We start from the raw sequence: 48,355 nt of genomic DNA, 5'->3' as shown, positions 1-48,355 counted from the left end.
CCCCACTCATCAATCGGATACCTAACCCCCTCTGAATTTGCAGTACTAACACGTTCAGGGCTAAACAACAGCAATGTAACTGACATTACTAAAGAGGTGCTGGATTAGTTATTGGGGGCAGGTCAGGATTAATAGTGCTCCTATTGGCAGCTCGCCACTTTTAAATTCAATTACGGTTTAGATAAAGTATTGTTAGATAGAGGGGGAGGGGTTCTAGTTTTGTCCGCCCCCTTGGTGCTTACCATTTTTTTAGCAAGCAAGGAGATGCAAGTGATTGAAGTGATTGAGGTTATTTTTAAAGGGGTAGCAGTTTTATGTTGTTTGTGTGTTATGGTGGCTCTACTTGAAATATCAAGGTTTAAGTGGGTTGGTTTTAAACGAAGGCAGGCAGTATCCCGCCGTAAACAAGAAGTAGCCGAATGGGACAATATTAATGTTCGCAGAACCCCAATTTTGCCAAAAGAACGTTTGAGCCTTACTACAGATAAAACTGTGGGTGTTAAGCTGGAATCCATAGATGAGGTGATTCAGGCTGATAATGAAGAGTACGAGTATCAGCTTATGGTTTGCTCAATAGCTGCACAGGCGGCTATGAGTAGAGAGAGACAGGCCGCAAAAAACAAGCGGCCCAAACTAACGATAGTGAAGTAGGAAATTAGCCGTAACTAAACTCCCCCCATAATCATCAGCTTTTTAGCTCGCTGAACTGTTGACGGATTGCAACCGATCTCCAAAGCCACTTTTCTTATACTCATGCCACTATCTAACAGTTCGATGATTTTAGTTGTCCTTTCTTGATCACGTTTTCGGCCCTGTGACCTGTATGATTGACCTTTTGAGTGACTGCTTGATTGACCTCATGACAGGTGTTTTCCAGCATATTTCGAGCAGTGGGCTTTGAATGAGGGCTAGGTTGTCGCATGGTCCGAATCTCTCAGATTACAGCGAGATACCTTGATAACAGCAACTTAGTGGTAATTCCTCTTACTTCACACTTTGGCTAACCCGCCGCTAAATGCTATCCTTCGTGCCAGTTATAGCGTGATATCCGGAAGTAAGATGAATTTTAACCGTATTGTTTGTTTTGACCTCGAAATGTGCTGTTGGAATGATGGCCGCGAGTCAAGAACAGGTGAGATCATTGAAATTGGCGTTGCAGAGCTCGATCTAACCAGCGGTGAGGTTGTACGCAGAGCCCAGCACTTTGTCAAACCGGATCATGATGAAGTGTCGCCGTTTTGCACAGAGCTTACGGGGATAAAACCTGAAGTGGTGGCCAAGAACGGTAAGCCGCTTGGGCATATTTTGAAATCCATTGAACAGAAGTTCGGTGGTCGGCATAAAATCTATGCGGCCTGGGGACGTGATGACATTATCCTTCGTAAGGAGTGCGAAGAAAAGGGCCTGAAGGTTCCATTTGATGAGTATCTCAACCTAGCAACCTTGTTCCGGTTGCAGCGCCATGTGACCAAGAAGCGATGTGGCCAGCGAGCTGCGATGGAAATGGCTGGTATCGAATGGGAAGGGCGGCAGCACTCTGGCTACGATGATGCCTACAATTTAGCGCGGTTAGCCAAAACACTTTTCATTAATGATTAAAGAAAAAGTGGTAGGGGTCGCTTGTGTGAGCAAGAAACGAAGAAATGTTCCTAAATCGGGTTTTTTGGATAAATACTCAGTCATTTCTTCGATAAGGTTATAATTTTTCTATGGTTTACGCATCATTTTAATTGACAAATAAATCATGATAGTTAACATTATGCAAAAAATAAAATATGCAAATTGTTGGCTATGGATTTTACAACTTGTCAAATTCCGGTAAGGAATCGACTCAATATGGACGAGTTTCCTTGTTCAGATAAACTCAATGAACAGCGTCCGTACGAGGAAATTATTCGATGGTGGAATGTCCCTTATGTGGACGAACTAACCTATGAAGAATCTGGGGAAATTGGGGTGTGCGTGCTTGATGGCGCCACCTGGGACGGACCTAGATTGATCTCTGAGCATGCTACCTTTGAGGAAGCGGTAGCGGCTGCTAATTTTTATGTCAACCATTCAGATATTTGGCGCCGCTTTAAAGAGCCCTATCAGCCGCTGGCAAAGGTTGATCACCTGATTGATATGAGTTCGTTCATCCATGGCAAATTAGCCAAGATGGATGAGGAGCAGCTGTTTGAGTATATGTTCCATTGGTTGCCAAAGGTCAATAAAACGGCAACACCCGTATTGGAAGCATCGTAAGCTGGGTAGTATTCACATATAAATGGCACAGTGACCACACTGTGCCATTTTTTCTGTAGATTGTATTGTTAATGCTGTTAAGTAATTCTCACATTCATCGTGATTTCAGCTTTAAAGACGACATTCCCCTCAGTATCTTTTACCTCAACCGGCAAAAGTTTGTCACCTTCAGTATTCCAGTCAATATTTTCACCTTGGGCTCGGGCAGTTAGATCTATTTTCGCTTTTTTTAAATATTCCACCGTCATTCCAACCGGGATCCAGTGACTGTTAACAGGGATAGATACATCCGCCATCATCCCTCCTGCGAGCTCTGCCATATTACACATCGCGATAGCATGCACCGTATATAAGTGGTTAGAGTGATGGAAAAGTGTCATGCATTCCTGCGGGATAGATCACTCTTTCTTGATGGGAATGAATTTGGTTAAGTACGATGGGGTGGGTTTTTATATTTTAAATATCAATAGCATATGAGGTTTTTAAAACGTTTGGATATGTCCTCAATACCATGAAGCGGCTGCTGAAAAAACCAAATGTCTGACAATAGAACCACGATGTCTTTTTAGAGATATTTATTTGTAACCTGACGTGACACAATTCCCAGGTAATCAAATTAAAAGGCAAACCATGTTCTATTTATTTCCTCTATTGACTGTAATCATTTGGGCAGGGAATGCCATCGTAAACAAAATGTCGTACAGCGTGATCGACCCTGGAGCGATCTCTTTTTATCGCTGGTTTTTTGCCATGATGGTATTGACTCCTTTTGTTCTACCATCGGTATGGCGCAAACGTCATGAAATCAAACCTTATTTGTCCAAGCTGGCATTCTTAGCCTTGCTTGGTATGGTACTCAACCAGTCTCTGGGGTACTTTGCTGCCGCAACAACGACAGCAACCAATATGGCCCTCATTGTTTCACTTGTCCCGTTGCTGAGTATGTTTCTGAGTGTTCCGTTGCTGGGGCAGCGCCTGTTACCGCTAGCCATGGTTGGGGCGGTGTTATCATTGGCAGGCTTGGTATTTATGTTAGGCCATGGTGACATCAGTACCCTGACTTCCCAGGGGATCAAGCAGGGCGATGCACTGTTGCTGATTGCTGCCTTTGTCTATGCGTTATATTGCGTACTACTAAAGCGTTGGAAAATGCCATTAAGTAACTGGCAATCTGTATATATGCAGGGGCTTTTTGCCGTCACTATGCTAACCCCGTTGCTGCTTGGCAGTGAACGTACGGCAATCACTGGGGAATCACTTCCTTTGATTATGTATGCTGCACTGCCAGCTTCGGTATTGGCACCTTGGTGCTGGCTCAAAGGCATCGAAATTCTCGGCGCTGATCGTACCGCGATGTTCATGAACCTGATGCCAGTGCTGACGGCTCTGATCGCCAGTATCACATTGGGTGAGCAGTTAGCGGTATACCATTATATCGGTGGAGGTATGGTCCTCTCCGGTGTGATTCTGGCACAGCGCAAACCAAAACCTATCCAAACCGACAATATGGCCACGGCGTAAATACCAAGTCCATTTGTCTGAAAGGGTTGCTTGCTGCAACCCTTTTTTTATCTTCGCCAATCGCCAATCGCCAATCGCCAATCGCCAATCGCCAATCGCCAATCGCCAATCGCCAATCGCCAATCGCCAGGATTGTCGACAATCTATACTAAGGTCTAATACATTTTGTTAACAATTAACTTGTAAAAGCGGTTTTGTAGCGCTAAATTTGTTCGCAGGTTAACAAGTTGTTGACAATTGGTGCGGGTGAATAAGGTTGAAATTGAAAAGTGTCGACAGGCCAAGTGAAAAGGAAGGTACCAAGTCTGACAATCTGACTGAACAGCTCATAGATCAGATTGTGAATGGTACCTATCCCGCGGGCAGCAAGATATCAGAGCCAGAGTTAGCCAAATATTATGGCGTGAGCCGCGGACCATTGCGCGAGGCCATCATGCGCTTGGAATCGATGGGGCTGGTTGAGCGTATTCCTCACGTCGGAGCCCGGGTGGTCGCTCTGAGTCAGGAAAAGCTGATTGAGATCTACGCGGTACGTGAAGCGCTCGAAGGTATGGCGGCAAGGCTGGCCTGCGAGCACATTTCCGACGAAGAGCTGGACGGGCTGGAAGCGTTACTTGATGCCCATCACCAGCATATCGAGCAGGTTGAAGGGGCATCTTACTTTCACCAGCAAGGAGATTTTGATTTCCACTACCGGGTCATCAAAGCCAGCCGGAATACCAAGTTGATCAGCCTGCTTTGCGATGAGCTTTATCATTTACTGCGAATGTACCGTTACCAGTCTCAGCGTTCGCATTCTCGTCCTGAGCAGGCTCTAAAGGAACACTTTCATCTTCTCAGCGCCCTGAAAGAGCGTGATGGGGAGTTGGCAGAGATGTTGATGCGGCGTCATATCATGAGAAGCCGCCAGTTGATTGAACAGCAGTTGAAGCAGGATAAGGAGAAAGCCTCATGAGTCCAGGGAAACGCTTCCGCCAAGCGGTAGCCAATAACAACCCGTTACAGATTGTCGGCACCGTCAACCCGTATTGCGCCATGATGGCAGAGCAAGTGGGTCATCAGGCGGTATATTTATCGGGGGGAGGAATTGCCAACGCTTCATATGGTTTGCCGGACTTGGGTATTACGACCTTGAACGATGTGTTGGAAGACGTTCGCCGGATTACCGCTGCCACGACACTTCCGCTGATGGTCGACATTGATACGGGATTTGGCGGTGCATTCAATATTACTCGTACCATCAAGGAAATGGAGCGCAGTGGGGCTGCTGCTGTTCATATGGAAGACCAGGTGGCACAGAAGCGCTGCGGCCACCGACCGAATAAAGCCATTGTGAGCCAGCAAGAAATGGTTGACAGGATCAAAGCGGCGGTTGATGCCAGAGTGGATCCTGACTTCGTGATCATGGCCAGAACCGATGCATTAGCGGTCGAGGGAATAGAGTCGGCTATCGAAAGGGCTCAAGCCTGCGTGGAAGCCGGAGCAGATATGATTTTCCCTGAAGCAATAAATACGCTTGAGCAGTATCAGCAATTCTCAGATGCCGTCAAGGTGCCGATTTTGGCCAATATCACCGAATTCGGTCAAACGCCTCTGTTCAGTACCGATGAGCTTGCTGAATGTGGTGTCGATATGGTGCTTTACCCGCTTTCTGCATTCAGGGCGATGAACCAAGCGGCACTGAATGTCTACCAGCACTTATTGCAAGACGGACATCAGCGTAATGTGGTCGATCAAATGCAAACTCGTGAAGAGCTATACCGTTACCTGGGCTACCACGACTATGAGCAAACATTAGATAAGCTATTCAAGCAGCCTTGATAATCGGCTAAAGAAATAATTCCAAGAATAAAAATAGACAGGGTAGAAATAAGCTCTGGGGATCAGTGTACCTGCTTATTCCGCTAAAGAAGCGGGAAGGTTCATTCAATATCGTGAATACAACTAAAGAAGGAGTCTGCTATGACTGCTATAGCCGTAGCTGATGTTAAGAAGGACGGAAATGAAAAGAAACCTGCTGCGATTGGTGGCGCGGGCCTTAGGGGGCAAAGCGCGGGGGTGACAGCGCTGTGTACTGTGGGTAAATCTGGTACAGGGTTAACGTATCGGGGCTACGATATCACGGATTTGGCCAATAATGCTGAGTTTGAAGAAGTGGCCTATTTATTATTAAAAGGCAAACTTCCTAATAAACAAGAATTACAAAGTTATAAACAAGCATTAATGAATTTCCGAGGGTTGCCGGAATCACTGAAATTAGTATTAGAAACGATTCCTGCCGATGCCCATCCGATGGATGTGATGAGAACTGGTTGCTCAATGCTCGGTAACTTGGATCAGGAGCTGGATTTCTCCCAGCAGGATGATAAAACTGACCAGTTGCTTGCCATGCTACCGGCCATTATCTGCTATTGGTATCGCTATAGTCATGACGGGGTTCGTATTGATACGGCCAGCAGCAGTGAGGATAGCATTGGCGGTTATTTCCTCGAAATGCTCACCGGTCAGTCGCCGTCGGAACTTCATAAGCAGGTCATGCACTGTTCGCTGGTACTTTACGCCGAGCATGAGTTCAACGCTTCAACATTTACTGCCCGTGTCTGTGCCTCCACCTTGTCTGATCTCCATTCTTGCATCACAGCGGCAATCGGCAGTTTGCGAGGTCCGCTGCATGGCGGTGCCAACGAGGCCGCGATGGCCATGATAGAGAATTGGCAGACTCCCGACGAGGCTGAAGCAGGGATCATGCAGATGCTGGCGAACAAAGACAAGATTATGGGCTTTGGCCATGCAATATACCGTGAATCCGACCCCCGGAATGCTTTAATTAAAGCATGGTCGGAAAAACTGTCTGTCGATGTTGGCGATACGCATTTGTATGCGGTGTCTGAACGGGTCGAGCAGGTGATGAAGCGGGAAAAAGGACTGTTCTGCAATGCTGACTTTTTCCATGCCTCAGCCTATCACTTTATGGGGATCCCAACCAAGCTGTTTACCCCCATCTTCGTGATGAGCCGAGTCACCGGCTGGGCAGCCCATGTCTACGAGCAGCGGGCCAATAACCGGATTATACGTCCCAGTGCTGATTATGAAGGACCAGAGCACCAGGATTGGTTGCCGATTGAAGAGCGCCGTTAACGCCTCATTTCACGGATGTAACTTATGAAGATGAATACTAGATACCGTAAGCCTCTTGCTGATACCGGACTTGATTTCTTCGATACGAGAGAAGCCGTCAATGAGATATCGCCAGACGCATACGAAACCCTGCCGTACACGTCTCGGGTATTGGCCGAGCAACTGATCAGGCGCTGTGATCCGGAGTCACTGGCTGCCAGCCTAAAGCAAATTATTGACCGAAAACGCGACCTTGATTTCCCTTGGTATCCGGCGCGGGTGGTTTGTCACGATATATTGGGACAAACCGCCTTGGTCGACCTTGCGGGGTTGCGCGACGCCATTGCCGAACAAGGCGGTGATCCGTCTAAAGTCAATCCGGTGGTGGAGACCCAGCTGATTGTTGACCATTCTCTTGCTGTTGAGTATGCCGGATTTGACCCTGATGCGTTCGACAAAAACCGAGCGATTGAAGAGCGCCGCAACGAAGACCGCTTCCATTTTATCGAGTGGTGCAAAACCGCCTTCGAAAATGTCAGCGTGATCCCAGCGGGCAACGGCATCATGCACCAGATCAATCTGGAGAAAATGTCGCCGGTGGTTCAGACCAAGAATGGCGTGGCCTATCCTGATACCTGTGTCGGTACCGACAGCCATACTCCGCATGTCGATGCGTTGGGCGTCATCGCCATTGGGGTTGGCGGGCTTGAGGCGGAGACCGTCATGCTGGGCCGTCCTTCTATGATGCGCTTGCCGGATATTGTTGGTGTCAACCTGACCGGCAAGCGTCAGCCGGGGATCACCGCGACGGATATCGTATTGGCAATTACCGAGTTTCTGCGTAATGAACGTGTCGTTTCGTCCTATCTGGAATTCTTTGGTGAGGGCGCGCGCGATCTGACTATTGGGGATCGGGCGACTATCTCCAATATGACACCGGAGTACGGCGCAACGGCAGGGATGTTCTATATCGATGAGCAGACGATTAACTACCTCAAGCTAACAGGCCGTGACGAGCAACAGGTTGAGCTGGTGGAAAAATACGCCAAGCAAGCCGGGTTATGGGCAGATGATCTGAAGCATGCCGAATACGAGCGCGTGCTGGAATTTGACTTATCAACGGTTTCACGCAACATGGCTGGGCCTTCGAATCCCCACCGCCGTTTGCCAACGTCGGAGTTAGCGGCACGCGGAATTTCCGGTGACTGGAACGAAACAGAGGGTGAGCTGCCGGATGGCGCGGTGATTATCGCCGCCATTACCTCGTGTACTAATACCAGCAACCCGCGTAACGTCGTTGCCGCTGGGCTCTTGGCCAAGAAAGCCAATGAGCTGGGCTTGGTGCGTAAACCCTGGGTGAAGTCTTCTTTTGCTCCGGGCTCGAAAGTCGCCAAATTGTACTTGCAAGATGCGGGATTATTGCCGGAGCTGGAAAAACTCGGCTTCGGTATTGTGGCTTATGCTTGTACCACCTGTAACGGTATGAGTGGTGCGCTGGATCCGAAAATCCAGCAGGAGATCATCGACCGTGACCTCTATACAACCGCTGTTTTGTCCGGCAACCGAAACTTCGATGGCCGGATCCATCCTTATGCCAAGCAGGCGTTTTTGGCCTCTCCCCCTTTGGTGGTTGCCTACGCGCTGGCAGGCACGATCCGGTTCGATATCGAGCGTGATTCGCTGGGTACGGATAGTCAGGGTAAGCCGGTTTACCTCAATGATCTGTGGCCTAGTGACGAGGAGATTGATGCGGTCGTTGGCCAGTATGTCAAGCCTGAACAGTTCAATCAGGTTTACATTCAAATGTTTAAACTGGATGACGAACAGCGTAACAGCAACCCACTGTATGACTGGCGGCCAATGAGTACCTATATTCGCAGGCCGCCTTATTGGGAAGGTGCGTTGGCCGGAGAGAGAACATTGTCCGGCATGCGGCCATTGGCGCTGTTGGGCGACAATATCACCACCGACCACCTCTCTCCCTCCAATGCCATTCTCGCGTCCAGCGCCGCAGGGGAGTATTTGGCGAAAATGGGGTTACCGGAAGAGGACTTCAATTCTTATGCCACCCACCGCGGTGATCACCTGACGGCGCAGCGGGCGACGTTCGCCAACCCGAAGCTGTTCAATGAAATGGTCAAGCAGGATGGCGAGGTTGTACAGGGATCATTGGCGCGTATCGAGCCGGAAGGCAAGGTAGTGCGTATGTGGGAAGCCATTGAGACCTACATGAACCGGAAACAGCCTTTGATTGTGGTCGCGGGTGCCGATTACGGTCAGGGATCTTCCCGGGACTGGGCGGCAAAAGGGGTGCGTTTGGCGGGTGTGGAAGCCATCGTGGCCGAAGGGTTCGAGCGTATCCACCGCACTAACTTGGTGGGAATGGGGGTCTTGCCGCTGCAATTTAAAGAAGGGATCAACCGAAACACCTTAGCACTTGATGGGACTGAGTTGTATGACGTCGTTGGTGAGATCCAGCCAGGGGCAGATTTGGCCTTGGTCGTCACACGGACCAACGGTGAAAAGGTCGATGTACCGGTAACCTGCCGCCTTGATACGGCCGATGAGGTGGCCGTATACGCAGCCGGCGGTGTGCTGCAGCGTTTTGCCAAAGATTTCTTGGCGCAATAGGGGGAGAGGACAATGACATATTCAACTTCCCAGTCGCAAATGAAAATCCCAGCCACCTTCATGCGGGGAGGCACCAGCAAAGGGGTGTTTTTCAACCTGGCCGATCTGCCGCCGCAGGCACAGGTAGCCGGTAAAGCCCGCGACCAACTGTTGCTACGGGTTATCGGCAGTCCCGACCCTTACGCCAAGCAAATCGATGGCATGGGCGGGGCAACCTCGAGTACCAGCAAAACGGTTATAGTATCGAAAAGTAACAAGGCCGGACACGATGTCGATTACCTGTTTGGTCAGGTATCCATCGATAAGCCCTTTGTCGACTGGAGCGGTAATTGTGGCAACCTGTCTGCGGCCGTCGGTCCCTTTGCTATCCATGCTGGTTTGATTGCCAAAGAGCGTATTCCTGAAAATGGCGTGATTGCGGTACGGGTTTGGCAGCTCAATATCGAGAAAACAATTGTTATCCAGGTGCCGGTAGTCAATGGCTGCGTACAGGAAACCGGGGCGTTCGAGCTTGACGGCGTGACTTTCCCGGCTGCCGAAATTCAGGTGGATTTCATGGATCCGGCTGAAGGCGATGGCTCGATGTTTCCTACTGGCAATTTGGTGGATGAACTTGATGTGCCGGGTATCGGTATGTTTAACGCCACGCTGATCAACGCAGGGATCCCGACGATTTTTATTGATGCCGAAGCTCTGGGTTATAGCGGTACAGAATTGCAAGGTGATATCAACAATGACGATAAGGCGCTGGCGATGTTCGAACGCATTCGTGCTTATGGGGCGTTGAAAATTGGGTTGATTTCTCATTTGGACGAAGCCGAGACACGCCAGCATACCCCCAAAGTCGCTTTTGTTTCCAAACCCAAGAGTTATCTCTCATCAAGCGGTAAAACGGTAGCTGACGGCGACGTCGATCTGTTGGTTCGGGCCCTGTCGATGGGCAAATTGCACCACGCCATGATGGGGACCGCAGCCGTTGCGATTGCTGCAGCGGCTAGTGTGCCGGGGACTTTGGTGAATTTGGCGGCTGGAGGCGGAGAAAAAGAGTCGGTGACGTTCGGTCACCCATCCGGAACGCTGAAGGTGGGTGCACAGGCGAAACAAGTTCAACAACATTGGGTGGTTGATAAAGTCATGATGAGCCGCAGCGCGCGTATTTTGATGGAGGGCGCTGTCCGTGTTCCGTCGACTGTCTTTGAATAGCCGCTATCGAAGATAGACCTTCGATAAAAAGCCTTTAATTAGCAATGTCAGGATATATACCGAGGGTACAGCTCAAATGCCCTGGGTATGCTGGAGGAATCACTATGTCTAAATATCAGGAAGAATATCAACGGGCACAAACCGCACCGCAACAATTTTGGCAGCAGCAAGCGAAAAAGCTTCCGTGGTATCAATTTCCCCAAAACATTTTAAGCCAAGACGAAAATGGCATAGAGCGTTGGTTTGCTGATGGCGAGCTCAACACTTGCTATATGGCTTTGGATCAACATGTCGAGGCGGGGAGAGGTGATCAAACCGCGCTGATTTACGATTCACCGGTGACTGGTACTAAAATTCAGTACAGCTACCAAGTGCTGAGGGATCAAGTGGCCAAGACGGCGGGGATGTTGGCAGCGTTGGGGGTAACAAAGGGCGATCGCGTGGTGATCTATATGCCGATGATCCCTGAAGCCGCGATGGCCATGCTGGCTTGTGCACGTATCGGCGCCATTCATTCTGTGGTGTTTGGTGGTTTTGCTCCCAATGAGTTGGCCGTCCGGATTGAAGATGCTGAGCCGAAGTTGGTACTCACTGCCAGTTGTGGCATTGAAGTGAGTAAGGTTGTTCCCTATAAGCCGCTGGTTGATCAAGCTATTATGGATAGTCGCTGGAAGCCTGAGCATGTGGTGGTTTTCCAACGTAATGCCTGCCGCGCCGAGCTAACCGAGGAAAGGGATCGTGACTGGCAGACTTTGAAGCAAAAAGCCGAGATGCATCCTTGTGTGCCTGTGAAAGCTACGGATCCTCTTTATATCCTGTACACATCGGGGACCACGGGTAAACCCAAAGGGGTGGTCAGGGATAATGGCGGACATGCTGTAGCGATGAAATACAGCATGGAAACCATTTATGACGTCGAACCTGGCGACGTATTCTGGGCGGCATCAGATGTAGGGTGGGTAGTGGGTCATTCCTATATTGTTTACGGTCCGTTAATCCATGGTTGTACAACGGTCATGTTTGAAGGTAAGCCGGTGAAAACACCCGATCCGGCGGCGTTTTGGCGAGTGTGCAATGACTACGGGGTCAAGGTGCTGTTTTCAGCTCCGACGGCGTTTCGGGCCATAAAGAAAGAAGATCCCGAAGGGGCGTTATTGGCTGATTACCCAATGGTTGAGTTAAGAGCGATATACATGGCAGGAGAGAGGTTAGATCCACCGACGCTGAAGTGGGTGCAGGAGAAAACCGGTCGCCCAGTCATTGATCACTGGTGGCAAACCGAAACAGGGTGGGCGATTGCCGGCAACCCGGTCGGTCTCGAAAGCTTTGAAGTCAAGCCGGGCTCTGCGACAATGCCGATCCCCGGCTACGGGGTGGCCGTGTTGGATGAAGCTGGTGAAGAAAAGTCGGCCAATCAACAAGGGTATATTGCGATAAAACGCCCACTACCGCCTGGATGCTTACCGACGGTTTGGCGCAATCACGACAGGTTCCAGTCTGGTTATCTCAGCCAGTTTCCTGGTTACTATGTATCAGGGGATGGTGGTTATTTTGATGCGGATGGTTACCTATTTGTCATGGGGCGAATAGATGATGTTATCAATGTTGCCGGACACCGACTATCAACCGGCGAGATGGAAGAGGTTGTCGGAGGCCATGAAGCGGTTGCTGAATGTGCGGTGATTGGTGTTCATGATGATCTGAAAGGGCAATTACCCCTGGGACTGGTCGTGTTGAAAGACGGATATTATTCTGCAGACGGAAGTATAGAAGAGCAGCTGATGCAGAAAGTCAGGAGTGAAATCGGTGCAGTAGCATGTTTTAATCGCGCGCTGGTGGTCGATCGGTTGCCAAAAACACGCTCAGGCAAGATCCTACGTCGAGTAATCAGGCAAATTGCGGATGGTGAACAATATGTCGTGCCTTCGACCATAGATGATCCATCAAGCCTAGGTGAGATTGAAAAAGCACTGAGTTAGCTTGGTTGAGTGAGGCAATGAACTGTATTTCCTAAAGCAACAACTGAAGTGGCCCTTCAATTTATTGGGCCATTTGTAGCGTATTGGCCAAGCGCATGCGATAAAACCGGGCTGTTATCCTTTCAGCACGCAAGATAGGACAATGATTGCACACTGTGATCTTGATCATATTTGCATTGTGGACTATCAATAAAAGCAGTGCTTTGCGAAAAGGAGGATGCCATGCCAGTTAACTTGATTATTATTGGATTTGCTCTTGCGGTGTTAGCGCTTGATAAACTGTCTATTTTTGATGATGACACGGCTGACTACGTCAATGTTCCTACCAACCAACCGAGCGCTGAGCTGGTTGAAAAAAACGAAGAGCCAACTATTACTAAAGTAAATGCAAGAGTGTCATACCCTGTAGCCCCCGTTTCGCCGCGACATAGCATTGATGAGTATGATGCCATGATGACCCCGAATGCCACCCCCCATGCCTCGCTGAACGTAAAACAGGTGGTGCTGGGAGGAATGGTGCTTCCTGCTGATTATTAAAAAAGCCACATTATGTGGCTTTTTGATAGTCTTTTAGAAACGCAGTCCTTGCCTTGCTCAGTGCTGATTGTGTTTCTGTTTTTAGTTTTCGCCTAACCAGTTTGGCATCCTTACTCATAGTCATATTTCCTATGCATTCCATGCACGTTTGAATAACGCTGCTATTTATCATTTTACGGCTTTTAATTGTGACTTGCGTCCCAAATACTGATGCCTTTTGCAGACGAATATATACAAAACTGTTGTTTAATTAAAGCTTTATGGTATTGCAATACGGTTAAAACCCATGGTTTCGTGATCTTTATCAACTTATGCGCTGTGATTCCTATGCTGCTGTGGAGTATTTAATCAACTTCAATTTCCCCTCAGCGGATTGATATTGAATTATTGAATCAGGTATGCGTTAGGATAGAATCAACGTTAATGAAATAAGTGGGCTTTGAATTTTGAAATCAAAGCTAAAGCGTGTATCTCTCGAAGTAGACATTAAGATGAATTTATCCGCAGAATTGGCTCCTATTTGGCTCGGAGAGCCCGTAAATCCAACACTTGACTCGCAACTTGATTGGTTGTTTCAACGAGAGCCTTTTTTTCGCCTTCACTATGGGGACGTTGGCCAGCCGTTACCTGAGTGGATGGAGAGCCAGCTTGAAATAACGATTGATAGATTCAGCTTAGACGTCGGTGCGCGTCACGCTGTCGGTGCATCGTTGTGGCTTAAAAGCTTCACTGCGCATTTGATTTCGGGCTTGGCTGCACTGCGGCTGAAATTTAATCGTGTTCCCCTACTATCCATTGATCAAATAAGCCTTGATGTTGCTGAAAATGGTAAATTAAAACGAGTCGGGTTCTCGCCCAATATTTCTTTTCTCTGCCTGCCGGATGATCCATTAGCCCATGAAACTTCAGCAAACGTGGTAGAGTCCGAGCAAGTACTCGATCAGCATTTATCGAGGTTAATTATTGAAGTTGGTCAATTTTTGGCACCAAAATTCAAAGAGCAAAAGGTGAATACCCCGCAGTTCTGGGGAGCTATGGGCTACGCGGTAGGCCTGGTGTTTCAAAAGCTGACCCAGCATGGCTGTGATAGAGCTTTGATTGAACGATTACAGCCAAAGGCTGATCAGTGGTTGGCCGGTCTGTTACCCGATTTCCCGGAGCTAAACGGTGTCAGGGCCGCTAGCCAAGGGGAAGTGAGTATCTACTATATTCGACGCGAAACCTGCTGTCTTAAATATAAACTTGAAGGTAAGAAGCATTGCGCCACTTGCCAGCAGCGAGCTCCCGAGGAACAACTCGCACTCTATCATTCAAAGGTGCCTACTCACTGAGCTTGAGTTTGCCAACATCATCGGGGTAGAGCACCTTGTCTAGGCTGTCCCGTAGATCTATGAGCGGTTGTTGACTGATTTCTATGATACTTCTGGCAGGCCGGTCTAGCTCGACGATAAGTGTCAGTACCAATGAAAATGCCATCGCAAAAGGCAGAGCAGCAACCAGCGCTCTGCCTTTGTTTTGAGCTCCGACTTGAAGGCCCGTTAGTGCGATGGTTAAAAAAGTAAGCAGGCCAAGGGTAAACCAGATACTTACGGGTATTCGCCCTCGTAGACTTTTATTGACTCTTTCTGTATGTATATCAATTACTTCATTAAGGGAATTTATATAAAGCAGCAGTAGTTCTGGCGACGTTTCTCCATAGGCATTGACCGCTTGATTCCAAAGTTTGAGGTGTAATATCTCACTTTCCCCAACGATTCTGTTCAAGTGTTTCTTTTTCACCTTTTTGTCTTCAACAACTCGTATTGTGACATACTCGCGCAGTAACTCCCGGCTCCGGGAGCGGTATGGCTCAGCCAGTAGCCCCGTACGCAGAATAGTTGTCCCAACAGCATTGGCTTCTGATAACACCAATTCTTTTCGGTCTGCAGATTTGGTTGCCGCCATGCTGAATGTGATGGCCAGAATAAAGGCAAGCAAACTGGCCAATCCTGTCGCCATCGGGCTGATTGACTGGCTGATCTGCTTGGATGGAAAACGCAATGCCAAGCGGTATCCGAACTCGAACATCAGGGCAATAGTGCTGAAAATCAGCCCTAGGATGATGAAAATTGATAGAGAATCGATGAAGGATTCTTGATACATACAGCAACCTTGAAAAGAAACTCAACCAAACGTTAGTGCAAGGCGTTGCCTGCGGGGTGAAACCAGTGAAACTTCAGGCACTAATAGTATAGCGGCTCATGAGTGTCGCGATTCTTAGTTTGATATAAGCTAAACTCTTAATGTCTTATATCATGCTCACTTGAGGGGATGCTGATGAAATATAGGCATGTCTTGTTAGCGGTTAACTTTGACGCCAATGCAGAGTACCTAGTAATGAAAGCTGTTGAGCAAGCGCGAGCCCATGATGCACTGTTGAGCGTTATTCATATTGACCCTGACTTCACTGAGTTGTACGAGGGGGTCAGGGACTTCAACCCTACGGCGCTTGATGATTCGGTGCATATCGAGTCGGTAAGGGCAATGAATAGCCTATTGCAAGGAGCCAACTATCCTATCAACAAACACATTTTCTATGCTGGGTATGTAGAAGATCAAATTATCAAGGCAATCAAAGAATTTGGGATAGACCTGCTTGTTTTTGGGCACCATGAATCAAGCTGGTTTCATCAATTGACCCTTTCGAGCAGCGAGCCCTTGCTCAGAAAAATGCCCTGTGATCTGTTGTTCGTCAGGGTGGAGCGCTGATCTTAACGTTCCAATATAGTGGCTATTTGTTCCCACTGATAAACTAGCTCATCGACCAGGCTACCCTCCGGTGCCTGCCATTGCTGGCTGAGAACCGGGTTGCCGCCGAAATAGTCATAAAAGCGTTGGGCACTGACATTCTGGCTAAGTACTTCTAGGTATGCCCCATTGTGTGAGGCTTCTGCTTGGATAACGCGCGCCGCGTGTTGCAGCAAAGCTTTTCCAACCCCTTTACCCTTGGTCCCGGTGTCAACATGGAGGTTTTCGATTAACGTGCCTTGAGCATCGCTTTGATCTAGGTAGATACAGATGAAGCCAAGCAGCTTTTTTTGTTCTGATGCGACAAAGATACGCTGATTGGCACTCGGTTGGCTAAATCTATGCTGCCAAATTGTTCCCCGCTCGCTAAAAACGCCTTTAGAGAGGTATTGCTCATCTAATAATCCAGCATAAACAGCTTGCCAGCTAGTGGCGTGAAGTTGAGCGATAGCATTTTGATCGATTGATTGTGCTGGCTTGATGGTAATCACAAAAACTCCTTTTATGGATACGAACCCTTCCTTATATATTTGATATTAATTCAAAAAATCACTACTGCAATACCAGTATTAGAATAGTGAATCTGTGAGCTGGTAGCAAAGAATCCAAATAATTCTAATTGTAAATAGAATAGCGTGATCAAGGTATACCAAAAAAACAAACTGGTTGATCTTGATCGGCTAAATAAACAAAATTGGTTAACCAAATTAACTGGGAGAGTATTATCCCTCATGTTTCCGAATGACAAATAATTAAAAGGCGAACCATGAGCAATAAACTCTTTACCCTAGCGCCTATCGCAGTGGCGTTGATTTTAGCTGGTTGTAATTCCTCATCAAACTCAAGTGATGGCAAAGACGACCTAGTACAACCGATAGTACAATCCCGTGTACATGATATTTTAGAAGTGGATGGTTACCAATTCCGTGATGCCAACGGCGATGGTGAACTGGCACCGTATGAAGATTGGCGCCTTACTTCTGAGGAGCGTGCCGCTGATTTGGTTAGCCGGATGACGCTTGAAGAGAAAGTCGGGATGATGTTGATCGATACGCTGAATGCTGAAGCATACGGGTATATTGGCACAAAGCATCAAGATTTTGTTAACCGCCAGAAGATGAATCGCTTTATCTTCCGAAATAATATTCTGACCCAGGAAGAAATTGACGCACTCACTGATGAGGAGCGCCAAGATGGGGGGGCTGCTGGGGGACCTGGTGGGCCGAACTACGTGATTAGCCCGAGAGAAGCTGCTCAGTATATGAATACTGTGCAGGAGCTTACGGAGCGAACGCGGTTGGGTATTCCTGCACTATTTAAATCGAATGCACGTAACCATATTGATCCGAATGCCAAAGCCGGTATCAATGTTGATTCAGGGGCATTTACCGGTTGGCCGAAAGAAGGCGGTTTGGCTGCTACAGGGGATATGGAGCTGATTGCCGAGTTTGGTGAGGTAATGCGTGCTGAATGGAATGCGATTGGTCTGCGTGGTATGTATGGTTACATGGCCGACTTGGCGACAGAGCCGCGCTGGTACCGTGTTCACGAAACCTTTAGCTCGGATGCAGACTTGACGTCGGATATTATCCAAACTCTGGTGGATAATTTGCAGGGCGAAGAGGTTGGATCAGACAGTATAGTTCTGACGATGAAACACTTCCCTGGCGGCGGCCCACAGTTCTTGGGCTCGGATCCTCACTATTTTGCCGGCCAACACCAAAGCTATCCGGCGGGTAAGTTCGATTACCACCTCAAGCCATTCATTACTGCAATTGATGCAGGGGTCGCTGCGATCATGCCTTACTACGGTATCGTGGGTGGCGGTGACTGGTCGATAAATATCCCTGATAACGAAACAAACCTCGATGTGGGTAATGGCCAACTGCTTGAGGAGCTTCTTCATCCACGTGATCACGATACTCTACGCGTAGCCAACAATGATTATTCGACGGAAGTCGGTCAACCGGCTGGTAATGTGGGGGTTGCTTTCTCCAAAGGGATTTTGGACGATCTTTTGCGTAAGAAGCTCGGTTTCAGCGGTGTAATTAACTCAGATACAGGGATCATCAATGATCCAAATAACCCGCACACAGATTATGAAATGATGCATAACAACCGTGCTTGGGGACTGCAAGACAAGAACAAAACTGAGCAATTCGTGATTGCGATTGAAGCGGGTACCGATGTGTTCTCTGGCTTTAACCGTAATGATGAAATCCGGACTGTTGTTGAACAAGGTTTGGTTTCAGAAGAGCGTATTGATGAGTCGGTAAAACGCCTGCTTAAAGTACAATTTGATTTGGGGCTATTTGAAAACGCCTACGTCGATGCCGACAAAGCGAATGAAATTGTAGGTAACGCAGAGTTCCAAGAAAAGGCGCAGTTAGCTCAACGTAAAGCCGTCGTGTTACTTGATAACCAAGATCAAACACTGCCGTTGCGCTCTAACACCAGCCTATTCACTATGGGTATGGATGGTGATATAGCCAAAGAATACGGCTTCGACGTGACTGTGGGTGATGACGATGACGGTAACAAGGTCGCTGATGCAACAGGCAAAGATCATGCGTTGATCCGCGTCCGTGTTGATAATATCCCTGCTGTCATTTCAGGAGATATTCCAAACAACCGAGCTTTAGTCTTCGGTGGTGCAGATTTCGATGAGTTGTCAGTTCTTGATTTCACCAGCATGGCAAATGACATTAAAGGTGAGGGTAGCTCTTGGGTTGTCACACCTTCATTGGAAGATATTCAAGCTGTCATGGATGAAGTGGGTCCAGAAAATACAGTGCTTTCTATCTACTTCCGCCAACCATATGTGCTTGATAATGAAAGTCGATTAAGGGAAGCCGGTGCTACTTTAGCGACCTTCGGCTCAGATGACCGCGCGGTGATGGATGTTGTTAGCGGTAAGTTTAACCCGCAAGGTAAACTGCCGTTTGCACTGGCGAATAGTGCAGAGGCGATTATCAGACAAGACTCAGATGATCCATCTTATAAAGACGGTGATACGCTATATCCACTTGGCCATGGCTTGAGCTATAAATAACATCGTACGAGTAACTAAAGTAGTTGAGGAGCCTGATTAATATCAGGCTCTTTTTTTGATCTTGGTCTACTAATGAAATGAAATTGGTCAACCACTTCGTGTTGCTGGTATATAATGTATTCACATAATAAATTAGTTGCTCGAGGTATACGTGTACAGAGGTAATTTGTGCTCTCTGGAAAGCTATCGCCATATTCCATATCCGTTGATCGAACTAATCCAAGTGGTGAAGCGAAAGATTCAATCAAATAGCACAGTAGGCACCTATTCCGTGATTGGTGATGATGTTTTCTATTTTATTGTCGACGATAAGACAAAGAATTTTTCAGAAACAAAGTCAGAAATTCACCAACGATATATTGATGTCCAAATTGTAATGGAAGGGGAAGAAATGTACGGCTATAGCCAAAGCCCCTTTAATTCAATCGATGAAGATTTCATTGCAGATAAAGATGTAGCATTTAGTAAAGATATTGTCGATGAGCAGTTTGCTACTTTGTATAAAGATGATTTTATTATTTTCAATACTGAACAACCTCATCGTCCATTAGTCGCTACCTCTGAGCCTGCAAGTGTTAAGAAAGCAGTAATTAAAGTCAGTAAAGAATACTTAATTAATGACGCAGAGGTTTGAATGAATACTTATATGAATATGTTGGAGTGGGAAGACAGTGCTATCCCACACCGGTTGTGGGTCGAAAGGCTGGATAATGGTCGGACTCGTCTGTGCATGAAGATCGTGAAAGATGTTGAGCCCGAGATGCTCTACCTTGAACTTCCTGTATCGCAAGAAAAGGTGATGGGGGCATGGCAAGGAAGGGCGGCTGCGGTATCTGATGCGTATGATGATGGCTGTTTATATTCTCAAGTTCGTAGCTTGTTTAATCTCGACAATGGTTGTGTTGTCTGGACTGTTAACCATATTCAGCTCGCAGATAAGCAAAAGATGTCAGCTGACAAATTAGCCTTTATTCCAGGCATGACTCACGATCAGGGCTTGTTGAAGGCCATTTTAGAAACGGCTTAACTGAAAGATCTCTGTATTTTATATTTCTACTCTTGTGTGTTAGTAAACCTAAAGCTATTAAAATTATTAAAAATAAAGCACATCATAATTAAAGATGATGTGCTTTTTATTTTGAGGTGGATGTGTTCTTTTTTGATAAAATGGCAAAATAACAAAAATATATTAAGCTGTCCGTCTTGAGGTAAGCATTCTTGATATAGTGTATAAGTTGACAATAATAAAGGTCGACTCCATTAGTGTTCCACCAATTGATCCCAGAAGTAAATTATTCGCCAACCAACAAAAAGAATTGAACAAAATGAGTATACGCAACTTTATCCCTTCAGTCTGGAATAACCCCCACGTTGCTACTGAGGCACCAAAAATGGTCAGCAATTCATAAATATGTTGCAAACTCGGCAAGCCCATTAGCCATAGCAGGGTAATAAAGAACCACATTACCTTGTTGGATTTGGTTTTGGTCGAAGCATAACTTCTTAGTGCACTGATCCCACAGCCAAACGCCGCAGTGAATGCCCCCATTAAAATAAAATGGCTGCATAATACAACTTGGAAAACTGTCAGGTGTAGGCGAAACCGGTTGCCGTTTTGATGGAGAAAAGCAGAAGCACCGACAAGAAAAGCAAATAAGCCAACACTCTGGGCGAAATTAAGTTCTAACATGGTAAATCTCTACTTAGATCTCTTGACTTTGACCAGTTTGGACAGGTATCGGCAGCACAATGCTGGGCTCGATAAAACCGGTGGGGATGTGTGATGAACATATTCAACTGCCGGTGCCATTGAAGCTTGGGCAAGGACGATGGTCGCGCAGGAATCACCAATTTGCTCAACATGCCTTGCGATGGCTTTGGCATACAGAATCGCATCCCCCTTCGCGTAGTGCTGCCAGGCATTGGGAACCACGGTGCATGAAATCTCTGGAGATTGGTTAAGTTGCTTTGCACATTGATTGAGCAGGGCAATGGTAGGCTCTATCGTGCTTTCGAGAGCCGCCAGAACATGGATGTTACCCGTAAGTACCGCATGTTCCGCCATAGGTCTATCAACACGAATGACCTGGCTAGCTATATCCGCCGTTTGCTCTGCAGCATCACCAATAGTTGAGCAGGTACAGATAATGATGTCTGCGCCGTCTTGGGCTATTTGCTGTATTTGCTGCTGGACGTGTTTGATGACACCCGGTGTCAGGCCATCTGTCATGGCTTGCTTGAGCAGCTCTTCGTTGACATGGTGGCTAATCGTAACGCTATGGTCGGCAAGGTATTGGTTGATATAGGGGCGAAACAATATTTTGTTAGCCTCTAGCGTGTAGAGAAAAGCGATTTTCATGAGATGCAATCTTTAGCAGAGATGAAAAAAGGAGACGGAAAAAGAAAGGCTTCCCACGGGAAGCCTGACATTAATACCAAATTGACTAACAGTCAGTTTGGTTCTAGACATTAGCCCACCAAGTCAGCGGCTTCACGGGCAAGACGACCGATCTCGTCCCAGCGCCCTTCATTGATAAGCTTTTTATCTACCATCCAAGTACCGCCGCAGGCAAAGACACGATCTACTGCAAGGTAGTCATTGACGTTTTGGGCGTTGATGCCACCTGTTGGCATGAACTGGATTTGGGTGTAAGGCGCCAACAGAGATTTCACCATATTGATGCCGCCTGAAGCTTCCGCCGGGAAAAATTTTAGCGTTGTTACGCCCACTTCAATCGCTGCTTCTACTGCGCTTGGATTGTTCACCCCTGGGACAATTTCAATCCCTAGCTCTTGGCAAGCTTTAACGGTATTTGGGTTAAAGCCTGGAGAAACCACAAATGTTGCACCGGCTTCCTTGGCCGCAATGGCTTGCTCTCGGTTTAGTACCGTACCCGCTCCAATCAACATCTCTGGCTGCGCTTCACGAAGCAGGCGAATGGCTTCAGCGGCTGCATCAGAACGGAAGGTAATTTCAGCAGCGGGCAGGCCGTTTTCAGCCAATGCTTTGCCCAGCGGGATAATATCTTCAGCACGATCAATAGCGATCACTGGGATGATTTTAATTTGTGCAAGTTGTTGTGCCGTAGTGCTCATTGTTGAGTCTTCCTTATTTAGTGCTCACAGAGAGCAGGTTCTTGTTTGTTAAATTGGATTTGCGCCATCGCTTGGGCTGGGATAATCGCGCCTTTGTGTTGAATAACAGTGCCAGCCAATAAATGGCCTTGCTCCGAACATTTCACCGGGGATTTTCCGTTTATTAGACCCGCCATGAAACCGGCGTTGAACGAGTCGCCGGCTGAGGTGGTATCGACCACTTGCTTAACCGGTGTGGTAGCGACAAATGTGCGGGTTTGGGTTGTGAAGTCCTCGTGGTAGTTACCCTTGGCACCCATTTTTACAACCGCTTGGCGAACGCCTGCGGCTTTTAGTCTTTCCAAGGTCTCTTCTTCGTTGCTATCGTCCCACAGGCTGGCTTCGTCGTCGTTGGTGACAAGCGCCAAGGCCGTGAATGAAAACACCTGCTGGTAGCATTCACGGGCCTGTTCAGCTGATGCCCACAAGGCTGGACGGTAGTTGGTATCGAACAGGATCTCGACACCAGTGCGCGCCAGTAGCTGCAGCAGCCCAATAAGCTGCTGGCGGTCTTCTTTCGGCAGAATGGCAAGGCTGATCCCACTGAGGTATACCATGTCCATTTTGGTGAGATTATCTGCCATCTTAGTAAAATCAGGGTGTTGAAGCATATACCGGGCTGCCGATTGGTTGCGCCAATACAGGAAGGTACGCTCACCTTGATCATCTAGCTGGATCAAATACAGTCCAGGTTGGCGGGAACTATCTCGCAGTACCAAATCGGTACTAACACCTTCTTGCTGCCAGCGGGCAATCATGCCATCACTGATAGCATCGCAGCCCAAGGCAGACACATAATTGATTTCAGCGGATTTGCCTGCCGAACGAGCCAGATAGACTGCTGTATTTAGGGAGTCACCACCGTATATTTGGTGCATGTCACTAAACGGCGCGCCATTTAGCTCAATCATGCACTCGCCGATGAGGGCAATGCGTTTCATGCTTGCTCTCCCGGTAGGGTGAAGTAGCGTTTAGCGTTGCTGAAACATATGTCTTGAACCATTTTGCCTAGCATGTTGATGTCGTTAGGTACTTCACCGTTTAGTACCCACTGACCAATCATGTTGCACAGAATACGGCGGAAGTACTCGTGGCGGGTATAGGACAAGAAACTGCGAGAATCGGTCAGCATGCCGACAAACTGGCTGAGTAGGCCAAGCTGCGATAGCTGCTCCATCTGGCGCTGCATGCCATCTTTCTGGTCGTTGAACCACCAACCAGAGCCAAACTGGACTTTGCCTGCGATGCCGCCACCTTGGAAGTTACCAATCATGGTCGCCATCATCTCGTTGTCACGGGGATTTAGGCAATACAGAATAGTCTTAGGTAGTTCGTTGGTCAGATCCATGTCATCCAGCAGCGAAGCAAGCTGGAAGGCAAACGGGCGATCACCGATAGAGTCAAAGCCGGCATCGGCACCGAGCAGTTTGAACATACGGGTACTATTGTTGCGCTGGGCACCAATATGTAGCTGCATTACCCAGCCACGTTTGGCGTATTGCTTGCCAAGCCAAACCTGTACGGCCGTGCTGAATTGGTCGACTTCATCTTCAGTAAGCACTTCACCCGCTAGGCGGCGGGTTAGCATCTTGTTAAGTTCTGTTTCGGCTGGTGTTTTGCCGTAGCGGACAATCTCGATACCGTGGTCTGCCGCGCGGCAACCATGGGCTGCGAAATGGTCAAGGCGGCGATCCAGCGCGGTGAGTAAATCGGCAAAAGAGGTGATCTCGATATCAGCCGCTTGCCCCAAAAGTTGCATGTATTCAGCAAAGCCATCCAGCTCAATTTTGAAGGCGCGGTCTGGACGCCAGCTTGGTGCGACTTCGACATCGAAACTCTCGTCTTCGGTAATTGCTTTGTGGTATTCCAATGAATGGATAGGGTCATCGGTTGTTCCGGCCATCACCACATTCATCTGTTTCATGATGCCGCGTGCCGAAAATTCTGGGCTTGCTAGCTTTTCATTGCAATCGTGCCAGATATCTTCGGCAGTATCCGGTCCGAATAGTTTGCCGGTGATACCAAAAGGACGACGAAGCTCAAGGTGAGTCCAGTGGTAGAGTGGATTGCCAAGCGTTTGTGGAACGGTTTTGGCCCACGCCATGTATTTATCAAAATCAGAGGACTCTTTGCCGGTAATAAGCGCCTCTGGAATACCTGCAGAGCGCATGCCTCGCCATTTATAGTGATCGCCTTCTAGCCACATTTGACCGATGTTATCGAAGCGGCGGTTCTGCGCAACTTCCTGCGGATTCAAGTGGCAGTGGTAATCATAGATTGGCATGTCCTTGGCGTAGTCATGGTAGAGCACGCGCGCAATTTCATTGGAAAGCAAGAAGTCGTCACAAAGAAAGTCTTTCATCATAAGCTCCAAAGTGACACCGGGCGACAGCCATCGCCCAGTGTCTAATATCGGTTAAAGAGAAGCAACGGCTGCGCGTGCGCCTTTGCTGATAATAAGCTGGTAAGCCTTGGTCACGGCTTCTACGAAGCCTTCGTTTTTGATTAGGTCGGTACCAAAAATGGCTTCGATGCTCAGGATGGCTTTAACAACCGCAGGCTCTTTGCCGTATTGCTGGTAGATTTCACGGAACTGCTCAACCATTGGGTCACGGACATCAATTTCTTGATTTTCCTCGTCAACACCACTGATATAAGTCATCCAACCGGCAATGCCCATGGCTAGCCACTTGTACTCAGTACCGACAGCCAAGTGATGGTGAAGCGAGCCGCCCATGCGCTGAGGAATTTTCTGGCTACCGTCCATTGCAATCTGCCATGTCTGGTGTTTCAGACTTGGGTTGGTAAAGCGCTCGATAAGCAGCTTGGCATACGCTTCAAGATCGGTACCTTCAGGCATTGTGAGGGTAGGGGCCTGAGCCTGCATCATCATGTCAAATGCAGCCCTGCGGTAGCTCTCATTGGTCATGGTGTCGGAGATGTGCTTGTAGCCGCCAAGATAGCCAAGGTAAGCAAGGAATGAATGGCTGCCGTTTAGCATACGCAGCTTCATTTCTTCGAACGGTACAACATCGGCAACGAACTCAGCCCCGGCAATGTCCCAGTCAGGGCGACCATTAACGAAGTTATCCTCAATCACCCACTGGCGGAACGGTTCACAGGCAATACCGCATGGGTCAGCCACACCAACCAGCTCGGTGATTTCAGCCAGAGTCTCAGGTGTAGCAGCAGGCACAATGCGGTCAACCATGGTACATGGGAAGGTCACATTGGCTTCAATCCAACTCGCTAGCTCCTGGTCAACCAAATTGGCGAAATCCAAAACGGCTGCACGGGCAACATGGCCATTTTCTTGCACGTTATCGCAAGACATCACGGTAAATGGCTTCAGGCCAAGCTCGCGGCGGATACGCAGGGCTTCGACGATGTAGCCAATGGCAGAGCTCGGCTCGCGAGGGTTGGCCAAATCCGCTTGAATCAGGCCATTATTCTTGTCCAAACGGCCAGTGGCAGGATCCGCACAGTAGCCTTTTTCGGTAATCGTCATCGAAATAATGGCGACTTGCTCTTCAGACATTTTTTCCAGAACTGCACGTTTGCCTTCAAAGTTAGGGTGAAGGGACTCAGTAACCGAAGCAATGAGCTTGACGTCGGTTGCCTTAGCACCTTTTTCTGCCACCGTATACAGATGATCCTGGGCACGGAGCTGGGTAATAAGATCTTCACCGCCAAACAGGTTAACTTCACAGATTCCCCAGTCGCAGCCTGTTTTTTCTAGCATCTCGTTGGTAAACAAGGCTTGGTGTGCGCGGTGGAAAGCGCCAAAACCCAAGTGAACGATGCGGCTTTTCAGTACTGAACGATCAAAGGTTGGGCGAATGACGTTTGTGTTGAGTGGAGTATTTGAAATTGTGTCCATTTTCTTTTTCCTTTGGCCCACCAACTGGAGTTGGTGGGCGGGTTTATCAGGGAAGTCTTCTGCGTGTTATAGATTGCGGGACAAGTCCCTAAAATCAGTAGCCAAGAACCAAGTTAGGCAGGAACAGGCTTAGCTGAGGAATAAAGGTGACGGCCAATAGTGCTGCGATAAGTGCGGCATAGAATGGCAGTAGCGGCTTGATGATCTTCTCGATAGACACTTTTGCTACCGAACAACCGATAAACAGGGCACTACCCACCGGTGGTGTACAGATACCGATAGCAAGGTTGAAGGTCATCATGATACCGAAGTGAACCGGGTCGATACCCATATCCAGTGCGATTGGCAGGAATATAGGGGTGAAGATCAGTACCGCTGGAGTCATATCCATGAAGATACCAACAATCAGCAGGATAAGGTTGATGATAAGCAGGATAACCAGTGGATTTTCAGAGACAGCCAGCAAGGCATCGGCAATCATGTATGGGATGTCGGCATTTGCCATGGCCCAGGACATGCCCATCGAAGCGCCAACCAGCAGCAGTACGATAGAGGTGGTTACCGCTGACTCTAGGATGATTTTCGGTAGGTCACGAATTTTCACTTCACGGTAGAAAATAACCGCTAGTACGAAGGTATAGACAACCGCAATCGCCGAGGCTTCTGTCGCAGTGAAGATACCGCCGATGATGCCGCCCATGATGATAACAATCAGTAATAGCGAAGGCATGGCTTTGATAAAGGTATCCCATACCACAGCCAGTGAGGGTCTAGGAGCGACAGGGTAGCCACGACGCTTGGCAATGATACCGGCAACAATCATTAGACTCAGACCCATTAGGATCCCCGGGATGTAACCACCTAGGAACAGAGCAGCAATAGAGGTACCGCCAGAGACCAGCGAGAATACGATGAGTGTGTTACTTGGCGGGATCAACAAGCCGGTTGGGCAAGAGGTGATGTTAACCGCAGCCGAGAAGTGCTCGTCGTAACCGTCTTTTTTCTGTAGTGGCGACATAGTCCCGCCGACGGCAGCGGCAGAGGCAACCGCAGATCCAGAGATAGAGCCGAACATCATGTTTGCCATCACGTTCACGTGGGCAAGAGAGCCTGGCAGGCGTCCACCCAGTACTTTGGCGAAATTGATCAGACGGATGGCGATACCGCCCTGGTTCATGATGTTACCCGCTAGGATGAAAAACGGGATAGCCAGTAGGGCAAAGTTATCGAGGCCTGCCGCCATGCGCTGGGCTACCACTGCGATCGCCGGCTCGAGCGGCAAGCTCATCATAATGGTTGCTAGCGATGAAAGACCGATTGCGAATGATACAGGGATCCCCAGCGCGAGTAACACGCCGAAGCTTCCGAATAGGGTGAGAATGACTTGCCATTCCATTGTGGAATCCTTCTTATAAAATCTTGTTCAATGGTGAAATCAAAAAAGTGATTCACCGCTGGATTTGCTTATTTAGTTTTGCTGCGGGTCGGCAATGCAGATATCGCCAGATACCAGTTGTTTAATTTTTTCGAAGGCGAAAAGTGCCGAATAGAAAATCATCAGTGATCCACTGATTGGTAGGCAGAAGTAGATGTAGCCCATTTCCCAACCAAGCGCAGGGGTAACCTGGCCGGTTGAAAGTGTTTTGAGCGCGAGGTTAGTACCGCCGTATACAAGAACAACAAAAGCGAAGACGGCGATGGCCAGCTGAATGAAGATCTCATTGAACAATTTTCTTTTGCCGCTGAGCTTCATGGTTAGTAGGTCAATGGCAAGATGACGCTTGAGGCCTGTGGTGTAAGCCGCGCCAATAAGGGCTACCCACATAAATAGATATCTCGCCAGTTCATCAGTAATGGTACTTGGTTTACCAATGATATAGCGGGAGATCACCTGCCAGATCACACAGAACACCAGGAAGGTAGAGAGAGACACGGTAAACATCGCCAACCCTCTATTTATGTAACCAACCAATTTATTCATCTTTAGTTCCTTTGCAATAAATAAGCATGCTCAGAGTTGTATATTGGTAAACCAATGTAAGCAGATACGTCATCTAGCTATGTTTAAGCACGCGCTTTTTCTGTGGAGATTATAAGATGGTGTGATTTTTAGTCACGTGACCCAAGTCACAATTGAATTGGTTGACCAATTTGAGGGTTTTTATTGTGATATTGGTCAATCAATTTGCTTTTTTGTTTTGACGGTTTTCTGATTTGGCCGCAATATTGGCCCCGTACTTAAGAAATACCCTACACAATGGACAACCAATTCCACGGAGATATAACAATGATGACGCGTAAAAGTGTACTTACTGCAGTGATCGGTGCTGCCCTTACTTTTGGTGCTACTGCTTCTGCTTACGCAGCAACGACCTTCAAGCTAAGTCATAACCACCCGCGCGACCATGCTGTGCATAAAGCAATGGATCACATGGCGAAAGAAGTCCGCAAACTAACAGACGGCGAAGTGCGTATCCGCATTTACCCTGATGCGCAGCTGGGCACCCAGCGTGAGTCAATGGAACTGATGCAGAATGGCGCACTGGAAATGGTAAAAACCAACGCTGCAGAGCTTGAAGCCTTTGCCCCTGCTTACTCAGCATTTAATCTTCCATACCTATTCCGTGACAAGACTCACTACTACAACGTGAAAGAAGGTGAGGTGGGTGAGGAAATCCTAGCGTCTTCCCGTGACAGTGGTTTCATTGGTGTAACTTACTATGATGCGGGGGCACGTAGCTTCTACACCTCTAAACCAATCAATACGCCTGAAGATCTGAAAGGCATGAAGATCCGTGTTCAGCCAAGCCCATCGGCGATTGCCATGGTAAATGCACTGGGTGGTAGCCCAACGCCGCTAGCATACGGTGAGCTATACACAGCACTGCAGCAAGGTGTTGTTGATGCCGCAGAAAACAATATTCCATCATTCAGCCTAAGTCGCCACAGCGAAGTGTCTAAGTACTTCAGCCTAGACGAGCACACTATGGTTCCTGATGTTTTGGTTATCTCGACCAAAGCCTATGATGCCCTTTCTGAGGAACACCAGGCGGCATTGAAGCAGGCGGCGATGAGCTCAATGGAAGTGATGAAAGAGCTATGGGCAGAATCAGAAGCCAAAGAGCGTGCGAAAGCTGAGAAAATGGGCGTAACCTTCGTTAAACCGAATAAGACAGCGTTTGTAGAGGCGGTACAGCCAATGTATGACGCATTGGAGAAATCTAATCCTGAGCTGAACGAAATCGTAGAGCGTATCAAAGCAGTACAATAAGCAAAGAAAACAGCTGTTGTAATCATAAAAATCAAAGTGTTGCCACACTTTTACATTAAGAGGTTGACCAATTAAGTTTGGTCGTTATGATGGCGAATAAGTGCAATGGAAAAAAGTGACAATATCATCATGATGCCCTTTGAACCGAAACGTCCTTACCAAGAACTTGGTTTGGTGTTGAGACAAGAACTTATCGATGGACGCTACAAGGTAGGTGACCGATTACCGCCGGAGCGGGATATCGCTGAGCGACTGAATGTCAGCCGAACGGTAGTCCGTGAAGCGATCATTATGCTGGAACTAGAAAATCTTGTTGAGGTGAAGAAGGGATCTGGGGTTTATGTCCTGAATATTCCTAGTCACTCCAATAGCCGGGAGAATGTGATCAGCGACGATGCGGGTCCATTCGAAATGCTGCAGGCCAGACAGTTGCTTGAAAGTAACATTGCCGAGTTTGCCGCTATCCAGGTGACACCGGGTGATATTGTGAAGATGCGTGCGGCACTGGATCTTGAGCGCAGTGAGATTGCCTCAGGGGCCGAAGAATGTATCGGTGATGAACAGTTCCATATGTGCATTGCCGAAGCCACGCAAAACTCAGTATTGGTCGATATGCTTAAGCAATCTTGGGAGCGACGTGAGCAAAGCCCGATGTGGAAGAAGCTGCACTCGCACATTATTGACCAAGCATACCGTCAGGAGTGGCTTGAGGATCATGCGCGTATATTAGCAGCAATGCAGCGCAAAGATCCGATTGCAGCGAAAAATGCCATGTGGCAACACCTTGAGAATGTGAAACAACGCCTGTTAGAACTTTCTGATATTGATGATCCGAATTTTGATGGCTACTTATTTAGCTCGAATCCGGTAGTTCTCCTTGGTGGTGAAAAATAAACCGCCGACAAATTCAATTAGGCCAATGAGTCTTTATTGGCCTCTTTAAAAGCAGTTATTTTACGTAATTGTGCATTCTAAATTGTAAAGTACTTAACTCAGATTTTTGAGCGGGTTAAGTGTGTCTATAAAAGGTGATTGTCATGGAACAAACCTGGCGCTGGTATGGCCCTAATGATCCTGTATCGCTTGATGATATTCGTCAGGCAGGCGCTACGGGAATTGTAAATGCATTGCATCATATTCCAAACGGTGAAGTTTGGACCGTAGAAGAAATTCTAAAGCGCAAAGCAATAATTGAGGAAAAAGGTTTAACTTGGTCTGTTGTTGAAAGTGTGCCTGTTCATGAAGAAATAAAAACGCAAACAGGTAATTACCAACAGTGGATTGATAATTATAAGCAGACACTACGTAACTTGGCAGAATGCGGTATTGATACGGTTTGTTATAACTTTATGCCGGTATTAGATTGGACGCGCACCGATCTGGAATTTGAAATGCCGGATGGCTCTAAAGCGTTACGTTTTGATCAAATTGCGTTTGCAGCATTTGAATTATTTATTCTAAAACGTCCGGGTGCTGAAGAAGAGTACTCTGCGCAGGAACAAGCTGAGGCCCAGGAATATTTCAATGCCATGTCTGCAGAGGCTGTGGCTCAGTTGACGAGCAACATTATTGCCGGCCTGCCGGGAGCTGAAGAAGGATATACCCTTGAGGAGTTTCAGGCGCAGCTTGACCGTTATGCTGGCATTGATAAAGATAAGCTTCGTCAGCATATGAAGCACTTCTTGAGTGAGTTGATGCCGGTGTGCGATGCCACAGGGCTGAAGATGGCAGTGCATCCCGACGATCCACCGCGACCGATCCTTGGTTTGCCGCGTATTGTCTCGACCATTGAAGATATTGATTGGCTGACAACAGAAGTACCAAGCAAGAACAATGGCATCACCATGTGTACTGGCTCTTACGGTGTCCGTGGCGACAATGACTTGGTTAACATGATCAAACAACATGGTGACCGTATTTATTTCACTCATTTGCGTTCAACGCAGCGTGAAGAAAACCAATTGAGCTTCCATGAGGCCGCTCACCTTGATGGCGATGTGGATATGTACAATGTCGTAATGGCTATCTTGGAAGAAGAGCAGCGCCGTGAGGAGTCAGGTGATACCCGCTTGATTCCGATGCGTCCGGACCATGGTCACCAGATGCTGGATGACCTGAAAAAGAAAACCAACCCAGGATATTCAGCCATTGGCCGCCTGAAAGGTTTGGCGGAAGTTCGTGGCCTGGAAATGGCACTGAAGCGCGCATTTTTTAACAAATAATAAGTCCTTATACACAAAAAATAGTGTATATACCTACCAATGTTTGGCCCGACTTTCGGGCCTTTTTTTTATTTATCGATCAAACCGACATTTATTTTGTGGCTCTGCATGTATGGTACTTTATGCCCATTTGTCTATGGGTTTTTTCTTGTATCAAACTCTTGCCAAAACAGGGATAACATATGGCAAATAAACTATCATTTAAAGTAAAAATAATTATCACTTTGATAGCTATATTAATAGCAACTGTGGTTACCTCATTCTTCAGTGTCAATTATTATCTCAGCCGCTATATTTTTGACAGTGATGCTGAAAGTATTAATACTCAGATTAGCTTGGTCAAAGATAAGCTGTATGATGATATTCGTAACAAGGTATTGATTGCAGAGAACATTAGTCTAGATATTACCAGTATCCAAGAAGTTACAGAGCGAGCTGGGTTTTATGCGGCAGCAAAAGTGATAGCTGATTTTGTCATTACCGATAAAGGGCGCATTGATGATGAATCCGAAGCCAGTCATTACATTCAGCTGGTAAATAGCACCAGTGGGACAAGCGTTAGTGATATTTTTTATCAAAATGATATTCCATTGATATCCATTACTGTACCCAGAGGCAATGGCGGTGATATTTTTTATCTTGATTTGAGAAACACCCAACAGTTACTGTCGCAGTCTTCTGTTGCGGGGAGTTACTTCGATCTGGAAGATAGCAGAGGAACACAGGTCTTTAGTAATCGCATTGATGGCGATCTTATTCCGTATACCAACCGTTTTGCTGTTGGCGATAGCCAGTGGACGCTGACGGGTTACATTGATCGTGGTTACATCCAGCAAAATACCAACGCCTTGAGCGGCAGCATTACCATGGCGCTGGTACTGGTGGCGTTGATTTCCATTCCGCTGAGCGTCCTTTTTATCAATACTATTTTCAAACATCTCAGCACGCTGCGCAGCATTATTGTTGGTCTATCTCGGGGAGATGCGGATCTCACCCGGCGACTGGATGTCTACAGCAATGATGATTTGGGCAAGATTGCCTCGGGCATCAACCATTTTATCGAAAACCTGCAAAGAATGATGCTGGAAGTCTCTCAGTCAAGCCAGGCGATCCAGCATGAAGTGGCAGCACTGAAAGATAAAGCGGATTCCAACAAGTCCTTACTCACCCGCCACACTCAGGAAACGGAGAAAGTGGTAACGGCCATCAATGAAATGAGCGCAACGGCGGAGTCTGTCGCGGATAGCGGCAATCGGGCTGCAGACTTTACCCATGCGACCAATGCCGAAGCGGAAAAATCAAAAGATGTCGTGAAGGTGGCTTCTAGTAGTGTGAATCAACTATCGACGGAAGTGGAAAGTATGTCGGTATCTATACAGACCATGAGTCAGGATTTCGAGAAAATCGATGCGGTACTCCATGTGATAGGTGAAATTGCCGAACAAACTAACTTACTTGCGCTTAATGCTGCTATTGAGGCGGCTCGTGCTGGTGAGCAGGGAAGGGGGTTTGCAGTCGTTGCCGATGAGGTTAGAGCACTGGCGGCGAGAACGCAGCAGAGTACGTCTGAAATCGATACCATGCTATCGGATTTACGTAAGGCGACATCAGTAGTAGTTCAGTCGATGGATGTGACGAAGGGAAGTTGCGCCCAAACTGTTGAGCACACAGCAAATGTGATGGCCTCTTTGGAATCAATGACTAACTCCATTAGTCAGATTAACGATCTTACCACTCAGATTGCCACTTCAGCCAACGAGCAGAGTGTAGTGACGGAAGAAGTGAACAAGAACATGATAGCCATTCACGATATGATCAACGAGCTTAATCGCAACGCTGATGACTCGGTCGCCAGTACTGAGCAACTTGCGGTTACCAATAGTCAATTAAATGCGATGGTGGCCAACTTTAAGTTGAAGTAATACAGCCTTATGAGTGATAATCAATATCATTATCACTTTTAACTTGGAGTATGCCATGGCCCAGGCGATGAGTCCAAAGATGGACCCAAAACAACTGTCTGTTGTGGGTAACGAGCTTGTCACCCCGAATATGATCCGTTTGACGCTTGGCGGTGAAGGGAGCCACCATTTTTCTCAAGACAGTGTAGGCCAATATGTGAAGCTCCTGTTTACTGCTGACGGCGGCACGGATATCAGTGAGTTACCTGAGGGGCAAAGACCCATGATGCGCACCTTTACGGTGTCGGGCTATCAAGCTGTTTCTGAGGGTGCTGCTGGCACGATAACGATTGATATTGCCAAGCATGAGTTAGCAGAAGTAGGAGGTGATATCACGCCAGAAATCGGTGGCTACGCCTCTCGCTGGGCGCTTAAAGCGCAAGTCGGTGACGCTATCTCTTTGGTTGGCCCGCGTCCGATTCAAGCGATGCCTGTTGCTGCAGATCGTTTCTTGCTGGTGGCAGATATGACGGCGCAAACGGCGCTGCAAAGCAAACTGGCGTTGTTGCCAGCCAGTGCATCCGGCTATGTGGTCTTGGACGTACCGACAGTGGCTGATGTACAGCCTCTGGCGCTTCCTGAGGGGATGGAGCTAGTTGTTAATATCAGTGGCGACGGCTCGCTGTCCGATGGCGTCAAAGCACTAGCTCTGGATGGTACCGATTTGGCCGTGTGGTGCGCCTGTGAGTTCAGTGAAATGCGGTCGATCCGCAGTTACATTACTGCGGACAGAGGGGGGGATCGTAAAATGTGTTACTTCAGTAGTTACTGGAAGCAGGGTGTGACGGAGGATGGTCACAAGGTGCTTAAAAAACAGGATGCAGAGAAAGAGGCCCAAGGCTGAAAAGTGTGTTAAGGCGGCGAAAATGCCGCCTTAATTGTAGGTGCGTCAAGAGCCGTAATACATACAGATACGGCTGCCATCGACCTCTTGGATCTTGAATGGGATATTGTAGATATCTTCCATAATTGCCTGCTGGATGACTTCCTCTACCTTACCGCTCTTGATCACTTCGCCTTTGCGCATCGCAACGATATTATCTGAATAGCAAGAAGCAAAGTTGATATCGTGGATCACGATAACAACGGCCTTGTTCATCTTGTGGGCAAGGCGGCGGATAGTCTGCATGATCTCCACCGAGTGCTTGATATCCAAATTATTCAGCGGCTCATCGAGGAAGATGTAGTCGGTATCTTGTGCGACTACCATGGCAATGAACGCCATTTGGCGCTGGCCCCCACTGAGCTGGTCGAGGAACTTGTCCTGGATATGGGTGATATCCAGGTGCTCGAGAGCCTCATCGATAACGCGGTTGTCTTCGTTTGTCAGGCGGCCCTTGCTGTGGGGAAAACGGCCAAAGGCAACCAATTCACGAATGGTAAATCGCATGTTGATGTTGTTCGACTGGCGTAATACAGCCAGGCGCTTGGACAGCTCCTGGGTATCCCATTGCGAAAGCGGTTTGCCGGCGATAAGTACCTCTCCGGCATCGCTTTCTGTTAAGCGGCTGGCCATCGAAAGGAGAGTACTTTTACCAGCGCCGTTTGGGCCAATGATGGACGTTACTTCTCCTAATGGAAACAGGGCACTAGCCTGGCTAACCACCAAGGTATCGTTATATTTCTTAGAGAGTCCAGTTAACTTAATCATGATAAATCAAAACTTGTTACGCATTAGAAGAAAGAGGAAGTAGCTGCCACCAACAAAGTTGATGATGACACTGATGGTCGTATCGAAGGCAAAGACTTTTTCAATCAACCATTGGCCACCGACCAGAAGCACAACCGACAGGGTGCTGGCTGCCAGCATCAAGAAGCGGTGGTGGTAGCTCTGGAATAGCTGGCGGGTCAAGCTGACCACGATCAGACCGAAGAACAGTACCGGCCCCACCAAAGCGGTTGAGATAGCCACCATTAAGGTGATCACCATCATGACCTGCATCGTGACCTTGTGGGTATCGACCCCTAGGCTTTTGGCATTGTCGGTACCCAGCCAGAACACATCGAGCTTATTGGAAAGCGTGTACAGGTATGCCAAACAAAGACCTAGCGGTATCATCGACCAGTAAACCAGCTCACCATTGACGTTATTGAAGCTGGCAAACATGGTGTTTTGCAGGTTGGCGAACTCGTTCGGGTCCAGAATCATGGTAAAGAAGCTGGAAATGCTGCTGAACAAGCTACCGCAGACAATGCCAATCAACAGCAGGGTGAACACGTTGCTATTTGCCCGGCGAAAATACAGGGTGAACAGCAACATGGAAAAGCCGCTCATGATTAATGTCGTGAGTAGGAAATTAATTTTCGCATCGGCAAACCACACACTCATGCTGCCGAACATCACCACGATAATGACCTGGATCATCACGTAGAGCGAATCGAAGCCGAGGATTGAAGGCGTCAGGATCCGGTTATTGGTAATGGTCTGGAATACCAGCGACGAAGTCGAAATCGCGATGGCCGCCAGTACAATGGCCATAATTTTCGGCAAGCGAAGCGAAAGGAAAAACTGATAGTTTTGGGCATTGAGGCCTTGACCAATGAAGTAGGCAGTAATGAGCACTCCCAGTACCGCAAGTAGGGAAACTTTAATACTGTCACGCATTGGATTTGTCCTTCAGAACCAGAGCAATAAAGACCGCACCGCCGAAGATACTGATGATCATCGAAATTGGCATTTCATACGGAAAGATAATTAAACGGCCAAGAATATCGCAGGCCAATACCATCACCACACCCCAGTAGGCAGTCCATGGTAGGTTGCGGTGCATGTTGTCCCCCATAAAAATAGCGACCAGGTTAGGGACGATTAACCCTAGGAAAGGTATCACCCCGACGATCATAACCACAGTCGAAGAGAGGATGGCGACAACCAATACACCGATAAAAACAATTTTCTGAAAATCCAACCCGATATTTTTGGCAAAGCTTTCCCCAACGCTGGCAGCGCTGAATTGACTCGCGTAGTAGTAGGCAACGATACAAGCCGGTAGGGCAAGGTAGAGAAACTCATAGTTACCTTGCAGTACTGATGCGAAGTTGGCGACTGTCCACGCCGACATTGACTGCACCAGATCATAGCGGTAGGCAATGAAGGTGGTCATTGCAGAGATGACGTTACCATACATAATGCCGATCAGCGGTACCAAGACAGCATTTTTGAACTGTAACCGCTGCAGGAATTGGACAAACAGTAAAGTACCGATCAGCGCAAAAATCAGGATAACCCCAAGGCTGATCCAACGATTGGCTCCGGCAAAGAAGACAATCCCCATGACATAGCCGAGCATTGCACAATCAATGGTGCCGGTTGTGGAAGGGGAGGCAAACCGATTCTGGCAGACTTGCTGCATGATTAAACCAGCGACACTTAAGCCCGCACCGGCCAGGCAGATAGCTAAAAGGCGAGGCAGGCGGCTAGCAAACAGAATCGACAGGGTGTGCTCGTCTCCGGCAAGCAAGCTGTGCAGGTTAATATTGGCTACACCAATGAACACTGAGATAACCGCGACTGGGAGGAGGGCCAGTACAGCCCAGAATAATTTTTTATTAGGCATATGAGAGTAACCCGGCTATTGCCGGGCTGAAATACATTATTGAGTTGAAGTTACCGCTTTACGTGCATCATCAATCATGATTTCTGTAGCGTTAGCACCAGCGATGGTGAGGTACCATGCACTTGGGTTAAGGAATACAACGCGGTTGTTCTTGTATGCCGGTGTGCTCTTGATCAGTGGGTTATCAAACAGCTGTTGCGCTTTGCCCGAGCTCTGGCCAATCGCGCTTTCGCGATCCAGAATAAACAGCACATCAGGCGCCGCATCGGCAATAAATTCAAATGAGATCAGGTTACCGTGCGGGTTCTGGCTGTCAGAAGCCCGGGCTGGCTTGAAACCGAACTCGTCAAATAGCACAGAGAAACGACTGACTTCACCGAACATAGAAATGTTGTTACCGCTGTTCATTACCGCCAGGGTTTTCAGGCCTTTCTCCTGAACTTGCTTGCGCACTTCAGCCATCTCAGCTTCCGTGTCCTTAATCAACTGCTCGGCTTCTGCTTCTTTGTCGAAGATCTTGCCCAGCATACGCCAGTTGTTCTTGGTGTCTTCCCAGTAGCTGCCGTTCTCGACGACGTGCATGACGGTCGGTGCTATTTGGGACAGGGTAGGATAGGCGTCGACCATACGGCTTTCGGCAATGATCACATCAGGCTTTAGGGTGAAGATTTGCTCAAAGTTGGCTTCTTTCATGCTACCGATATGGGTCGCTTTCTCACTGTAATCACTAAGGTATTCCGGCAGCATGGTCGTTACTGCGCCAACAGGCTCGATGCCTAGCCGGTTCAGGGTATCAAGGCTTCCATGGCCGCCGACAACCACCACGCGCTGTGGTGTTTGCTCAAGGGTTGTCGTACCCAATGAGTGCTTCACGGTAATTGATTCAGCTAGCGCCGGGAAATTGAGAGTCATTGCTCCCACGAGAAGTGCGGATTTTAATGCGGTGGTAAAGCGAGTCATAACGAACCTTAAAAATCTAGATGCGGAAAGATAGCCAACAAATGCAATCTAATAACAAATGAGAATAGTTTTTATTGATATTACGCGTGAAAAGTGAAAGATCAGAATGACATTTACAATCTTTACAATTTTTTGTTCTGCCCAGAAAATAAAACAGGAGCCCAAGGCTCCCGTTTTATTTAGTGCCGAATAGTAGCAGTAATTATATGCCCACCGTCATGTGAAGGCCGTAGAAAATACCGCGGCCAACCAGCTCGGAGAGGAATACCAAGCCAAAGCTCACCACCATCACAGGTACGCCAGGCCGGCTGTTCATCAGGTTAGGGATAAACCACACTGCGAGTGCGCCAAGCAATAGACCGACACGGATAACCTGTAATTGAGCCATGTTAGGAATGAGCTCAGAAGCGGTGGTCACCGAAGTTTGAATATCCCCCAGCCCGATAAGCTGGCTGACCAAGGCTGTCAGGCTAATGGCAACCGCCAAAGAGCCAACAAATGGCAAAATACGGTCCAGGCCTGCCATTTTGTGCTGGGCTCCAGTTAGCAGCAGATGGCCAAAGATAAGGCCAGATGTCAGCATCGTCATCACAAAGGCAATAGGGGTATAAACCGTATTCCAGGTCGGTACCGTATCAAGCAGGTACAGTTTGATCATGGAGTACATAAAGGCGATACCCACTAGCATACCGGCAGCGAGCAACAGCTTGCGCAGCGCTTCGTTGCCTTTGTCCAGCATCTCCAGCAACCAGTAACCGCCACCAAGAGCAAAGAACACGCTGCCAGTGAAGATTTCATTGGATAGCCAAGAGCTACCCACCTGGTTGAGGGCATTGAAAGCACGCAGTGGGCTACCCAGATGCATGGTCGACGCGGCAAAACCCAGTCCCATCAGTACCCAGAGGAAGAACATCGCTTGATTCAGGCGGTAGTTAGCGCCGACGCAAAGCTTGCCTTTCAGAATTACGCCACCGAGCAGCAGATAAGCACCAACTGCAGTTTGTGCCAGCACGGTAAATAGGATCAGGGGCCATTCATGCCAAGCCATCTTATACCTCCTTAGGGTTTGCTAGGAAACCGCTGCGATCGCCGGTTGGGCGGGCATGACGATTTGGTTTAATGACAATGTTTGGTTTGGTCTTTAGTGACGACGGCAGTGGTGCGACATCAGCGTTGGTGCCGTATTTCTTACGGAGCTCGTCAATAGGGCCGAACTCCAATGCACGTAGTGGACAAGAGCCGACACAGATTGGCTCTAGGCCCTGGCCAACACGCTCGTAGCAGCCGTCACACTTGGTCATATGGCCTTTGTCGGCATCGTATTGCGGAGCGCCGTAAGGACAGGCCATAGAACAGTACTGGCAGCCGATGCAGACATCTTCGTTGACCACCACCAGGCCGTCTTCTTTGCGCTTGTGCATGGCGCCCGATGGGCAGACCTTGGCACAGGCCGGTTCGTCGCAATGGTTACAGGCGATGGAGAGGTAGTAGGAGAACACATCCTGTCGGAAGGTTTCGCCTTCTTTAATCCAGTTACCGCCGGAGTACTCGTAGACGCGGCGATAGTTGACGCCGACATCCAGATCTTTGTTGTCTTTGCACGACAGCTGACAGGTTTTACAGCCGGTGCATTTGCTTGAATCAATATAAAAACCGTATTGTTTCATGGTTTAAACCTTATGCCTTATTCACCAGTTGTACTTCCACCAAGTTGGTGTGCTGCGGGTTGCCTTTCGCCAGCGGACTAGGGCGCTGGGTGGTCAACACATTGATACAGCCGCCGTGATCGACCTTCTGGCCATCCGGGGCATACCAAGCGCCTTCACCAAGGGCAACCACACCCGGCATCATGCGCGGGGTGACTTTGGCATTGATGTGCACTTCACCGCGGTCGTTGAAGATACGGATAAGGTCGCCGTTCTTGACGCCGCGTTGCTCAGCATCAACTGGGTTCATCCACATCTCTTGCGGTGCGGCTTCTTTGATAATGTCGACATTGCCATACGTCGAGTGGCAGCGTGCCTTGTAGTGGAAGCCCGTTAGCTGTAGTGGATACTTACTGCGGTTCGGATCATCCCAGCCTTCTGCGGTTGATACGTGGACTGGAAGCGGGTGGATAACGTCACCTTCAGGCAGTTCCCATTCCTTAGCGAGGTTGGCCAGGCGTTCCGAATAGATTTCCACTTTACCCGATGGGGTAGAAAGTGGATTCTGCTCTGGGTTATCCCTAAAGGCTTTGTAAGCCACGAAGTGGCCGTTTGGATCGCGGCGCTTCACAATGCCTTGTTTCCTGACGGTTTCGAAATCAGGCAATGATGGATCGTTCTCTCTCGTTAACTTGTAGAGGTGCTCCAGCCAACCTTGCTGATCGCGACCTTCGGTGAATTCTTTCTCGATACCCAACCGCTTGGCGATTTCAGTACACATTTCATAAATGCCGCGCGCTTCGAATTGCGGTTCGATGGCTTTGTCGGCATAGATGAAGTAAGGCATGTTGGCAGCTTTGGTATCCATACAGAAGTCGGCTTGCTCGGAGGTAGTCAAATCCGGCAGCAAGATATCGGCATACTTGGCCGATGAGGTCATGTGGTTGTCAATCACAACGATCATTTCACAGGCTTTGTCGTCCTGCAGGATGTCATGGGTACGGTTGATGTCTGAATGCTGGTTGATCAGGCAGTTGCCCGCATAGTTCCAGATGAACTTGATTGGCACATCGAGCTTGTCTTTGCCCCGAACACCGTCTTTGGTGGCTGTCATCTCAGGTCCACGCACAATCGCGTCGGTCCACAGGAACATGGAGATAGAGGTTTTAACAGGGTTTTCTGGGATCGGAAAGCGAACAAACGGGATATTGTAGTCAGATTCGCGGGCACCCGAGCCACCACCGTTGATCCCGAGGTTACCCGTTAGCAGCGCCAGCATGGCAATTGCGCGGGAAGCGATTTCACCGTTGGCGGTACGCTGCAGCCCCCAGCCTTGGAAGATGGCACAAGGTTTGGCTTGGCCAATTTCGCGAGCCAGTTTGACGATAATATCGACGGGAATACCGGTAATAGGCGATGCCCATGCTGGTGTTTTTTCTATGCCATCTTCGCCTTTGCCAAGAATGTATGACTTGTAGTCAGAGTTGGCAGGGGCTGAGGCAGGCAGTGTTTTCTCATCGTAACCGACACAGTATTTGTCCAGGAAAGGCTGGTCGACCATGTTTTCGGTGATCAATACATGGGCTATGGCGGCGACCAATGCGGTGTCAGTGCCGGGGCGAATTGGGATCCATTGATCTTCGCGGCCACCTGCGGTGTCGTTATAGCGCGGATCAATCATGATCATCTTGGCATTGGAACGCGCTTTGCTCTCCATCAAGTGGTGGATCAAGCCTCCGCCAGACATACGGGTTTCGGCCGGGTTATTGCCAAACTGGACAATTAGCTTGGTATTTTCCAAATCAGAGAAGCTGTTGTTGCTTGCCCAGCCGCCGTAGGTGTAATTCAGGCCAGCTGCGATTTGTGCGGTTGAGTAATCACCATAGTGATTTAGGTAGCCGCCAGACAGGTTCATCAGGCGGGCAATCAAAGTACCGCCCGGTGGCCAAGATTTGGTAACCGTGCCACCTAGCGTACCGGTACCATAGTTTAGGTATACGGCTTCGCTACCATAGTCTTTGCGGATACGGGTAAGGTTGTTGGCGATTTCATCGTAGGCTTCTTCCCAGCTGATACGCTTGAATTTGCCTTCACCACGTTTGCCAACCCGCTTCATTGGGTATTTTAGGCGGTCAGGATTGTATACCCGGCGGCGCATAGAGCGGCCACGCAAGCAGGCACGGACTTGATGGCTTCCGTATTCGTCATCACCGGTGTTATCGGTTTCAACCCATTTGATTTCGCCGTCAGCGACATGCATCCGCAATGGACAGCGACTACCGCAGTTCACGGTACAGGCACTCCAGACGATTTTTTCTTCGGACGGTGTCGTTGCCGCGGCAACAGGAGATGATTTAAAAGGTAGGGTAATACTACCGGCAACGGCTGCCAGCCCGCCTACCGCAGACGTGGATTTCATGAAATCACGACGGCTGAATGCAGGTGAGAGGAGCTGTTTGAGCTTTTTTTTCATAGCACGACATTCTCTATATTTTAGTTATCCACACTACTTTGGTGGTAGCGTTCTATCGTGATAATCAATTGGCTATCCGGGTTTAGTTTTGTTTTTTATCAATAAACGGTCCGGATTAATTCGATGGCAGTATAAAATGTCCAATAGTGTGATATTCATCATACAAATTTGAAAGTGGTGATTTTTTCTTACAAATCAGTATGGTGAATATATGGAGAGTAAATAAAATAATGTCTAGCCGATTATTGGAAGCGTATTAACAGAATAGGAAGTAATGAATTACTGCGATAGTAATGGAATATTGGTGTAACCATAAAAGTTTGTCCTAAAGCATATTTTCCGTGTTAGCCATCGGCTATCTTTTATCGAAAGTGTTGAATCGAAAACTAAAGTGGTTCTTCCTCTTTTGATTATGAAATTCGGAACCATTAGTTATAAATTTTGGGAGGTAACTGTGACCATGGAGCATATTTCGACCATCGCTCGTATTCTGGGGAGTTTTTTTTACTATCCACTGACCCACGAAACGAACCGACAGGTTTGTCAGATGATTGCTGATAGTGACGAGCAAGAGGGCTCACCGTTTGCAGAGTTGCTCCAGGCGGTTAATGCGGATGGGGCAGAAGAGCTTGCGATGGACTTCCAGAAGTTATTTGAAGGCTGTGAAGTGATGCCAGCACCGCCATGGGGTTCGGTCTATTTAGACAAAGAGCAGGTGATCTTTGGTACAACGACGCTCGACTATCGTCGTTTCCTAGCCGATAAAGATATGTCGCTAGATACAGGGATGCGTGAGCCTGAAGATCAATTCGGCCTGATGCTGATGGCTATGTCAAAACTGGCAGAGGCGGAAGATAGCGAAGCGATTAAGTTACTGCTGTCTGATCACTTGCTGCCGTGGGCACCCCGCTATCTTGAGCTGATGCAGGCCAATGCCAGCACCCAGTCGTACCGACTGCTTGGCGGTATGGCCGAGCAATGGCTTGCGTATATCGCAGAGGCGTTGGCTATTTCGGCGGTAGAGAAAAAGGTGTATTTCTAATGGCCGAGCGTGACGAGCGATATTACAAAGCTTGCCTGGAGCATTACACGGTAAGCCGGCGCGGTTTGCTACGGGGCTTATTCTCCGGCGCAAACCGCGTAAAGAAAGAGGCGCAAGCGCCGTCTGTCGTTCGCACGGTCCCTCGTCCACCGGGGGCTATTGAAGAGGCGTTGTTTCTTCAGGTCTGCCAGTCATGCGACGCCTGTGAAAAGGCTTGTCCACAACAGGTGATTGAGCGGCCGGGGGGATCACCTCAGTTAAACCTTGAATATAATGATTGCAGTCAGTGTGGCGAATGCCAGAAAGCGTGTCCAACTCGGGCTCTTTCATCCCAGATAACAGATATTGGAGTGCGGCCTGAATTCTCGACCCGCTGCGCCAACCGCTTGTCAGGATATTGCGAATTGTGTGCAGAACAGTGCCCGCATAAGGCTATTACCATCGCGCAAGGGCAGGTTCCAGCCGTTGACAATGAGTCTTGCGATGGGTGCGGCCAATGCCGCACGGCTTGTTATACGGGGGCGATTACTATGGTTTTTCCAACGTAATAGGATTTGTACGGGGTTTGTTGGCTCTGCAGTGCGTCAAACAGCAGCATTTATTTTGTAGCTGTTGCGGTATTGGCGCGGTGTCATCTGCTTGTAGTCTTTGAATTGACGGTTGAAGTTGACCTGGTTACGGTAGCCGACGCTTTCTGCAATCAGGCCGATGGGTTTGCTGGTGGTCTGGAGCAGCTCGGCTGCGTGGTTCAAGCGAAGCTTTTTTAAGTACTGGCTGAAACTTTCCTTAAAGTGAACCGCAAACAATCGGTGAATGCTACTTTCGCTAGTGTTCATATGTGCTGCAAGCTCTGACAAGGTTACGGCCTGGCTGAAGTGTTCTTCAAGGTATTGGCAAACCTTCTCGATCTTTTCTTGGCTTGCTTTCTCCGCATTGTATTCTTTTTGCGGGGCATAGGAGAGCAAGGTCCGACTGCTTTTATCTCCGCCTAAGGCGCTAAGTACTTGGAGCAGAATACCTAGTTGGGCGATTGACGAATGGGAAGGCAGAGCTTCCAATAAGGCCAGAACTTGGCGGCAAGTATTCTCAGAGAACTCGATGCCTTTTTCGGCCCGCTTAAGCAAAGATTCGAGTTTTCTCATTTCGACACAGCTGAACATCATATTAGCGATCCACTCTTTCCTGAACCAGATAACATGGGTTTCACACAATGGGCTTGCTGTTGTTTGCACTTCGACAAAACGATGTGGCAAGCCGGGGCCAATCAACACCATAGTATAATTGCCAAACTCACCTTCGTAATGGTCAATAAATCCCTTACCCCGAAAATGGCGATGGATAACTAATTCATATTCCTGGTGGAAGTGCCATTCGTCGTGTTTGTATCGCTCTTCAATCTTGCGGTATCGCCATGAATAGCCTTGGCGCTGCATGACTTTCTCGATAGTCGCTTGTTGCATAAACATCGGGCTCGATAGTAAAGGAAAAGTACCATTATTTATTAATATAGTACTGGAGTAAGGCCTAAAGGGAATGCTTTGAAGGAATAGTACTAATAGTTGATAAGTTTTAATAATTCCTTTCGCGAGTCGGGGCGTATTGTTTGAGCAAATCAAACAAGGAGCTATTACAATGAACAAACTTAAATCTATGATTAATAAAATGATTGTCGAAACTCGCCGCGATTTCCTAGCCACTGTCGTGCATGGCTACCAAGCCGATTACTCATGGCAGGTGCTGGGATATCAATCCCACACGGAATACGAAAGAGATCTGGCTCGAAGCTTACTTCGCCAGCGCGCCAAACGCCACAATGCGTTATAGGCCAAGCTGTGCCCTTGTTAAGCCGATACGGGATCGCGGCGTTGCCGGGCAGCGACATTAACAGGATTGGATGCAGCTTGTACCTTGTCACAAATATAGCTGCCGATAGGGATTGCTGAAGTCGCTGCTGGAGAGGGGGCATTGCAGACATGAAGGCTGCGCGGACTCTCAGCAAAGAGAAAATCATGGACTAGGGTGCCATCACTTCGCACTGCCTGAGCACGGATCCCCGCTGGATAGGGTTGTAAATCAGCAGTTGTGAGTTGCGGGCAGTATTTATTCACCAGTTTGAGGTAGCCAGGTTTCCACCAAGAGTTTTTGGTTTCAGCTAGGCCAGCCTTTAGGTGGTTAAAGGTAACTTTCCAGAACCCGGCATAGCTCAGCATGTCTACCGTGTCTCTGATACTGAAGTTAATGTTACTGTATCCTTCCCGCTTCCAACCCTGTACAGCGTTGGGGCCAACAGTAACGCTGCCGTCAATCATTCGGGTGAGGTGCACACCGAGAAACGGCAAGTCAGGATCGGGAATTGGGTAAATTAAATGATTCACGATATGGTTGTGCTGCGGGGCTAAGCGGTAATATTCTCCTCGGTAGGGGATAATTCGGAAGTCGGTATCGATATTCATCATCCGGGTGAGCCTATCAGCCATCAAACCAGCACAACTGATTAAGAATTTTCCTTTTAACTGAAAAGGCTGACCATCGCTCTTGCACTCAATCACAACGCTATCCGGTTTTTCTTCAACCGCTTTGACTTCAGTGCGTTTGGTAATTTCACCGCCGAGTCGGACAAATAATTCGGCCATCTTGGTTGTGATCTGCTTGTAGTCCACAATGCCGGTTGCTTTTACCAGCATGGCTCCAAGGCCAGAGATATTGGGTTCCTGTTGCTTCAGCTGTTCTTGGCTAAGGTGTACCACCTCAATTTCATTGGCCAGGCAACGTTCATAAAGGGCTTCCATCCGCTTCAGCTCGGCGGTATCGGTGGCCACCAATAGCTTGCCACATTGTTCGAAGGGAATGTGGTGTTCGATACAAAAAGCTTTGGTCGCTTTTTCCCCGGCTTTGCACAGGGTGGCTTTCAGGCTTCCTGGCTCATAGTAGACTCCTGCGTGGATCACTCCGCTGTTATGGCCGGTTTGATGCGAGGCGAGCTGGCCTTCTTTTTCGATGACGATAATGGATGCACTGGGACAGCGTTGTTTGAGCTGCCAAGCTGTTGATACTCCAACTATGCCCCCACCGACAACGATATAATCGTACACCTTATCCATCTGAAGTCCGTTCCTATTGTTTTCAAGCAAGTGATTGAAGCCAGAGAATGATAAATCGCGCTACCTTGTTGATCAGTATAGGTAAACCGAAATAGTAAAGCTGCGAGGCTGAGCACAGAGCATGAAATGTAAAAGCACGTATTTAACACTATGTATATTGGTGACTATTTGTTCGATTTTGTATCTGGAAGGCACCTATCACAGCGAGTTTAACTGATTGGATATAAAGTATTTACTCAGGGGTGAGGCAAAACCGGCAGGACGCACCATACTTGTAACGTATTCCAAATGACCGATTTTTTGAGGTGGCTTGGATATAGCAATAGGAGCGATCAGTGATGCTTAGGAAAGTCAGTGAGGTCGAATTTTACAAGTTATTCACCGTGATCGGTGGTTACTTTCTTCTCTTTTTTGGCGCTTTTCATTTATTGAGGTGGATGAAGAGTACCAATTTACTTATCTATGTGTTTGTTGTTGTTTCTGTCGTCGTCAGTGCATTGCTAATCCTGACGCTGTATAAATTAAGGAAGAGGAAGAACTACCGCCAGTAAAAAGCCAGCATCGCTGGCTTTTTCGATGTATACGTCGGTGTTATTTACCTAGGTATGCATAGCCTGTCATGAATGCAGCTTCTTGGAACTGGCGCAGGCCGGTCGCGCGGAATTCGATCGCTAGCGGGTTGCGCTTCAGCTTTTGCTTGATCTCTTGGCTTGTGATGAAGTCCACTTCAACACCGTCAATCAGCTGGATCGCCGCTTCAAGTTTGAAGCCAATTGCGCTGCCGGCAAACTTACCGCGAGTTTCACGCGTACGGATCACAACACGGTCAATTTGGTAGTCATCCAGAAGCTTTTTGAAAGTCTGCTGGAAGTTACGCATTTGCTCATTGTCCATTGAGTCTTGCATGATGAACTTTTGAGCACGGCATTCTGGAAGATCGAACAGACCGTTACTCTTGGTAAGAAGGCAAATGACGGCCTCGTTGCTACGAAGCTCAACAGCACAAATTTTCATGTAAACACCTAATAATGTAGTTAGCAGGGTATTTTAGGCCAATGAGCAATAAATACCAGAAATTAAATAAAGCTTACCGTTAGTTGTACAGTGGGCCGTCAATTTCTAGCTGGGTTAACAGCAAGCGGGCATCCAGCTCGAGCTGGTGGTAGTCTGATTCCATGTGGCAGCATAGCTGGTAGAACGCTTTGTTGTGTTCTTTTTCTTTGATATGGGCAAGTTCATGTACCACGATCATTCGCAACAAGGGTAATGGTGCCTGCTTAAAAATAGTCGACACCCGAATCTCATTTTTGGCTTTGAGTTTGTTGCCATGAACGCGAGAGACGAAACTGTGCATTCCCAAAGCATGGTTGACCATGTGGATTTTACCATCATAAGCCACCTTGCTAATAGGAGACGATTTTTTCAGGTACTGGTTTTTCAGCTCAATCACATAATCGTAGAGTGCTTTCTCTGACTGGATCGTATGTTGTTCCGGGTATTTTCGTAACAGGTAGCGCTTAAGGTTACCGTTCTCAACCAGTTGACTAACTTGGCTAATAAGTTGGTCGGAGTAGCCCTGTAGGTATTTGAGTTTTTGCATGCGCGCAGCCAAGTATCGATCAAAGAGTGGATTGATCGGCGATTCTAAACATTTTGTGATGGGGGAGCAATGCTAGGTTATCGCTTACAGGTAAACTGGCTCTACACTAAAGATAGGCTCAAGCACTGGGATTCGTTTGGGTTGTTGAACAGGAGACACTAAATGGAATTACGTTTGCCGCCACCAGTCATTGTCTTGATCACCCTTGGGTGTATGTTCGCCCTTTCTCGCTATTGGCCTCTATATAGCTTTGCTTTTTCAGGGCAACATTATGTGATTTTACTTTTCTGTCTCCTTGGCACGTTGCTGGTGACCTGCCCCCAATAACTAATCCAGCACCTCTTTAGTAATGTCAGTTACATTGCTGTTGTTTAGCCCTGAACGTGTTAGTACTGCAAATTCAGAGGGGGTTAGGTATCCGATTGATGAGTGGGGG

The 48,355-nt window shown here is 48.1% G+C and carries 48 protein-coding genes and 1 pseudogene; 26 read left to right on the top strand and 23 right to left on the bottom strand.

The features are described 5' to 3' along the window. The first annotated feature begins 270 nt into the window (after nucleotides 1–270). Complete coding sequence (locus C9J03_RS24070; protein WP_146149109.1) at nucleotides 271–651, top strand: hypothetical protein; 381 nt, start codon at nucleotides 271–273, stop codon at nucleotides 649–651. A gap of 14 nt (nucleotides 652–665) precedes the next feature. Here C9J03_RS24070 and C9J03_RS24065 read toward each other — a convergent pair. Continuing rightward, nucleotides 666–797, bottom strand: a pseudogene (locus C9J03_RS24065) (helix-turn-helix domain-containing protein); the annotation flags it as partial. Between the two features lie 262 nt (nucleotides 798–1,059). On the opposite strand from C9J03_RS24065, the gene C9J03_RS24060 reads away from it, so the two are divergent. Together C9J03_RS24060 and C9J03_RS24055 are read left to right on the top strand one after the other, a co-directional pair. Then, nucleotides 1,060–1,599: a 3'-5' exonuclease gene (locus C9J03_RS24060; protein WP_039463790.1), complete on the top strand. Its 540-nt coding sequence runs from the start codon at nucleotides 1,060–1,062 to the stop codon at nucleotides 1,597–1,599. Nucleotides 1,600–1,836: 237 nt separating this feature from the next. Continuing rightward, nucleotides 1,837–2,244, top strand: a complete 408-nt coding sequence (locus C9J03_RS24055) for a hypothetical protein (protein WP_044621339.1) — start codon at nucleotides 1,837–1,839, stop codon at nucleotides 2,242–2,244. Between the two features lie 77 nt (nucleotides 2,245–2,321). On the opposite strand, the gene C9J03_RS24050 is transcribed toward C9J03_RS24055, so the two are convergent. Continuing rightward, on the bottom strand, nucleotides 2,322–2,624 hold the full coding sequence (locus C9J03_RS24050) for a DUF4442 domain-containing protein (protein ID WP_082060489.1): 303 nt from the start codon (nucleotides 2,622–2,624) through the stop codon (nucleotides 2,322–2,324). 250 nt (nucleotides 2,625–2,874) lie between these two features. On the opposite strand from C9J03_RS24050, the gene C9J03_RS24045 reads away from it, so the two are divergent. The 9 genes from C9J03_RS24045 to C9J03_RS24000 all read left to right on the top strand — a co-directional run bounded on the left by C9J03_RS24045 (nucleotide 2,875) and on the right by C9J03_RS24000 (nucleotide 14,563). Next, nucleotides 2,875–3,765 carry a DMT family transporter gene (locus tag C9J03_RS24045; RefSeq protein ID WP_044621338.1) on the top strand — a complete coding sequence of 297 codons (891 nt, stop codon included), beginning with the start codon at nucleotides 2,875–2,877 and terminating at the stop codon, nucleotides 3,763–3,765. 250 nt (nucleotides 3,766–4,015) lie between these two features. Then, complete coding sequence (locus C9J03_RS24035; protein ID WP_044621337.1) at nucleotides 4,016–4,720, top strand: GntR family transcriptional regulator; 705 nt, start codon at nucleotides 4,016–4,018, stop codon at nucleotides 4,718–4,720. Continuing rightward, complete coding sequence (prpB, locus tag C9J03_RS24030) at nucleotides 4,717–5,586, top strand: methylisocitrate lyase (protein ID WP_044621336.1); 870 nt, start codon at nucleotides 4,717–4,719, stop codon at nucleotides 5,584–5,586. Before C9J03_RS24035 ends, prpB begins: the two co-directional genes overlap by 4 nt. A gap of 141 nt (nucleotides 5,587–5,727) precedes the next feature. Continuing rightward, nucleotides 5,728–6,903, top strand: a complete 1,176-nt coding sequence (prpC, locus tag C9J03_RS24025) for a bifunctional 2-methylcitrate synthase/citrate synthase (protein ID WP_044621335.1) — start codon at nucleotides 5,728–5,730, stop codon at nucleotides 6,901–6,903. A gap of 24 nt (nucleotides 6,904–6,927) precedes the next feature. Then, nucleotides 6,928–9,513, top strand: coding sequence for a Fe/S-dependent 2-methylisocitrate dehydratase AcnD (acnD, locus tag C9J03_RS24020; RefSeq protein WP_044621334.1), 2,586 nt, complete (start codon nucleotides 6,928–6,930; stop codon nucleotides 9,511–9,513). 12 nt (nucleotides 9,514–9,525) lie between these two features. Further along, nucleotides 9,526–10,716 carry a 2-methylaconitate cis-trans isomerase PrpF gene (gene prpF / locus C9J03_RS24015; protein WP_044621333.1) on the top strand — a complete coding sequence of 397 codons (1,191 nt, stop codon included), beginning with the start codon at nucleotides 9,526–9,528 and terminating at the stop codon, nucleotides 10,714–10,716. Nucleotides 10,717–10,820: 104 nt separating this feature from the next. Continuing rightward, the gene (locus C9J03_RS24010) at nucleotides 10,821–12,695 is read left to right on the top strand and encodes a propionyl-CoA synthetase (protein ID WP_044621332.1); all 1,875 of its coding nucleotides are present in this window, start codon (nucleotides 10,821–10,823) and stop codon (nucleotides 12,693–12,695) included. A 222-nt stretch (nucleotides 12,696–12,917) separates the two neighbouring features. Next, a complete protein-coding gene (locus C9J03_RS24005; RefSeq protein WP_044621331.1) occupies nucleotides 12,918–13,232 on the top strand; it encodes a hypothetical protein in 315 nt (104 codons plus the stop codon). A gap of 491 nt (nucleotides 13,233–13,723) precedes the next feature. Then, on the top strand, nucleotides 13,724–14,563 hold the full coding sequence (locus C9J03_RS24000) for a (2Fe-2S)-binding protein (RefSeq protein WP_146149110.1): 840 nt from the start codon (nucleotides 13,724–13,726) through the stop codon (nucleotides 14,561–14,563). Here the strand turns inward: C9J03_RS24000 and C9J03_RS23995 are convergent. After that, nucleotides 14,553–15,374 carry a bestrophin-like domain gene (locus tag C9J03_RS23995; protein ID WP_044621329.1) on the bottom strand — a complete coding sequence of 274 codons (822 nt, stop codon included), beginning with the start codon at nucleotides 15,372–15,374 and terminating at the stop codon, nucleotides 14,553–14,555. The genes C9J03_RS24000 and C9J03_RS23995 overlap by 11 nt on opposite strands. A 174-nt stretch (nucleotides 15,375–15,548) precedes the next feature. Between C9J03_RS23995 and C9J03_RS23990 the strand changes: the two genes are divergently transcribed. Further along, a complete protein-coding gene (locus tag C9J03_RS23990; RefSeq protein WP_044621328.1) occupies nucleotides 15,549–15,980 on the top strand; it encodes a universal stress protein in 432 nt (143 codons plus the stop codon). Between the two features lie 2 nt (nucleotides 15,981–15,982). Here the strand turns inward: C9J03_RS23990 and C9J03_RS23985 are convergent, their stop codons facing one another. Continuing rightward, nucleotides 15,983–16,510: a GNAT family N-acetyltransferase gene (locus C9J03_RS23985; RefSeq protein ID WP_052829639.1), complete on the bottom strand. Its 528-nt coding sequence runs from the start codon at nucleotides 16,508–16,510 to the stop codon at nucleotides 15,983–15,985. Between the two features lie 275 nt (nucleotides 16,511–16,785). On the opposite strand from C9J03_RS23985, the gene C9J03_RS23980 reads away from it, so the two are divergent. The 3 genes from C9J03_RS23980 (at nucleotide 16,786) to C9J03_RS26805 (ending at nucleotide 20,098) form a co-directional block, all read left to right on the top strand. After that, complete coding sequence (locus tag C9J03_RS23980; protein WP_044621327.1) at nucleotides 16,786–19,071, top strand: glycoside hydrolase family 3 protein; 2,286 nt, start codon at nucleotides 16,786–16,788, stop codon at nucleotides 19,069–19,071. A gap of 151 nt (nucleotides 19,072–19,222) precedes the next feature. Next, the gene (locus C9J03_RS26810) at nucleotides 19,223–19,705 is read left to right on the top strand and encodes a NanQ anomerase/TabA/YiaL family protein (protein ID WP_044621326.1); all 483 of its coding nucleotides are present in this window, start codon (nucleotides 19,223–19,225) and stop codon (nucleotides 19,703–19,705) included. Continuing rightward, nucleotides 19,706–20,098, top strand: coding sequence for a hypothetical protein (locus tag C9J03_RS26805; RefSeq protein WP_044621325.1), 393 nt, complete (start codon nucleotides 19,706–19,708; stop codon nucleotides 20,096–20,098). A gap of 162 nt (nucleotides 20,099–20,260) precedes the next feature. Here C9J03_RS26805 and C9J03_RS23970 read toward each other — a convergent pair whose 3' ends face one another. The 8 genes from C9J03_RS23970 to C9J03_RS23935 all read right to left on the bottom strand — a co-directional run bounded on the left by C9J03_RS23970 (nucleotide 20,261) and on the right by C9J03_RS23935 (nucleotide 28,067). Next, nucleotides 20,261–20,761 carry a YgjV family protein gene (locus tag C9J03_RS23970; RefSeq protein ID WP_044621324.1) on the bottom strand — a complete coding sequence of 167 codons (501 nt, stop codon included), beginning with the start codon at nucleotides 20,759–20,761 and terminating at the stop codon, nucleotides 20,261–20,263. A 9-nt stretch (nucleotides 20,762–20,770) separates the two neighbouring features. Beyond that, a complete protein-coding gene (locus tag C9J03_RS23965; RefSeq protein WP_044621323.1) occupies nucleotides 20,771–21,430 on the bottom strand; it encodes a hypothetical protein in 660 nt (219 codons plus the stop codon). A 110-nt stretch (nucleotides 21,431–21,540) separates the two neighbouring features. Beyond that, a complete protein-coding gene (locus tag C9J03_RS23960) occupies nucleotides 21,541–22,167 on the bottom strand; it encodes a bifunctional 4-hydroxy-2-oxoglutarate aldolase/2-dehydro-3-deoxy-phosphogluconate aldolase (RefSeq protein WP_044621322.1) in 627 nt (208 codons plus the stop codon). 17 nt (nucleotides 22,168–22,184) lie between these two features. Further along, a complete protein-coding gene (locus tag C9J03_RS23955; protein WP_044621321.1) occupies nucleotides 22,185–23,147 on the bottom strand; it encodes a sugar kinase in 963 nt (320 codons plus the stop codon). Continuing rightward, complete coding sequence (uxaC, locus tag C9J03_RS23950) at nucleotides 23,144–24,568, bottom strand: glucuronate isomerase (RefSeq protein ID WP_044621320.1); 1,425 nt, start codon at nucleotides 24,566–24,568, stop codon at nucleotides 23,144–23,146. The genes C9J03_RS23955 and uxaC overlap by 4 nt, the downstream gene beginning before the upstream one ends. A 54-nt stretch (nucleotides 24,569–24,622) precedes the next feature. After that, nucleotides 24,623–26,086, bottom strand: a complete 1,464-nt coding sequence (locus C9J03_RS23945) for a fructuronate reductase (RefSeq protein ID WP_044621319.1) — start codon at nucleotides 26,084–26,086, stop codon at nucleotides 24,623–24,625. A 94-nt stretch (nucleotides 26,087–26,180) separates the two neighbouring features. Further along, nucleotides 26,181–27,482, bottom strand: a complete 1,302-nt coding sequence (locus C9J03_RS23940) for a TRAP transporter large permease (protein WP_039463848.1) — start codon at nucleotides 27,480–27,482, stop codon at nucleotides 26,181–26,183. 72 nt (nucleotides 27,483–27,554) lie between these two features. Beyond that, nucleotides 27,555–28,067, bottom strand: coding sequence for a TRAP transporter small permease (locus C9J03_RS23935; RefSeq protein WP_044621318.1), 513 nt, complete (start codon nucleotides 28,065–28,067; stop codon nucleotides 27,555–27,557). A gap of 306 nt (nucleotides 28,068–28,373) precedes the next feature. Between C9J03_RS23935 and C9J03_RS23930 the strand changes: the two genes are divergently transcribed. The 5 genes from C9J03_RS23930 (at nucleotide 28,374) to C9J03_RS23910 (ending at nucleotide 34,384) form a co-directional block, all read left to right on the top strand. Continuing rightward, nucleotides 28,374–29,357 (top strand): TRAP transporter substrate-binding protein, encoded by a 984-nt coding sequence (locus C9J03_RS23930; protein ID WP_044621317.1) that lies wholly within the window; start codon nucleotides 28,374–28,376, stop codon nucleotides 29,355–29,357. Nucleotides 29,358–29,462: 105 nt separating this feature from the next. After that, a complete protein-coding gene (locus tag C9J03_RS23925) occupies nucleotides 29,463–30,251 on the top strand; it encodes an FCD domain-containing protein (protein ID WP_044621316.1) in 789 nt (262 codons plus the stop codon). Nucleotides 30,252–30,394: 143 nt separating this feature from the next. Further along, nucleotides 30,395–31,579, top strand: coding sequence for a mannonate dehydratase (gene uxuA, locus C9J03_RS23920; protein ID WP_044621315.1), 1,185 nt, complete (start codon nucleotides 30,395–30,397; stop codon nucleotides 31,577–31,579). Between the two features lie 182 nt (nucleotides 31,580–31,761). Then, nucleotides 31,762–33,501, top strand: coding sequence for a methyl-accepting chemotaxis protein (locus C9J03_RS23915; RefSeq protein ID WP_044621314.1), 1,740 nt, complete (start codon nucleotides 31,762–31,764; stop codon nucleotides 33,499–33,501). Between the two features lie 79 nt (nucleotides 33,502–33,580). Further along, nucleotides 33,581–34,384 carry a siderophore-interacting protein gene (locus tag C9J03_RS23910; RefSeq protein ID WP_052829696.1) on the top strand — a complete coding sequence of 268 codons (804 nt, stop codon included), beginning with the start codon at nucleotides 33,581–33,583 and terminating at the stop codon, nucleotides 34,382–34,384. Between the two features lie 45 nt (nucleotides 34,385–34,429). Here C9J03_RS23910 and C9J03_RS23905 read toward each other — a convergent pair whose 3' ends face one another. The 7 genes from C9J03_RS23905 to C9J03_RS23875 form a co-directional block, all read right to left on the bottom strand. Further along, nucleotides 34,430–35,191 carry an iron ABC transporter ATP-binding protein gene (locus tag C9J03_RS23905; RefSeq protein ID WP_044621313.1) on the bottom strand — a complete coding sequence of 254 codons (762 nt, stop codon included), beginning with the start codon at nucleotides 35,189–35,191 and terminating at the stop codon, nucleotides 34,430–34,432. Nucleotides 35,192–35,197: 6 nt separating this feature from the next. Beyond that, nucleotides 35,198–36,145: an iron chelate uptake ABC transporter family permease subunit gene (locus C9J03_RS23900; RefSeq protein WP_044621312.1), complete on the bottom strand. Its 948-nt coding sequence runs from the start codon at nucleotides 36,143–36,145 to the stop codon at nucleotides 35,198–35,200. Then, a complete protein-coding gene (locus tag C9J03_RS23895; protein ID WP_044621311.1) occupies nucleotides 36,138–37,097 on the bottom strand; it encodes an ABC transporter permease in 960 nt (319 codons plus the stop codon). Before C9J03_RS23895 ends, C9J03_RS23900 begins: the two co-directional genes overlap by 8 nt. A gap of 36 nt (nucleotides 37,098–37,133) precedes the next feature. After that, the gene (locus tag C9J03_RS23890; protein WP_197078549.1) at nucleotides 37,134–38,057 is read right to left on the bottom strand and encodes a siderophore ABC transporter substrate-binding protein; all 924 of its coding nucleotides are present in this window, start codon (nucleotides 38,055–38,057) and stop codon (nucleotides 37,134–37,136) included. 202 nt (nucleotides 38,058–38,259) lie between these two features. Further along, nucleotides 38,260–39,105 carry a DmsC/YnfH family molybdoenzyme membrane anchor subunit gene (locus tag C9J03_RS23885; protein WP_044621310.1) on the bottom strand — a complete coding sequence of 282 codons (846 nt, stop codon included), beginning with the start codon at nucleotides 39,103–39,105 and terminating at the stop codon, nucleotides 38,260–38,262. A 1-nt stretch (nucleotide 39,106) separates the two neighbouring features. Then, the gene (locus C9J03_RS23880) at nucleotides 39,107–39,724 is read right to left on the bottom strand and encodes a DMSO/selenate family reductase complex B subunit (RefSeq protein WP_044621309.1); all 618 of its coding nucleotides are present in this window, start codon (nucleotides 39,722–39,724) and stop codon (nucleotides 39,107–39,109) included. A gap of 10 nt (nucleotides 39,725–39,734) precedes the next feature. After that, nucleotides 39,735–42,176 (bottom strand): DmsA/YnfE/YnfF family dimethyl sulfoxide reductase, encoded by a 2,442-nt coding sequence (locus tag C9J03_RS23875; RefSeq protein WP_044621308.1) that lies wholly within the window; start codon nucleotides 42,174–42,176, stop codon nucleotides 39,735–39,737. Between the two features lie 460 nt (nucleotides 42,177–42,636). On the opposite strand from C9J03_RS23875, the gene C9J03_RS23870 reads away from it, so the two are divergent. Together C9J03_RS23870 and C9J03_RS23865 are read left to right on the top strand one after the other, a co-directional pair. Further along, nucleotides 42,637–43,218 carry a molecular chaperone TorD family protein gene (locus C9J03_RS23870; RefSeq protein WP_044621307.1) on the top strand — a complete coding sequence of 194 codons (582 nt, stop codon included), beginning with the start codon at nucleotides 42,637–42,639 and terminating at the stop codon, nucleotides 43,216–43,218. Further along, on the top strand, nucleotides 43,218–43,766 hold the full coding sequence (locus tag C9J03_RS23865; RefSeq protein WP_082060485.1) for a ferredoxin-type protein NapF: 549 nt from the start codon (nucleotides 43,218–43,220) through the stop codon (nucleotides 43,764–43,766). Before C9J03_RS23870 ends, C9J03_RS23865 begins: the two co-directional genes overlap by 1 nt. Before the next feature lie 36 nt (nucleotides 43,767–43,802). Here the strand turns inward: C9J03_RS23865 and C9J03_RS23860 are convergent, their stop codons facing one another. Next, nucleotides 43,803–44,684, bottom strand: a complete 882-nt coding sequence (locus C9J03_RS23860; RefSeq protein ID WP_044621306.1) for an AraC family transcriptional regulator — start codon at nucleotides 44,682–44,684, stop codon at nucleotides 43,803–43,805. 166 nt (nucleotides 44,685–44,850) lie between these two features. Between C9J03_RS23860 and C9J03_RS23855 the strand changes: the two genes are divergently transcribed. Further along, nucleotides 44,851–45,042, top strand: a complete 192-nt coding sequence (locus tag C9J03_RS23855) for a hypothetical protein (protein ID WP_044621305.1) — start codon at nucleotides 44,851–44,853, stop codon at nucleotides 45,040–45,042. A gap of 17 nt (nucleotides 45,043–45,059) precedes the next feature. Here C9J03_RS23855 and lhgO read toward each other — a convergent pair whose 3' ends face one another. Further along, a complete protein-coding gene (gene lhgO / locus C9J03_RS23850) occupies nucleotides 45,060–46,319 on the bottom strand; it encodes an L-2-hydroxyglutarate oxidase (protein ID WP_044621304.1) in 1,260 nt (419 codons plus the stop codon). Nucleotides 46,320–46,654: 335 nt separating this feature from the next. On the opposite strand from lhgO, the gene C9J03_RS23845 reads away from it, so the two are divergent. Further along, on the top strand, nucleotides 46,655–46,870 hold the full coding sequence (locus tag C9J03_RS23845) for a hypothetical protein (protein WP_146149108.1): 216 nt from the start codon (nucleotides 46,655–46,657) through the stop codon (nucleotides 46,868–46,870). Nucleotides 46,871–46,910: 40 nt separating this feature from the next. Here the strand turns inward: C9J03_RS23845 and C9J03_RS23840 are convergent, their stop codons facing one another. Then, entirely contained in the window at nucleotides 46,911–47,333 is a 423-nt protein-coding gene (locus C9J03_RS23840) for a DUF3010 family protein (protein ID WP_039463909.1), read from the bottom strand. A 79-nt stretch (nucleotides 47,334–47,412) separates the two neighbouring features. Continuing rightward, nucleotides 47,413–47,919 carry a M48 metallopeptidase family protein gene (locus tag C9J03_RS23835; protein ID WP_044621303.1) on the bottom strand — a complete coding sequence of 169 codons (507 nt, stop codon included), beginning with the start codon at nucleotides 47,917–47,919 and terminating at the stop codon, nucleotides 47,413–47,415. A gap of 162 nt (nucleotides 47,920–48,081) precedes the next feature. On the opposite strand from C9J03_RS23835, the gene C9J03_RS26800 reads away from it, so the two are divergent. Beyond that, nucleotides 48,082–48,246 carry a hypothetical protein gene (locus tag C9J03_RS26800; protein WP_156149928.1) on the top strand — a complete coding sequence of 55 codons (165 nt, stop codon included), beginning with the start codon at nucleotides 48,082–48,084 and terminating at the stop codon, nucleotides 48,244–48,246. Nucleotides 48,247–48,355 lie beyond the last annotated feature (109 nt).

It is taken from the genome of Photobacterium gaetbulicola (assembly GCF_003025515.1).
Lineage (GTDB): Bacteria > Pseudomonadota > Gammaproteobacteria > Enterobacterales > Vibrionaceae > Photobacterium > Photobacterium gaetbulicola.
The sequence above is the reverse complement of the archived record's forward strand: the minus strand, read 5'-3'. Positions and strand labels throughout refer to the sequence as shown.

Excerpts from the sequence above, each read along its gene's own strand:
- C9J03_RS24000 (WP_146149110.1), top strand. The coding sequence starts at position 13,724 with ATGAATTTATCCGCAGAATTGGCTCCTATTTGGCTCGGAGAGCCCGTA.
- C9J03_RS23870 (WP_044621307.1), top strand. The coding sequence starts at position 42,637 with ATGGAGCATATTTCGACCATCGCTCGTATTCTGGGGAGTTTTTTTTAC.
- C9J03_RS23965 (WP_044621323.1), bottom strand. The coding sequence starts at position 21,430 with ATGAAAATCGCTTTTCTCTACACGCTAGAGGCTAACAAAATATTGTTT.
- lhgO (WP_044621304.1), bottom strand. The coding sequence starts at position 46,319 with ATGGATAAGGTGTACGATTATATCGTTGTCGGTGGGGGCATAGTTGGA.
- C9J03_RS23910 (WP_052829696.1), top strand. The coding sequence starts at position 33,581 with ATGGACCCAAAACAACTGTCTGTTGTGGGTAACGAGCTTGTCACCCCG.
- C9J03_RS24045 (WP_044621338.1), top strand. The coding sequence starts at position 2,875 with ATGTTCTATTTATTTCCTCTATTGACTGTAATCATTTGGGCAGGGAAT.
- C9J03_RS23895 (WP_044621311.1), bottom strand. The coding sequence starts at position 37,097 with ATGCCTAATAAAAAATTATTCTGGGCTGTACTGGCCCTCCTCCCAGTC.
- C9J03_RS23905 (WP_044621313.1), bottom strand. The coding sequence starts at position 35,191 with ATGATTAAGTTAACTGGACTCTCTAAGAAATATAACGATACCTTGGTG.
- prpF (WP_044621333.1), top strand. The coding sequence starts at position 9,526 with ATGACATATTCAACTTCCCAGTCGCAAATGAAAATCCCAGCCACCTTC.
- C9J03_RS23945 (WP_044621319.1), bottom strand. The coding sequence starts at position 26,086 with ATGGACACAATTTCAAATACTCCACTCAACACAAACGTCATTCGCCCA.
- C9J03_RS23880 (WP_044621309.1), bottom strand. The coding sequence starts at position 39,724 with ATGAAACAATACGGTTTTTATATTGATTCAAGCAAATGCACCGGCTGT.
- C9J03_RS24055 (WP_044621339.1), top strand. The coding sequence starts at position 1,837 with ATGGACGAGTTTCCTTGTTCAGATAAACTCAATGAACAGCGTCCGTAC.
- C9J03_RS23860 (WP_044621306.1), bottom strand. The coding sequence starts at position 44,684 with ATGTTTATGCAACAAGCGACTATCGAGAAAGTCATGCAGCGCCAAGGC.
- C9J03_RS23865 (WP_082060485.1), top strand. The coding sequence starts at position 43,218 with ATGGCCGAGCGTGACGAGCGATATTACAAAGCTTGCCTGGAGCATTAC.
- C9J03_RS23940 (WP_039463848.1), bottom strand. The coding sequence starts at position 27,482 with ATGGAATGGCAAGTCATTCTCACCCTATTCGGAAGCTTCGGCGTGTTA.
- C9J03_RS23890 (WP_197078549.1), bottom strand. The coding sequence starts at position 38,057 with ATGACTCGCTTTACCACCGCATTAAAATCCGCACTTCTCGTGGGAGCA.
- C9J03_RS23855 (WP_044621305.1), top strand. The coding sequence starts at position 44,851 with ATGAACAAACTTAAATCTATGATTAATAAAATGATTGTCGAAACTCGC.
- C9J03_RS23995 (WP_044621329.1), bottom strand. The coding sequence starts at position 15,374 with ATGTATCAAGAATCCTTCATCGATTCTCTATCAATTTTCATCATCCTA.
- uxaC (WP_044621320.1), bottom strand. The coding sequence starts at position 24,568 with ATGAAAGACTTTCTTTGTGACGACTTCTTGCTTTCCAATGAAATTGCG.
- C9J03_RS23990 (WP_044621328.1), top strand. The coding sequence starts at position 15,549 with ATGAAATATAGGCATGTCTTGTTAGCGGTTAACTTTGACGCCAATGCA.
- uxuA (WP_044621315.1), top strand. The coding sequence starts at position 30,395 with ATGGAACAAACCTGGCGCTGGTATGGCCCTAATGATCCTGTATCGCTT.
- C9J03_RS23970 (WP_044621324.1), bottom strand. The coding sequence starts at position 20,761 with ATGTTAGAACTTAATTTCGCCCAGAGTGTTGGCTTATTTGCTTTTCTT.
- C9J03_RS24050 (WP_082060489.1), bottom strand. The coding sequence starts at position 2,624 with ATGACACTTTTCCATCACTCTAACCACTTATATACGGTGCATGCTATC.
- prpB (WP_044621336.1), top strand. The coding sequence starts at position 4,717 with ATGAGTCCAGGGAAACGCTTCCGCCAAGCGGTAGCCAATAACAACCCG.
- prpC (WP_044621335.1), top strand. The coding sequence starts at position 5,728 with ATGACTGCTATAGCCGTAGCTGATGTTAAGAAGGACGGAAATGAAAAG.
- C9J03_RS23840 (WP_039463909.1), bottom strand. The coding sequence starts at position 47,333 with ATGAAAATTTGTGCTGTTGAGCTTCGTAGCAACGAGGCCGTCATTTGC.
- C9J03_RS23915 (WP_044621314.1), top strand. The coding sequence starts at position 31,762 with ATGGCAAATAAACTATCATTTAAAGTAAAAATAATTATCACTTTGATA.
- C9J03_RS23900 (WP_044621312.1), bottom strand. The coding sequence starts at position 36,145 with ATGCGTGACAGTATTAAAGTTTCCCTACTTGCGGTACTGGGAGTGCTC.
- C9J03_RS23935 (WP_044621318.1), bottom strand. The coding sequence starts at position 28,067 with ATGAATAAATTGGTTGGTTACATAAATAGAGGGTTGGCGATGTTTACC.
- C9J03_RS23930 (WP_044621317.1), top strand. The coding sequence starts at position 28,374 with ATGATGACGCGTAAAAGTGTACTTACTGCAGTGATCGGTGCTGCCCTT.
- C9J03_RS23960 (WP_044621322.1), bottom strand. The coding sequence starts at position 22,167 with ATGAGCACTACGGCACAACAACTTGCACAAATTAAAATCATCCCAGTG.
- acnD (WP_044621334.1), top strand. The coding sequence starts at position 6,928 with ATGAAGATGAATACTAGATACCGTAAGCCTCTTGCTGATACCGGACTT.
- C9J03_RS23925 (WP_044621316.1), top strand. The coding sequence starts at position 29,463 with ATGGAAAAAAGTGACAATATCATCATGATGCCCTTTGAACCGAAACGT.
- C9J03_RS23875 (WP_044621308.1), bottom strand. The coding sequence starts at position 42,176 with ATGAAAAAAAAGCTCAAACAGCTCCTCTCACCTGCATTCAGCCGTCGT.
- C9J03_RS26805 (WP_044621325.1), top strand. The coding sequence starts at position 19,706 with ATGAATACTTATATGAATATGTTGGAGTGGGAAGACAGTGCTATCCCA.
- C9J03_RS24005 (WP_044621331.1), top strand. The coding sequence starts at position 12,918 with ATGCCAGTTAACTTGATTATTATTGGATTTGCTCTTGCGGTGTTAGCG.
- C9J03_RS26800 (WP_156149928.1), top strand. The coding sequence starts at position 48,082 with ATGGAATTACGTTTGCCGCCACCAGTCATTGTCTTGATCACCCTTGGG.
- C9J03_RS23885 (WP_044621310.1), bottom strand. The coding sequence starts at position 39,105 with ATGGCTTGGCATGAATGGCCCCTGATCCTATTTACCGTGCTGGCACAA.
- C9J03_RS23955 (WP_044621321.1), bottom strand. The coding sequence starts at position 23,147 with ATGAAACGCATTGCCCTCATCGGCGAGTGCATGATTGAGCTAAATGGC.
- C9J03_RS24060 (WP_039463790.1), top strand. The coding sequence starts at position 1,060 with ATGAATTTTAACCGTATTGTTTGTTTTGACCTCGAAATGTGCTGTTGG.
- C9J03_RS24010 (WP_044621332.1), top strand. The coding sequence starts at position 10,821 with ATGTCTAAATATCAGGAAGAATATCAACGGGCACAAACCGCACCGCAA.
- C9J03_RS23835 (WP_044621303.1), bottom strand. The coding sequence starts at position 47,919 with ATGCAAAAACTCAAATACCTACAGGGCTACTCCGACCAACTTATTAGC.
- C9J03_RS23980 (WP_044621327.1), top strand. The coding sequence starts at position 16,786 with ATGAGCAATAAACTCTTTACCCTAGCGCCTATCGCAGTGGCGTTGATT.